Genomic DNA, 56,487 nt, shown 5'->3' on the forward strand with positions numbered 1-56,487 from the left:
AGGACGACCGCCCGCCACAGCCTCGTGACGTGGAACAGGTGGAGCGACCGGCGACGCCACAGGGCGGGTACGGCGCTCACGGCACGTCGTGCGTCGCCGGTGTCGACGTAGCGCACGTCGCACCCCTCGGCGCGCAGCGCCGCGGTGAGCTGGCGGTGGCTGGCGTGCACCCCGCCGACCTCGCCGTGCTCCTGGGCCCACTGCAGGACCCGCAGCCCGCTCCCGGTCCGGCTGGTGCCGACTGCCACGGGTCAGTCCAGCCGTGAGCTGGTGAGGACGCCGAGCAGGTGGCCGCCGGCGGTGATGACCGCGAGCGGCACCATGACGACCACGAGCACCTGGGTCCCCAACAGGTCGCCCCGGACGACGTCGGCGACCCCGGCGGCGAGGGCGAGCAGGGAGGCCTCCACCGCGACGAAGGCACGGAAGATCGGCAGGTAGCCGAGCGCGCGGCGTACCGCGGCGAGGCCGGACACCCGCGACCGGGTGGTGGCGGCGACGTCCTCGAGCATCGGCCGGCCGGTCTTGGCACGGGCCACGTGCACGAGGTCGGTGAACGCCTTGTTCATCAGGACGAGGACCGCCACGAGGAACCCCAGGACGGTCCAGCCACCCACGTCGAGCGGGTGGGCGAGCGACCACCCGTCGGCCCGCAGGCCCAGCGCGACCGGGATGGCCGCCTCGGTGGCGTAGTGGCCGATGCGGTCGAGGTAGATGCCGGCCGGGGAGAAGCGCTGACGCCAGCGGGCCACCTCGCCGTCGCTGCAGTCGAGCAGGATCTGCAGCTGCATGGCCACGACGCACAGCAGCGGGCCGGTGAGCCCGTGCAGGGGCAGGGCGAACGCGCCGAGCACCCCGACCGCGATCATCAGCCAGGTGACGCCGTTGGGGCTGATGCCCGTCGGGAGCATCGCCCTCGTCGCGTGGACGGACAGGTGGCGGATGTACAGCGCGCCGGCCCAGTGCTCGGCGTTGTAGCGGGCGATGTGCTCCGGCGGCTGGGCCACGGCGCGCAGCTCGGCCAGGGTCGGGTGGTTGTCGGCGGGGTCGTGCGTCGTCGCGCTCACCGGCGTGCTCCCGTCGCCAACGGGTCGCCCTGGGCGGCGATCCACCGCCGCCAGCCCGTGGCCGACTCGGCGAGGTAGAGGACGGCCAGCAGCACCGCGGCCACCCACAGGACCGGGACCACGGCAGAGGGGGCGAAGGTCGCGAGGAGCAGCAGGACGATGAGCCTGCCCTCGGTGCCGAGCCCGGCGGTGGCGAGCCACGCGGCCGGCGCGGTGCCGGTGTCGCGCAGCCGGTAGACGACGTCGTAGCGGTGGTAGGCGACGGCGGCGACGTAGGCGAACCCGGCAGCGGTCTGCACGCCGACCGTGTGGTGGACGAGCACGCCGACGGCGAGGGCCTCGGCGACCCACAGGGCGGCCGGGGCCTGCCAGCCGAGGCGGTCGTGCACCGGGGGCTGCCAGCCGAGGGCGACCAGCGCGCTGCCCACGACCGCCGCGGCCAGGGACGCTGCGACGGGGCCGGTCCACAGCAGGAGCGGCACGGCGACGACCAGGACCGCCGCACCGGCCAGTCCCACGACGAAGGGCGGGCGGGAGGCGGGGCCGACGAGGCGCCCCACCAGGCGGGCCAGGGGTCCGAGGTCGAGCTGCTCGTCGAGCTCACCGCGCGCGGCGGCGGGCACGACCGCGCCCCACGTCGGGTCGCGGCGCAGGAGCACCGCGACCACGCGACCACCCTGCGTCCAGGCGACGGCGACGACCACGGCCACGAGGAGGGCCCACAGGACCAGCATCGGGCGACGGGTCAGCAGGGTGAGCGAGATGAGCAGGTAGCGCTCGGCGATGGGCATGTGCACGACCTTCTTGCTCCAGTGCACCGCCTGCGCGCGCCGGCTCGGCGGGGGTCCGAACGTGGTGGGGGCGTCCTGCGGCCCCAGGTCGTGCGGGGTGTCGGCCGGCAGGAGGTCGGGGCGGCTGCGTCGGGAGGGCCGCAGCCGGGCCTCGTAGGCGTAGTCCTCGAGGTGGCGCACCGTGACCGCGGCCATCGCGGCGAGGGCGACCGGCCAGCCGGGCGCGCCCTCGCGGACGGCGACGGAGGCCACCGCGGCCAGCACGGCGTACTCCTTGACGCGGTCACCGACGGCGTCGAGGAAGGCGCCCAGCGGGCTGAACCGCCGGGTGAACCGGGCGATCTCCCCGTCGACGCAGTCGACGGCCAGGGCGACGAGCAGCACCACGGCGGCCACCACCCAGGCCCACCAGGCGCCGGTGGCGACGAGCAGGGCTGCGAGGACGCCGAGCCCCAGCGACACCATGGTCACGACGTTGGGCGACCACCCGTGTCCCAGGCCGAAGCCGGTGATCCGCCGCGAGACCGGCCGCACGGCGTACGTGGAGAAGAACCCGTCGCCACCGCGCGAGGCGCCCCGCAGCCGCTGCCGCCACGGGCCGCCGGCCGCGCCCACGGCGCGGACTCCCCCACGGCTCCAGTCGAAGGGCCCGAGAGGGCTGGCCTGCACCGGGAGGCCGGCGCGGACGAGGACGAGGGTCGCGGCGGCGACGCCGTCGTCACCCCAGGACGGGTCGGCGAGCGGGGCAGCCGTGCGCAGCGCCTGCGCGGCCGCGGCCCGGTCGCCGGGGGCGACCCGCAGCACGCCGGGCAGGGCCCGGTCAGGGCGGCTGACCGTGTGGTGCGCCGTGCCGACCGACTCGACCTGCTTGCCGTCGCGCCCGACCCTCGCCCGGCCGGCGAGCCCGGCACCCTCGACGATGGCCGTGGGGTCTGCCACCAGGGCCGCGGTGCGCACGCCGGGGCGGTCGAGCAGGTCGAGCAGGGCCACGTGGGAGATGTGCAGGTCGGGGGCGGCCACGACCACCGGGACGTCGTCACTGCGTTCGAGCGCCTCGGCCAGCCAGGTCAGCTGGTCGGCCGGCGCGCCGGCGAGGTGCGCCAGCGGGCTCGGCAGGCCGAGCTCGGCGAGGCTGGCAGCGACGTCGGGGAGGCTGGCCTCCACGGCCGTACCGGGAGTCGCGCCCGGCGCCCCGAGCAGGACCACGTCGGCGCCGCCGGAGAACCCGTGGACCGTGCGGGCGGCGTCGTCGCCCACGAGGGACCCGGCGCTCGCGGTCACGCCCCGGCGTCCAGGTCGTGGTTGTAGCGCTCGAGGACGTCGTCCATGGGCGCGTCCATCACCAGCTCGCCACGCTTGAGGTAGAGCCCGCGCGTGCTGAACCGCCGCAGGTCCTTCTCCGAGTGCGACACGAGGAACAGCGTGCGCCCGTCGGCCAGCAGCGACTCCATGCGCTGGTAGCACTTCTCGCGGAACGCGCGGTCGCCCACCGCCAGGACCTCGTCCACCAGGACGATCGGCTCGTCGAGCGTGGTCACGACGGCGAACCCGAGGCGGACCTTCATACCGGAGGAGAAGTGCCGGTACGGCGTGTCGAGCCCGGCGCGCACCTCGGGGCCGGCGAAGGCGACGATGTCGTCGAAGCGCTCCTCGATGGCGGCCTTGGGCAGGCCGTGCAGGCCGGCCGTGAGGTAGATGTTGTCGCGCGCGGACAGCTCCCCCACGAACCCACCGGTGAGCTCGATGAGCGGGGCGACGCCGCCGTTGACGGTCACCGAGCCCTCGTCGGGCAGCAGCACGCCGGCGATCATCTTCAGCAGCGTGCTCTTGCCGCCGCCGTTGCCGCCCACGAGGCCCACGGCCTCACCCGGCTGGATGTCGAAGGAGATGTTGCGCAGCGCCCAGAAGGTCTGCTTCGGCGCACCGCTGCTGCCGTGGAAGAGCAGCTCGCGCAGCTGCATGCGGCGCCGGCGGGAGCGGAAGAACTCGATGCCGAGGTCCTGGACGGAGATCACGGGGTCGGCCATCAGATCTCCTTGAGGACGGGGCGCTCGAGCCGGGCAAAGACGTAGGAGCCGACGACGAGCAGCAGCACCGAGATGACCACGGAGGTGATGATCGAGCCCCAGACCACCGCCTGCTTGCCCTGGTGGGAGAAGAAGCCGGCGCGCATCATCTCGAGCACGCCGGTCATCGGGTTGAGCCAGGTCATCTTGTCGTAGGGGTGCGGCACGACGCGTCCGGCGTAGACCACCGGGGTGGCGTAGAACAGCATGCGCAGGACGATCCGGATCACCCGCTGCATGTCGGTGACCAGCGCTGTCACGGGCGCGAGGAGCAGGCCGAGCCCGGCGAGCGCCACCGCCTGCACGACGATGGCGACGGGGAACAGCACGAGCAGCCAGTTGAGGTGGGTGTCGTTCTTGAAGAAGTAGATCGCGGTGAAGGCGAACAGCACCGGCAGCGAGAGCAGGTACTCGATGCCCTTGGACAGCACCACGCGCAGTACCCACAGCTCACGCGGCAGGTTGGTCGAGCGGACGAGCTTGGCCTCCTGGATCAGCGCCCGGGAGGTGTCGGTGAGCGACCCCGAAAACCACTGCCAGGACAGCAGGCCGATGACGAGGAAGAGGAAGTACGGCTTGTGGCCGACGTCGCCCCTCTTGAAGATGTAGACGAAGACGACGAAGTAGATGAGGGACATCAGCAGCGGGTCGAGGACCGTCCACACGTAGCCGAGCACGCTGTTGGCGTACCTGACCCGCAGGTCCCGCACGATGAGCGTCCACAGCACGCTCCGCTTGGCCGAGATGGCCCGCGTCCGGGAGAAGATGTCCATACGTCCTTGCCTGTCGAGTTGGCGGGTGGTCGAGGTGCTGCCGTCGGCCATCCTCTCGCGTCGGACCCGCCGACCGAGGGTACGCCACACGGTCGCCGGCTCCGGCCGACGGCCCGGGCCCATGGCCTTCAGCCGGCCCTCAGCCGGCTCCCGGCCTGCGTCGGGTGCGGGGGCGGCGCACGCCGCCGGGGAGCAGGATCCTGGCCGTGCTCGTGAGGAGCCGGCGCGCGAGCAGGCGGTCCGTGGACAGCCCCAGCGCGCGCTCGACCCGGAACGAGTCGAGGTTGTCGCGCAGCCTGGCGAGTCGCCCACGGTCGTCCTGCGCCCAGGCCCGCGGCCCGCGCCGGGCGCGCACGACCCGGACGAGGTCGTCCATCCTGCCGGCGTCCGCGAGCTCGACGTAGAGCCGCAGCGTGGGAGGGAGGGCCGCGCGCCGCTCGGGCGGCAGCCCGTCCACGAGGTGGCGGAAGAAGGTGAGGTAGGCCGCGCGGTACTCGTCGTCTGCCTCCGGCAGGGCGGAGGTGTACAGCGGCAGGTCGAGCCGGAGCACCTTGGTGTCGTGGTGGACCCGCAGGTCGTCGAGGTGCTGCTGCTCCAGGAAGCCGTCGACGGCGCTCACGGCGGCGAACCGGTCGGTGAGGTTGGTGAGCTCGTGGCGTCGCTGGGTGATCGAGGCGTCGCCCTCGCGCGCCCGCCAGCGGTAGACCGGCTCGTGGACGACCGACACGCGGCCGGCGAGGTGCAGCGCCGGGACGGTGAGGGGCAGGTCCTCGTAGAGGACACCCTCGGGGAACCGCAGCCCGTGCGCCTGGAGGAACGAGCGCCGGTAGACCTTGTTCCAGGCGGTGGTGTCGTAGAGCAGCGACGGGTCGTCGACCAGGACGGCCACGTCGCCGACGCCCTGCAGCGCCTGGTCGTGCAGCCCCGACGGCCGGTCCACCCGCCCGTCGGTCCGCAGCACCGCGCCGGTGGCGACGTCGGTGCCGTCCTCGGTCGCGCGCCGGACGAGCGTGGCGTAGGCGGGCAGGAGGATGTCGTCGCTGTCGACGAACCCGACGAAGTCGGTCGTGGCGAGGTCCATCCCGGTGTTGCGGGCCGCTCCGAGCCCTGCGTTGGCCTGGTGGACGACGCGCCAGGTCGGGCGGCCCGCGGCGACCGCGTCGCAGATCTCGCCGCTGCGGTCGTGGGAGCCGTCGTCGACGAGCACGACCTCGGTGCCCTCCGGCACGCAGCGGGCCACCGAGTCGAGGCACTCCTGGAGGTAGGGCTCGACGTCGTACACGGCGACGACGACGGTCAGCGGCGCAGGCACACCAGCCGCCCTTCCTTCGTGGCCACGTGGAAGCCGACCTCCTGGAGGACCTTGACGGCCTTGGCGCGCTTGGCGGAGACGCAGGCGGTGTCGACGCCGAGGACGTCGACCAGCGGCCGGATGGTCGCGGCGGTGCTGTTGCGGCCGTCGGCGAACCGCTGGAGCTCGATGCGCTGCTCTACGTGGGCGGAGGGGGTGCCGGCGTAGGCGCCCAGGTAGATGGCGCGCGCGGACACCGGGTGGACGTCGACCGACAGGGCGGCGAGCACGCGTGAGGAGTCCCAGGGGGCGAGCACGGTGTCGCCGTCGCGGGACACGCGCAGCGCGGCCTTGGCCTCGCCCTCGGCGTGCGGCGGCACCTTCCACGCCGTGGGTGACACCGGGTAGGCCAGGTTGACCGGCGACCAGATCCACCGGCCGCCGTAGAACGGGATGAGGACGACCGCGACGGCGGCGGCGAGCGCGGTGAGCGGCACGAGCACCCGGGGCAGGCGACGGTGCGCGAGCTCGGCGAACGTGCCGACGAGGCCGGCGACCAGCAGGGGTACGGGGACGACCCACCACACGCGCCACACGACCGCCCGCAGGCTGGCGGCGTCGACGAGAACGTGCGTCACGGGCGGCAGCATGGCGATGCTCGTGGCGAGCACCACCGACACGAGCACGGCCCGCGCGGCCGAGGAGCGCAGCCCCGCCCAGCCGGCGGCGACGGCCACGATGCTCACGACGAAGAAGCCGTGCTGGCCGATCACCCCCTGCAGCGGTGGCAGCACCCAGGCGGCGGCCGACTCCGGGTCGGTGGCACCGGAGCTCGGGGGCGCGACGAGCTTGACCGCCACACCGCAGAGCAGGGGGTAGGCGAGCGTCACGGCCACCCCGAGCGCGCGACGGGTGCCGGCGTGCAACCACGCACCCAGCGCCAGCCCGGCGACCATGACGGGGACGAGGAAGACGGCGGTGTTGCTGGCCCCGACGGTGCAGACCACGGCGAGGGCCAGGACGAGCTGCCGGCGGCGGCCACCTCGGGCGACGTACGCGACGGCCACGGCGACGAGCAGGGGCAGGAACAGCGACGCCAGCGCGGCCTTCCCCTGCCACATCCGCAGTGCGAAGAAGTTGCCCTGCGACGCGCTCGCCTCCCCCGAGGCCAGCATGAACAGGATCGCGGCCGACAGCGCGAGCGGTGCGAAGCGGATCCGGCTCAGAGACACCAGCCACGCCATGGCCAGCACGCACACCATGGTGAGCAGGGGCGTCGCGACGAGGTAGGTGACGACCCCCGCCGACAGCCCGGTCACGTGGCCGAGGGCGCCGAGCAGGCCCTCGAACGAGTGGATCGGTGGGCTGTGGGAGCTCAACGCCGGGAACACCTGGTCGCCGAGCATGGTGTCCTTGAGCGGGAACGTGCCGCGGTCGGCGACCCACTGGGAGAGGTTGACGAAGTAGGCGTCGTCGCCGTCGGGCCGCGCGTACCGCATGGCGACCACGGCGCACACGAGCGCCCACACCCAGGCCGTCAACCACAGGGCGCCACGTGCAGACCGGTCAGGGCCGGGTAGGGAGCGTGCGCGCGCAGCAGGGACCGCGTCGCCCTCCGGGCGGCTCGAGAGGCGCAGGCGGCGCCGTGCGGCGAGGGCCACCCAGGCGACGCCGGCCAGGACCAGCAGCACCATCATCCAGCCGCGCTGGTTGCCGGCCCCGCCCAGCACCGCGCAGACGACACCGAGCGCGAGCGCCACCAGCGCCTGCAGTGCGTTGGCCCGGCTGGGCCGTTCGCCGGTGCTCCCCACGGCTGCGGGGAGGACGAACCACGAGACGGTAGCGGCGACGACGACGGCCAGCAGGAGCGTGGGCGTCGCGGGCAGCCCGACGACCAGCGCCAGCTGGTAGGCCAGCGTCCAGGCACCGAAGCCGACGACCGTCACGACCAGCAACCCGACGGTGAAGCGCTCGAGGGCGCCGGACAGGCGGGTGCCCCGCGTCGCGGTGGGGGTCAGCGGGTCCGCTTCCCTGGTCCCCGGGCGGGTCCCGGCCGGTCGCGCGGGGGCCGGGGACGCCGCGGCCGGGCCGGCCGTGCTCACAGGAACCGCTCGACGAAACGGGCCGAGGCCTTGCCGTCCTCCAGCCCCGTGAACCGGGTGCGGAAGGCCTCGTAGCGCTCCGCGTACTCCTCCTGCACCTCGTCGAGGCGGGTCAGCGCGTCGAGCACCCCGCTGGACTCGGTGAGCAGCGGTCCCGGCGCCTCGGCCTCGAAGTCGAAGTAGAAGCCGCGCAGGTTGTCGCGGTAGTCCTCGAGGTCCCAGGTGAAGAACAGGATCGGCCGACCCGTGTTGACGTAGTCGAACATCACCGAGGAGTAGTCGGTGACCAGCACGTCGGCGAGCAGGTAGAGGTCGCGGATGTCGGGGTAGCTCGACACGTTGCGGACGAAGCCGCCGAACATCGCCGCGTCGATCCCCGAGCTGACCAGCTGGTGCCCCCGGATGAGCAGGATGCTGTCGTCGCCGAAGGCGCGGTACATCCGCTCGAGGTCCAGCTTCATCGTGAACTGGTAGCGGCCGCGCGCGTCGTAGTCGTTGTCACGCCACGTCGGTGCGTAGAGGATGACCCGCTTGCCCTCGGGCAGCCCGAGCCGGGCGCGCGCCGCGTCGGCCTGCCTGGCGGCCTCCTCGGGCTGGTGGAAGATGTCGTTGCGGGGGTAGCCGATCTCGAGCACCTCGCCCTCGTAGCCGAAGGCCCGACCGAGGATCTCGGTGGAGAAGTGGTTGGGCGACACCAAGGCGTCCCACTTGGCCACGTCGCGCGCGAACTGCGTCAGGTAGTTCTTGTTGGACATCTGGATCGTGTCGATGTCGAACCCGATCTTCTTCAGCGGCGTCCCGTGCCAGGTCTGGGCGTAGTGGCTGCCCTCGCGCTTGACGTAGTGGGTGGGCATGGAGTCGTTGCTGACGACCCAGCGGGCACGGGCGAGCTCGCGGTAGTAGTCGCGGCTGCCGACCACGACCCGGGCCACCCCGTCCGGCACCTCGACGGAGTGGTCCTGGACGGCCCAGATGCACTCGCGCGGGTCCCCGCGGCGCTGCAGCTCCTCGAACACGGCCCGGGGGTTGTCGGAGAACTGCCGGCCCTTCCAGGCCTCGAAGAAGATGCTGTCCTTGAGCGGCAGGCGACGCTGCACCCGGTAGACGTACCTGCGGTTGCGCTCGCGGTGCAGGGCGCCCCGGTCGCGGAAGTCGCCTGAGGCGTCGACGACCAGCTGCAGCTCGTGGTCGGCGGTCGAGCGCAGCAGGTAGGTCATGCCGTCGACCTCGCCCTGCTCCCCCAGCCGGGACTCGGCCGTGCTCGAGACGCGGACGCCGCGGTCGCGCTGACCCTCGTCGCCGGTGGTCACGGTGACGAGCCAGCGACCGCCCTGGAGCCAGCGCAGGACCGCCTCCCCGGGATTTCCCCGCGCCGGGAGGGTGGCCTGCCACGCGCCGCCGTCGACGGTGACCGGGATGTCGTGCGCCGCACCGCTGCTCGTCGACAGCGACAGCGACTCGACCGTCGCCCCGCCCGTGATGCCCTCGAGGCGCAGGCCCTCGGGGCGCCACGCGAAGGACGTCAGGACCGGGCCCGGCCGGGTGTCGAGGATGCGGGCACCACCGTCGACCCCCTCACGGATCTCGAGCGAGCGCTCGCGCAGCGTCAGGAAGAGGTCCTCGGTGTCAGGGGCGAGGTGCAGCGGTCGCGGCTCGGCGTCCTCCGCCGCGTCCCGGGCCAGGAGCCCGACCAGCCACTCGCGGTTGGCGAACGACTCGGCACGCACCTCGACGTCGTCGGCCCCGACGACGGCGGTGGCCGTGCGCCCGTCGACCTCCAGCGGGACCCGGAGACCGTGCAAGGCGTCGGTGCGGCGCAGGAACAGGTCGGTCGGACCCCACTCCCCGATGGTGCGGCGCAGGGTGAAGCGCACGTCGTCGCCCTCCACCTCGACGCCCTGCAGCAGTGCCTCGACCCGGTGGACGTTGACGAGGAAGCGGCGCCCCTCGTAGCCGGGGACGGCGAGCTGGTCGGGAGCGATGAGCCGGCGGCGCGGGTGGCGGCCGGAGCCCAGCTCCGGGTTGCCGACACTCGAACCCCGTCGGGCCGACGGCGCCGCGACCTGGGCGAGGAGCTCGAACGCCGCCCGGTCCTCTCCCGGCGCCAGCAGGAGCTGGGAGGTGCGGACCTGGGCGCGGAAGCCGGCCGCGTCGTACGACACCGCGGTGCCCGTGGTGCGCGCGGTGAGGTCCAGACGACGCACACGGCGGGCCCGCACCTGCTGGCGTTCCTGAGCGCCGACCCGGCGCAGCTGGAACCTCCGGACCGACGACACGGGCGTCGCATCGGCGACCCGGTGGATGAACGCGTGGCCCTCCACGACGAGCCCGCTGCCGTCCCAGCGGACGTCGCGGACCCCGGTGCGCAGCGGCTGCGACCGGGTGACCTCGTAGACCGAGGCCGGGACGCCCTTCGTCGCGTCGGTGCGGAACGGCAGGTCGGCGTAGAGGCGCAGGCCCGAGCGCACGAAGTTCCCGCGGTTGGCGGGCACGCGGTAGTACTCCTGGAGCTCGAGCAGCTCGGGCAGCATCCCCCGCGAGATCAGGTGGTACTCCAGGCGACGCACCGGCGCCAGCTTGGCGATCATCTTCGGCGACACGCGGCGCAGGTAGTCGCCGACGAGCTCGATGACCTGGCGCTGGAACAGGTCGTCGCCCTCGTGGAGCACCCCGATGAACAGCGGGATGTCGACCTTGAGGACCTTCTCGTCGTGGAGCTTCTTGCCCTCGGTGTCACCCCGACCGGTGAGGAAGTCGTCGACCGAGGTGACGGCCGCCATCCGGTCGACGAGGTTCTTGCTCTCCGCACGCCGCTGGGTGATCGACTGCACCGCGGTCTGCCGCTCGCGCCAGAGGTACACGGGGTCGGCGAGGACGTCCACCGACCTGGCGAGGAAGTGCGCGGGCACCGTCAGCGGGATGTCCTCGTAGTAGACGCCCTCGGGGAAGCGCAGCTTGTGCTCGGCGAGGAACGAGCGGCGGTAGACCTTGTTCCAGGCCGTGGTGTCGTAGATGAGCGACGGCGTCCGGCGGATGTGCGTGCGCATCTGGTTGCGCTTGATGGCTCGGCGGTGCAGCGGCGAGTTGAACGTCTTGGCACCGTCGAAGCGCAGCACGCCGCCGACCACCATGTCCGAGCCGCTCTCGCTCACGGCGTGGAGCATCAGCTCGTAGGCGTCGCGGGGCACCAGGTCGTCGGAGTCGACGAAGGCGACGAACTCGGACGTCGAGCGGTCCATGCCGATGTTGCGGGCGCGGCCGAGGCCGCCGTTCTCGACGTGCAGCACCTGCCAGTGCGGCTTGCCGGCGGCGAACTCGTCGGCCATCTCACCCGAGCCGTCGGTGCTGCCGTCGTCGACGAGCACCACCTCGAGGTCGTCGAGGGTCTGGGACCGCAGGGACTCCAGGCATGCAACGAGGTAGTCGCTCACGTTGTAGATGGGAACGACGACGCTCAGCGAGGGCATGGGGAAGGAGTCCTTTCCGTGGGGTCTCGCAATGGTATTGGGTGCGGGACCACGCAGCCGACGCGGCGGCCCACCCTCAGGAGGCCGGCTCCTCGATGCGGACCCGGCTGGTGAGGAAGCCCCAGCCCCAGCAGAGGTGCATGGTGGGCAGCACGAGCGGAAGCCACAGCCGGTCTCTCCCCCGCAGCCGGCCGTCCCGGACGGTCAGCCCTCCGACCGTGGTCGCGGCGAGGTAGGCGCCGGGGACCAGCCACAGCGGCCACCAGACGAACCCGCCCACCAGCCCGAGGACGACGCCTGCGAGCGCCGCGGGCGGCGCGAGGTACCGGGCGTTGATGGTGCCGGAGTGCGTGCGGGCGACGACGCGGCGCCACCGCCCGTAGTCGCGGTACTGGCGCGCGAGCGCCGCGAGGGTCGGGCGGGGTCGGTAGGCGACGCGCAGCCGTGGCGAGAACCACACGAGGCCCCCGGCCTCGCGGATGCGGTGGTTGAGCTCCCAGTCCTGGGCGCGGGTGAAGCGCGGGTCGTAGCCACCCGTGCGCCGCAGCCACTCGCTGCGGAAGACCCCGAGGTACACCGTGTCGGCCGGCCCGGGCTCGCCGCCGGTGTGGAAGCGGGCCGATCCAACCCCGAGCCGGGACGTCATCGCGGCGGCGACCGCGCGCTCGAACGAGGTGACCCCCTCCGCGTCCATGAGCCCGCCGACGTTGGCCGCGCCGGTCTCGGCGAGCAGCTCGACCGCCGTGGCGACGTAGTCACGGTCGAGCACCCCGTGCCCGTCCACACGGACGACGACCTCGACGTCCGGGTCGAGCGCGGCGATGGCGGCGTTCAGGGCCTCGGGCGTGCGGCCTGAGGGGTTCTGGACGGTGCGCACCCGCCCGTCGCGCACGGCGAGCTCGGCGGCGAGGGCGTCGGTGCGGTCGTGGCTCGGCCCGAGGGCGAGGACGAGGTGGAGGGGGCCGTCGTAGTCCTGGCCGAGCACCGCGTCCACCGCCTCGACGAGGTGCCGCTCCTCGTTGAGGATCGGCATGACCACACCGACCCGCGGGAGGACGCCGGGCCGGCCGGCAGCGGGCTGGTCGGCGGGGCGGGGGTGGTCGGGTGGTGTGCTCGTCATGAGGCTGCAGAGCATACGGAGGACAGGTCGTCCTCCGCCGCGTTGCCTGCAGCCTTGGCCGGGTCCTGCACGGCGGTGCCGGGCTGCGCCTTGGGCGCCGTCGTGGCCCGGCCCGTCGTCGACGCCTTGGGGGTCGCCGGCGCGGCCTTCGCCTTGACCGTGCCGGTGTGCTTCTTCGCCGTCTTCTCGGACGCGGCGATGGTGCGACTCACCGTCGAGGTGATGACCGACGGGTCGTAGTCCCACGGCTTCATCAGCGGCGGCACGAAGTTGACGCTGTGGATCTTCTGCGACCGGGCCTTCATCGCGAGGTCTGCGAACCGGCCGAGCTCGGACTGCGGCAGGTCGGTGCGGATGAGCCCCGAGCTCGCCGAGGCGATCTTCTGGAAGCGCAGCAGGACGGTCTGGGGGTCGAGCTGCCCCACCATGGCGGTGAGCACGCAGCGCTGGCGCGCCATGCGCTCGTAGTTGGTCGAGCCCTGGCGGGAGCGGGCGTACCAGAGCGCGTGGTAGCCGTCGAGGTGCTGGCGACCCGGCTCGATCCAGCCGACGATCGGCGAGGTGCCGCCGCCGATCGGCGTGCGGTAGCGGACCGTCACGTCGAGGCCGCCGACGGCGTCGACCATCTTCTTGAACCCGTTGAGGTCGACCATGACGTAGTACTGGATCTTGAGGCCGCTCAGGGCCTCGACGGCCTCACGGGTGGCGACCAGCCCGGGGTCGGCCGTGCCGGGCGGGAACATCGCGGCGTGGTCCTGGCCCCACGTGTACAGGCCGTTCAGCAGGCACTGGTCGCCGCAGTTCCAGCCCTGCGGCATGAGCCTGGCCATGGTCGAGCCGGGGCGGAAGTTGATGTTCTCGGTGTCGCGGGCGAACCCGAACGTGACCGGCGCACCGGTCCTGGCGTCGATGCTCACGACCTGGATGCTGTCCGGCCGGGTGCCGACCCGGTCCTTGCCGGTGTCGGCCCCGAGCAGCAGCACGTTGTAGCGCCCGTTGACGGCGTCCGCGGCGGCGGCGCCGGAGAAGAGCGACCCGAGTGCGTCCTTGCCGGCGCCCACGCTGCTCGCGGCGTACACGAGGCTCCCGGAGGTCACGACGAGCAGCGCCGCGGTGACGGCCGTCAGCGTGCGCCGGGCGCGGATGACCAGGCTGCCGGGGCGGCCGAGGCGCCACGCGTCGACGAACAGGACCGCCCACAGCGCGGCGAACCCGATGAGCAGGTACTCCACCACGCCGAGCACCCACCCCCGACCGACGAGGCTGATGGCCAGGGAGCGGTCGGCGAGGAACAGCAGGCCGAGGGCGACGACGAGCCCGACGACGCCGAGCCAGGCGCGCAGCCCGACCCTGCCGAGGCCGCGGTGCCCGGCCACCAGCTGGGCGCTGCCGGGGACGAGGAGGGTGAGCAGCACCAGGGTGAAGGCCCGGCGCCGGCGCATCTGCGGTGCGAGCACCTCGGAGTCGGCCAGGGTGCGTGACGGGCGACCAGACAGGTACACGCCGGCCCCGGCGTCCGCGGGGGGCGCGACGTGGGTGGTGCTCATGGTCGACCAGTATGGGGCGGGGCCAGTGGGATTGCTGTGACGTGTGGGATTGTCCGAGTGTCGTTCTCAGAGGCGGCTCAGGGCCGCCGCGCCTGCGGGTCACGGAGAAGGGTCGGCGCCCTCCCACCGCCGTGGCGTTTTGCCACGCGTCCGGTTCGCAGCGGACACTGTGCGGATGAGTGGACGCCATCCCGGGCCCGACGACGCACGCCCCATCCCCCAGCGCGGCGACGGCGTGCGCACCGCGGCGCGGACCGACGACCAGGACGACGTCTACGTCGTCGACGTCCGCGGGCGCAAGCGTGAGCGCGGCGCACCCGGGGTCGCCACGGGCGCAGCGGGCGGTGGCGCCGCCACCGGTACCGGCACCCAGTCCGAGGGCTCCCGCGCTCCCCGGCGACGTCGCCGGTTCCCCGTCGTGCGCGTCCTCGTGGTGCTGCTCGTCGCGTGGCTGGCCTTCATGGCCTACACCCCGTGGCACGCCTGGAGCACCGTCACGAAGGTGGACACGACCCCCGGCGGCACCCGCCCCGCGCAGAGCAAGGGCTACAACTACCTGCTGGTCGGCTCCGACAGCCGCGAGGGCCTCACGGCCGCCCAGAAGAAGGAGTACGCCACCGGCAACGCGGCGGGACGCCGTACCGACTCGATCATCCTCGTGCACGTGCCCCAGAGCGGTGGCAAGCCGTCCCTGGTGTCGCTCCCGCGTGACAGCTACGTGCCGATCCCGGGCAAGGGCAGCAACAAGATCAACGCGGCGTTCTCCTTCGGCGGCCCCAACCTCCTCGTCGAGACGGTCGAGCAGGTGACCGACCTGCACATCGACGGCTACGTCGAGATCGGGTTCGCCGGCTTCGCCTCCGTCGTGGACAGCGTCGGCGGCGTCGACATCTGCGTGCCGTTCCACATGAACGACAAGAAGGCCGGCATCAACCTCCAGAAGGGCTGCCAGCTCCTCGACGGCAAGAACGCCCTCGGCTTCGTCCGGGCCCGCTACTCCGACCCCCGCGGTGACATCGGCCGCGCCGAGCGCCAGCGCCAGTTCCTCTCGGCGATCATGAAGAAGGCGCTCACCCCTTCGACGGTCCTCGTGCCGACGCGGTACTGGGCGTTCAGCCACGCGTCCGCCAAGGGGCTCATCGTCGGCGAGGACACCTCGACGCGCGACGCCAGCCGGGTGCTGCTCGCGATGCGGGCGGTCTCGCAGGGCAAGGGCCTGAGCCTCGTCGTGCCGCTCCAGAGCCTCAACTACCAGACCAACGCCGGCAGCTCGGTCAAGTGGGACACCGCCCGCGCGAAGGCGCTGTTCACCGACCTGCGCGAGGACAAGCCGCTCGAGTCGCCGCCGCCCGGCACCGACGGCAAGCCCTCCGGGGGCTGACCTCGGCCGACCACCGGCCTCAACGACGAGAGGGCCTGCACCGTGCGGTGCAGGCCCTCTCGTCGTCTGTCCAGCGCTCGGCTCAGCCGAGGAGCTGGCGGGCCATCACGACCCGTTGGACCTGGTTGGTGCCCTCGTAGATCTGGGTGATCTTGGCGTCGCGCATCATCCGCTCGAGCGGGAAGTCGCGGACGTACCCGGCCCCGCCGAGCAGCTGCACCGCGTCGGTGGTGACCTGCATGGCCACGTCGGAGGCGTAGCACTTGGCCGCGGCGCCGAAGAACGGGAGGTCCTTGTCGCCGCGCTCGGACTTGGCGGCAGCGACGTACACCATCTGGCGGGCGGCCTCGATGGCCATGGCCATATCGGCGAGCATGAACTGGATGCCCTGGAACTCGGCGATGTGCTTGCCGAACTGCTTGCGCTCCTTGACGTAGGCGACCGCGTGGTCGAGCGCGCCCTGGGCGATGCCGACGGCCTGGGCGCCGATGGTCACGCGGGTGTGGTCGAGGGTGCGCAGCGCGATCTTGAGGCCCTCGCCCTCGGCGCCGACGATGCGGTCGGCCGGGATCCGCACGTTGTCGAAGTGCAGCTCGCGGGTCGGGCTGCCCTTGATGCCGAGCTTGCGCTCCTTCTCCCCGAACGTGAAGCCGGCGTCGGACTTCTCGACGACGAACGCGCTGACGTTCGCCCCGCGACGGCCCTCGGGGTCGGTGACGGCGAGCACCGTGTAGTAGTCGGAGACGCCGGCGTTGGTGATCCACGACTTCTGCCCGTTGAGGACCCAGTCGTCACCGTCGCGCCGGGCCCGGGTCTTCATGGCGGCGGTGTCCGAACCTGCCTCGCGCTCGGACAGGCCGTAGGAGAAGGTCGACTCCCCTGCCGCGACCGGCGTGAGGTAGCGCTTCTTCACGTCGTCGTTCGCAGCCAGGATCAGCGGCATGGTGCCGAGCTTGTTGACCGCGGGGATCAGGGAGGCCGACGCGTCGACGCGGGCGACCTCCTCGATGACGATGCACGTCGCGAGCGCGTCGGCGCCGACACCGCCGTACTCCTCGGCGATGTGGGGGGCGAAGAAGTCCGACGCGACGAGCGCGTCGTGGGCCTCCTGCGGGTAGCGGGCCTCCTCGTCGACCGCAGCGGCGTACGGCGCGATCTTGTCCTCCGCGACCGCCCGCACCGCCTCGCGCAGCGCCTCGTGGTCCTCGGAGATCCGGAAGAGGTCGAAGTCGGGGTTCCCTGTGCTCACCCCTACAGGTTACCCGCTGGTATCGGGCCCGGCGCAGCCCTCCGGTGTGGTCCCGGCCACGACCCGTGACGAGGGGGCGGTACCCGATGGTCGACACCGGTACCGCCACTCTCGCGTGCGGGTCAGCGGCGTCCGAGGTGCCAGAGGTGGCCGTGCTCCTCGCGGTCGACGAGCTCGGGCAGCACCTCGCTCTCGAACAGGGCGATGCCCGAGGTGTCGTAGGCCGCCTCGGCGAAGTAGGTGATGGCGTAGGTCATCCCCTGCGCCTGGAGGGCGCGGAACGTCTCGACGATCTGCTCGGGGGTGCCGACCGCGGGGCCGCTCGCCGCCGCCTTGACCTGGTCGTCGGCCTTCTCCGGGGTGAGGCCCGCGCGCAGGTACTGCTCGCGGATCCAGTCGAGCCGGTTCTGCACCTCGCGCTCGTCACGACCGATGACGACGTTGTAGTTGGCGCTTCGCACGATCTCGCCGAAGTCGCGGCCGAGGTCGCGGCAGTGTCCCTCGAGCACCTCGCTCTTGTGGGCAAAGCCCTCGGGCGACCCGTCGAAGTTGGTGTAGTCGGCGTGCTGGGCGGCGATCCGCAGGGTCTTCTTCTCCCCGCCGCCGGCGATCCACATGGGGATGCCGTTGGTCTTCGAGCCCGGCACGGTCGTGCCCTGCAGCGGCAGGGGGCGGCACAGCGCGCCGTCCACCTGGTAGTGCTCGCCGTCGAGGGTCGCCGTCCCGGTGGTCCACATCTGGCGGAAGATCTCGACGCCTTCCTCGAGGCGCTTGATGCGCTCACCCGCACGCGGGAAGCCGTAGCCGTAGGCGCGCCACTCGTGCTCGTACCAGCCGGCCCCGATACCCATCTCGACGCGGCCCTCGGAGATGGCGTCGACGGTGGCGGCCACCTTGGCGAGGTAGGTCGGCTCCCGGTAGCTCATACAGGTGCACATCTGCCCGAGCCGGACGCGGCCGGTCACCGCCGCGAAAGCCGCCATCAGGGTCCACGCCTCGTGGGTGGCCTCCTCGCTGGGCTCCGGCACGGTGTGGAAGTGGTCGTAGACCCAGATGGAGGACCAGTCCTCGTTGGCGTCGGCGCGACGGGCGAGGCCGGCCATGACACCCCAGTGCTGGGCGGGGTCGATGCCGACGAGGTCCATGCGCCAGCCCTGGGGGACGAACAGTCCGAACTTCATGGGTCACTCCTGCGACGAGCCGGGGGTATGCGGTCCCCCCAACCCTAGGGTGCGGTGCCTGCACCTGCAGGGGGCCCGGTGGCCAGTAGGGTGCCTTCTCGTGAAGATCCTCAGTGTCGTCGGTGCCCGTCCCCAGTTCGTCAAGCTCGCGCCGATCGCCGAGCAGCTCACCGCCCGGGGCGACGAGCACGTCATCGTCCACACCGGCCAGCACTACGACATCAACATGTCCGACGTCTTCTTCCGCGACCTCGGCATCCCCGACCCTGACGTGCACCTCGCCGTGGGGTCGGCGTCCCACGGTCGCCAGACCGGCGCCATGCTTGCCGGGATGGACGAGGTGCTCGAGGAGCACCGCCCCGACTGGGTCCTCGTCTACGGCGACACCAACTCCACCGTGGCCGGCGCCCTGTCCGCGGTGAAGATGGGGATCCCGCTGGCCCACCTCGAGGCCGGCCTGCGCTCGTTCAACCGGCGCATGCCCGAGGAGCACAACCGCGTACTCACCGACCACGCCGCGGACCTGTGCCTCGCGCCGACCGAGGTCGCCATGGCGCACCTCGCCCACGAAGGCCTCGCCGACAGCAGCGTCCTCGTCGGCGACGTCATGACCGACGTCCTGCTCAAGGTGCGCGACACCGTGGCCGACCGCGACCCCGAGCTGCCCCCGGCCATCGACCCGTCCGGGCGCTACTACGTCGCGACCCTCCACCGGGCCGAGAACACCGACGACCCGGCCCGCCTGGCGGGCATCGTCGAGGCCCTGGCCAAGGTCGACGCCCCCGTCCTGCTCCTCGCGCACCCGCGCCTGCGGGCCCGCGCCGCCGAGCAGGGCCTGGACCTGTCGCAGGGTGCGGTCGAGGTCGCCGACCCGCTCCCCTACCCCTCGCTGGTGCGCGCGGCGATGTCGAGCGCCGGGGTGATCACCGACTCCGGTGGCCTGCAGAAGGAGGCCTTCCTCCTGCGCGTCCCGTGCACCACCGTCCGCACCGAGACCGAGTGGACCGAGACGGTCGACCTGGGCTGGAACGTCCTCGCTGCGGACGTCTCCACCCTCGCCGCCGCCGTCACGCGGCCCGCGCCGGAGCCCACGCAGGCGGCACCGTACGGCGACGGGCACGCCGCGGCGCGCGCGGTGGAGGCCATCGCCGCGGGCTCCCGCCGCTGACGCGAGGCCCGCGGGCTCAGCGCGGGCTCAGCGCGGGCTGACGCCCGCCGCGGCCATGGTGGCCTCGGCCGCATGCCGGGCCGCCGCCGACAGCGAGGCGTGCTCCCGGGTCCAGCCGGCGAGGCGGTCGCGGTCGACGTCGCCCGCCGCGGCGGCGTCGAGCGCCTCCCGCAGGGACTGCGCCACGGCGTCGTCCGCGTAGCCGGGGGCCCAGCCGAGCTGCTCGTCGGTGACGAGGGCGCGCCCGGCTCCCTCGCCCGCGAACACCACCGGGGTGCCGCAGCCGGTCGCGGCGTAGATCTTGGTGGGCTTGGCGAAGTCGTAGCCGAGCCCCGGCTTGATCGAGACCAGGGCGCCGACCGCCCCGCGGAGGACCTTCGCCGACTCGGCCGGCGGCACCACGCCGCGGAAGTCCACGGCGCCGGGGACGAGGTCCTCGGCGAGCTTCTTCAGGGCCGGCAGCTCGCTGCCCTGGCCCAGCACGACGAACCGCGCGTTCGGGTGGGTCTCGCGGACGGACTTCAGGGCCCGGACGAAGACGTCGGCGCCCTGCCACTCGGACATGGTGCCGGTGTAGGCGAAGTAGGGGTCGCCGAGGTCCTCCCGCTCCCCCTCGGTGGTGAACACGTCGGTGTCGACGCCGTTGCCCACCACGAGGATCCGGTCCTCGGGCACCCCGAGCAGCGCGACGCGCTCGGCCACGCCCTCAGACACGGCGAGGGTGAGGACGGCACCGCGCAGGACCCACGACTCCATCCGCCGCAGCAGCGAGACGAGCACCTTGGGTGCCGCGACGCTCGCGGCACCGTCGGACCACACGTCGGCGGCGTAGTAGGCGTACGGCGTGCGGCGCAGCATGCTCGCCAGGCGCACGACCAGCCCTGTCGTGGGCGGGGGCTCGGCGACGACGAGGGCCGGGCGGCGCCGGAACATCAGGCGCAGGGCGAGCGGCAGGTCGTAGCTGAGGTACTGGACGTAGCCCCGGATGTTGCCGTTCTCGTCGCGCAGGGCCGGCCACCGCGACACGTGCAGCTCGCCGTCGTCGACCTGGCCGGACGGGGGCACCGTGGTGAGCACGTCGACGCGGGCGCCGAGGGCGTGGAAGGAGTCGGCGAGCACCCGCTGGCGGAAGGCTGCGGCGCCGACCTCCGGGGTGAACAGGCGGGTGGCGATGCAGACGGTCGGCTGGGGCACGGCCGCAACCCTACCGAGGACCGCGACGGCCCACCGCCACGCACCGCGCGGGCGGCCTGCGCGCCACCGCCCGGGTGGCCTCCGCGCTAGCGCGTGGGCTGGGCGAACGGGCCCATCGCGGCGTACATGCGGTCGGCGAGGGTACGCGCGTAGGTCGCCGTGAGGTGGTCGGTGTCGCGGTAGACCAGGACCCTGCCGATCACCGGCGCGCAGCGGGTGTCGGGGCAGATGAAGTCGCCGAGGTCGACCAGCCGGACGTCCTTCTGGCCCGCTGCCGCCTTGGAGACCGTGGACCCGGCCAGCTTGAACGCCTTGGTGCGCGGCAGCGCGCACTTGGTGAGGTGGCCCTCGTTGGAGGACACGCAGTCGGCCATGTCGAAGCCGGGGCGCGGGGTGTCGGCCACTGCCAGCACCTTGATGCCGGCGCCGGTGAGCCTGGCCCAGCTGCGCCGCAGCCCGTCGACCATGCGGGTGTCGCTGACCTGCTTGCCGAGCACCGTGGTGCCGTCCATGACGGGGTACTCGGTGGCCGAGGTGACGACGACGTCCGGCTTGGCGGCCAGGAGCTTGCTCGTGACGTCCTTGTTCCAGCCGTCGCAGCCGGTGTAGGGGCGCTCGTCCTTGCCCAGCGGCACGGTCTCGTCGGCGAGCGGGCAGCCCGACTTGGTGTAGGCGAGCACCCGCCAGCCCTTGGCCTTCGCCAGGGCCTGGAACGTCGGCACCCACTGCGCGGCGTGCGAGTCGCCCACGACGGCCACGGTGAAGGAGCCGTTGCGGTTGCCGTACGTGCAGCCCTTGGCGACCGGCGAGTCGTTGTTCTTCACGTGGCAGCCGTCGGCGTAGACGCTGGGGATGTCGTTGCGGGCCGCGGTGGCGGAGGGCAGGAAGCGGCCCGGGTCGTCGACCGGCTGGCCCGCGGCCGCGCCCCGCGGCTGGTCGGGCAGCACCTCGGCGCCGTACTTCTGGCCGGCGACCATCTTCAGCGGCCGGTTGACCACGGACGAGGCGGTGTAGACGCCCACCCCGGCCAGGACCGACACGATGGTGCAGACGAGGCCGAGGCGCAGCGGCCAGGTGTGGGGAGAAGTGGGCGACGGGCGGCGACGCCGGACCGGCTCCTCGACGACCTTGAAGGAGATCCAGGCCGGGATGATCGAGAGGCAGACGACCAGCAGCCCGCGCCACGGGTCGAGCGAGCCCGGCTTGTCGAGCAGGACCGCTGCGGCGACCACGAGGATCGGCCAGTGCCAGAGGTACAGGGAGTAGGACAGCTTCCCGAGGAACTGCATCACCGGGGCGCGCAGGACGGCCACGGGGCCGTGCCTGCCGGCCGACGGGCCGACGGCGATGACCGCTGCCGTGCCGAGGATCGGGACCGCGGCGATGGCGCCCGGGAACGGCGCGCTCGACTCGAGCACGAGGATGGTGACGGCCACGGCGGCCAGGCCGACCCAGCCGAGTGCCGCGGCGACGGCGGGTCGCAGCACCCGCAGCAGCGTGGGCGCGAGCACGGCGACGAGCCCGCCGACGGCCAGCTCCCACAGGCGGGTCGTGGTGACGAAGTAGGCCTTCTCGGGGGCGGCGGCCGTGTAGTAGACGGACCAGAGGAACGACGGGACGGCGATGAGGCACAGGCCGACCACGACGGGGCCGCGCTTGGAGGCCCGGCGCCGGGCCAGCACGCCGATCACCGCCAGCACCAGCGGCCAGATGAAGTAGAACTGCTCCTCGACCGCGAGGGACCAGAAGTGCTGGACGGGGCTCGGTGCGGCGTGCGCCCCGAGGTAGTCGACCGAGCCGTTGGCGAGGCGCCAGTTGATGCCGTAGAGGCCGCTGGCGACGATGTCCTTGCCCACGTCGGCCCACCGGATCTTCGGCAGCAGTGCGATGGTGAGGATCGCGACCCACAGGAGGGTGAACGACGCCGCCGGCAGCAACCGCTTGGCCCGTCGGGCGTAGAAGCCCCGGAAGGAGATGTGGCCGCGCTGCTCGAGCTCGCGCACGAGCAGGTTGGTCATGAGGTAGCCGGAGATGACGAAGAAGACGTCCACGCCCACGAAGCCACCGGGGATGCCGGGTACGCCGGCGTGCCAGAGCAGGACGCTGCCCACGGCGATGGCGCGCAGGCCCTCGATGTCGGGACGGAACCTGGAGCGGTCCAGCGGCGGCGGCGCGGCCGGGTCGTCCTGGCGCTCGACCGTGGGGGCGGTCAGCTGCGCCATCAGCGGGACATGACGGGGTAGAGCGCAGACATGGGTTCTGATGCTAGCAGCGGCACCCTGAACGCCCGTCCATCCATCACCGGCGCGCGGCGCCGACGAGGCGCCGTACGTCGCCCGCACTGACCCCGAGCCAGAGGGCCACGAAGCCCACGGCCGTCCCCACCTGCGCGAGCCCCGACATCTCGGTCGACTGCTGCCACCAGACGGCAGCCGCCAGCACCCCGCAGCCCACGAGGAAGCGGACGGCGAGGGCGGACCAGACGTGGCGGTCGAGCACCCAGACGGCCACGACGGGCCACAGGCCCACGACGGCCGAGCCGACGAGGAACCCGGTGGCGACCTGCGCGACCCCGGCCTCCGGAGCGCGCAGCGCCCACCAGGTCATGCCGACGACGGCACCGACGATGCTGGCGGTGACGACGATGCGGCTGTAGCGGTGCTCACGGCTGAGCAGGCTGTTGATGGCCCCGGCGGCGACGTTGGTCACGAGCACCGCCGCGAGCAGGACCGGCAGCAGCAGCTTGGCCTCGGCGTAGCCACCGCGGCGGTAGAACAGGTCGATGAGCAGCGGGCTCACCAGCATCAACGGGCCGAACGTGGCGAGGCTCAGGACGACCAGGCCGCGGGTGGCGACGTCGGTGCGCTGCCGGGCCCCGACGAGGTCGCCGCGGCCGTGGGCCGCCGACAGGCTCGGGAAGAGCACGAGCGTGAGCGAGCGTGACACGAGGGACGCGGGGGTGGCCAGCGAAAGGGCCGCAGCGAACGACCCGGCGTCGAGGCGGTCCCAGAACTGGGCCGCGACCATGGTCAGCTGCAGGAAGCCGCCGGTCGCGACGCTGTTGACCAGGGTGAGCACCACGAAGCCCCGGATCTCGCGCCGCAGCTCGGGCGCGACCGCACCGGGCCTCCCCCGCGGCCAGCTCACCGCGCAGTACGCGCCGTAGCCGAGGACCAGCGGCAGGAGGAGCCAGGCGGTCGTGTCGGCGAGCACGACGGCCGCCAGGCCGGCCAGGGCGAGCACCGAGGAGAGCACGTCCCAGACGGTGGCGCGCACGACCTGGCCTGCACCGAACAGGAACCCGCGGACGAACACGTAGCCCGAGTACGTCACCGCGAGCGCGCCGGTGAGGACGGACTCCAGGACCCCGAGGCCGAGCAGTGGCGGCGCGAGGACGGCAGCGCCGATGCCGAGCACGGCCATCGCGGCCAGGGTCAGGCGGCCCAGGTAGCCGGCGACCCGGTCACCCTCGTCGAGGTCGCCCGCCCCGCGGGCGCGCGCCACGTGCTTGCTCGCCGCCATCGCCGTGGCGCTGGGGACGAGCAGGCTCGCGAAGAGCGCGAGCGAGATCCCGGAGTTGACCGCGCCCAGGACCAGCTTCCCGAAGGTGTTGCCGACCAGGACGCTGTAGACGAACCGGACGACGCCCTGGACGACGACCCCGAGGGTCGACAGGACCGCCTGACCGCCCATGGACTGGTCGGCGGCCTCGCGCGTCGGGGGGACGCGCAGCCTCAGGTGCCCCAGCAGACCCCGCAACAGCGGGACCTCAGGCCTGGGCCAGCGAGATGGTCTGTCCGGTGGTGGCCGACTCGATGCAGGCCTCGGCGACGCGCACGGTCGTCAGGCCCTGCTCCATGGTGACGATGTCGGCGTCCTTGCCGAGCACGGCGTCACGGAAGTTCTCGTGCTCGACCCGCAGCGGCTCGGGCTTGGCGATGGCGTAGCGGACCACGTCGCCCTCGGAGACCCCGCGGAAGTTCGCGATGTCGTCCCACGTGTTGCGGACCTCGCCGTTGGCGTAGAACGTCAGGTCGGCGGTGAGGGTGTCGGCCACGAACGCGCCGCGCTCGCCGGTGATGATCGTGACCCGCTCCTTGAGCGGCGACAGCCAGTTGACGAGGTGGCTGGTGACCGCGCCGCCGCTGAGCTGCCCGACGACCGCGACGAGGTCCTCGTGCTGGCGCCCGGACTTGTACGCGGTGCGGGCGGCGACCGAGGTGTAGGACTGCTGGGTCACCCAGGCGGTCAGGTCGATGTCGTGGGTGCCGAGGTCCTTGACCACGCCCACGTCGGCGATGCGGGCCGGGAACGGGCCCTGGCGCCGGGTCGTCACCTGGTAGACGTCGCCGAGCTCGCCGGCCTCCAGGCGCGCCCGGGCCTGCTGCAGGGCCGGGTTGTAGCGCTCGATGTGGCCGACGGCGCCGACGAGGCCGGCGTCCTTGAACGCGTTGGCCAGGCGCACCGCCGAAGGGGTGTCCTGGGCCAGCGGCTTCTCGATGATCGCGTGCACCCCGGCCGCGGCCAGGGCCAGGCCCACGGGCTCGTGGTAGATGGTCGGGACCGCGACCATGCAGTAGTCGAGGTCGTGCTTGATCAGGCCCTCGATGGAGTCCTCGAGCGGGCGGCTGCCCGCGACGCCGTGGGCGTCACCACCGGGGTCGGCCACAGCCACCAGGTCGACCCCCGGCAGCGAGCCGAGGACGCGGGCGTGGTGGCGGCCCATCATGCCGAGGCCGATGAGGCCGGCGCGCAGGTTGGCCATCAGGCACCGGCCTTCGCCAGGGCGTTGACCGCGGTGACGATGCGCTCGAGGTCGTCCTGGCTCAGCGAGGGGTGCACGGGCAGCGACAGGCACTCGGCCGCGGCCTTCTCCGTCTCGGGCAGGTCGACGCTCCCGTCGCCCACGAACGGCGCCAGGCGGTGGTTGGGCACGGGGTAGAACATGCCGGAGCCGATGTTGTACTCCTCGCGCAGCGCGGCGGCGAGGCCGTCGCGGTCCTGCGGCACGCGGACGGTGTACTGGTGGTAGACGTGCACGGCGCCCTCGGCGACCGGCGGCGTCGTGACACCCTCGAGGTTGGCCGACAGGAAGGCGGCGTTCTCCTGGCGCTGCTTGGTCCAGGCGCCCACCTTGGTGAGCTGGACGCGGCCGATCGCGGCGTGGATGTCGGTCATGCGGGTGTTAAAGCCGACGACCTCGTTGTGGTACTGCTTCTCCATGCCCTGGTTGCGGTAGAGCCGCATGAGGCGCTCGACCTCGGCGTTCGCCACCGAGACCATGCCGCCCTCGCCCGACGTCATGTTCTTGGTCGGGTAGAGCGAGAACATCGCGAAGGTGCCGAACGCGCCGACCGGGGTGCCGTTGAGGGAGGCGCCGTGCGCCTGCGCCGCGTCCTCGTAGACCTGCAGGCCGTGCTTGTCGGCGATGGCCATGAGCTGGTCCATCTTGGCCGGGTGGCCGTAGAGGTGGACGGGCATGATCCCGACGGTCTTGTCGGTGATGGCGGCCTCGACGGAGGCCGGGTCGAGGCAGAAGTCGTCGGCCGAGATGTCGGCGAACACCGGCGTGGCACCCGTCAGCGCGACCGAGTTGGCCGTCGCGGCGAAGGTGAACGACGGGACGATGACCTCGTCACCGGCCTTGACGCCCGAGGAGAGCAGGCCGAGGTGCTGGCCGGAAGTGCCGGAGTTGACGGCGACGCAGGCGCGGCCGAGGCCGAAGTGCGCGGAGAACTCCTCCTCGAAGGCCTTGACCTCCGGGCCCTGGGCGAGCATGCCGCTGCGCAGGACGCGGTCGACCGCCTCGCGCTCCTCGTCGCCGATGAGCGGCTTGGCAGGGGGGATGAACTCGGTCATGGTGCGACGGCCTCCGTCAGGGTGTTGTCGTGCTCGGTGTACTGGTCTCCGGTCTGCGGGCAGACCCACGTGCCGGACTCGTCCTGCTCGAGGGGGACGCCCGCCTTGCCGACCCACCGGATCCGCCGTGAGGGCACGCCGGCCACGAGGGCGAAGTCGGGGACGTCCTTGGTGACCACCGACCCCGCGGCCACGAGGGCCCAGCGTCCGATGGTCACCGGGGCCACGCAGACGCTGCGGGCCCCGATCGACGCGCCGGTGCGGCAGGTGACCCCGACCGCCTCCCAGTCGTCGCCGGTCTTCAGCGTGCCGTCGGGGCTGACGGCGCGCGGGAAGTGGTCGTTGGTGAACACCACGGCCGGCCCCACGAAGACGCCGTCCTCGAGGACGGCGGGCTCGTAGACGAGGGCGTAGTTCTGCAGCTTGCAGTTGTCGCCCATCTGCACGCCGGTGCCGACGTAGGCACCGCGGCCGACGACGCAGTTCTCGCCCAGCACGGCACCCTCGCGCACCTGTGCGAGGTGCCAGATGGACGAGCCGTCACCGATGCTCGCGCCGTCGGCGACGTCCGCCGAGTCGACGATGCGGACCGCCACGCCTCAGCCGACCTTCTCGGCCTGGCCGACGACCAGGAAGCGCACGCCGTCGAAGCGCTCCGCGTCCAGGACGCGGCGGCCGTCCACGACGACCTGCACGTCCGGGAAGTCCTTGGCCGACAGGTCGCGGTACTCCGCGTGGTCGGCCTGGACGACGACGACGTCCACCGGGTCGCCGAGCGAGTAGGCGTCCCAGCCGAACTTGGCGAGCTCCTCCGCGGAGTACATCGGGTCGTGGACCACGACCTGCGCACCCGCCTCGCGCAGCGCGTCGACCGTGGCGAAGACGCCCGAGAACGCGGTCTCCTTGACGCCGCCACGGTAGGAGGCGCCGAGGACGGCGACCTTCTTGCCCCGGAGGCTGCCGCCGGCCGCGCCGACGGTCAGGCCCACGGTGTAGGCGGGCATCGCGGCGTTGGCCTCGCGAGCGGCGCGCACGACGGTGGCGTCCGGGTCGTTCCACAGGTAGAGGCGCGGGTAGACGGGGATGCAGTGGCCGCCGACGGCGATGCCGGGACGGTGGATGTGGCTGTAGGGCTGGGAGTTGCTGGCCTCAATGACCTGGAAGACGTCGATGCCGTTCTTCGCGGCGAACGCGCCGAACTGGTTGGCGAGGCCGATGTTGACGTCGCGGTAGGTCGTCTCGGCCAGCTTGGCCATCTCGGCGGCCTCCGCGCTGCCGAGGTCCCAGACGCCGTTGCCGCGCTCGAGGTCGGGGCGCTCGTCGAACTGCAGCACCTGCTCGTAGAACTCGACGGCCTTGGCCGCACCGGCCTCCGAGAGCCCGCCGAGGAGCTTGGGGTACTTGCGCAGGTCGGCGAAGACACGACCCGTCAGCACCCGCTCGGGCGAGAAGACGAGGTGGAAGTCCGTGCCCTCCACGAGCCCGCTGCCCTGCTCCAGCTTCGGCTTCCACCGGGTGCGGGTGGTGCCGACCGGGAGGGTGGTCTCGTAGATGACCAGCGTGCCCGGCTTGAGCCCGCGGGCGATGTCGTCCGTGGCCGAGTCCATCCAGCCGAAGTCGGGGCGGGCCTCCTCGTCGACGAACAGCGGGACCACGACCACGACGGCGTCGCTCTCGGCGACCGCGGCGGCGGTGTCGGTGGTGGCCTTGAGGTTGCCGGCGGGCACGACCTCGGCGAGGTACTCCGCGAGGTGCGCCTCACCGGGGAACGGCTCGGTGCCGGCGTTGACCTGGTCGACCACGGGCTGGCTCACGTCGGCTCCGAGGACGTCGTGTCCAGACTTGGCGAACTGCACGGCGAGGGGCAGCCCGATCTTGCCGAGGCCGACGACGGTGATCTTCACAGGTGTTCCTTCACGGTTGGGGTCCGCGGACGATCTTAGGGCCTCCCGGAGGGGCCTTCGCCCGGGCCGTCCCGCCACCGCGCTTGCGCCTTCAGGTGGACGTGTGATGCTGCGGGTATGACGTTGAAGCACCAGAACGACCCCGAGCTGGTCCGCGAGCTGCTGGCCGACCCCGGCACCTGGGTGGTGGTGGGGCTGTCGTCCAACCAGGAGCGCCCGGCCTTCGACGTGTCACGCTGGCTGAAGGTCGAGCTGGGCAAGGGGATCATCCCCGTGCACCCCTCCGCGGAGACCGTGCACGGCGAGCAGGGCTACGCCTCCATCGCCGACATCCCCGACGGCACCGACATCAAGGTGGTCGACTGCTTCGTCAGCTCCGAGCACGTCGGCGCGGTCGTCGACGACGCCATCGCGCACAAGGACCGCCTCACCATCGACGCCGTGTGGATGCAGCTCGGCGTGGTCGACGAGGCCGCTGCCGCCCGGGCCAGGGCGGCGGGGCTCGGGGTCGTCATGGACACCTGCCCCAAGATCGAGTGGCGCGAGGCCCGGTCCTCCGGAATGGCCCGCTGACACCCGTTCCCCTGCCACACTGGGCCGCGCCGGCGGCGCGGGCGTTCGAGGGGAACGCCCGGGGGAACCGCCGCGCCGTACCGTGAGGGGAACCCATGACCACCAGGTCCGTCCGTGCCCGCGTGGCGTCCGCAGTCGCCGTGACCGCACTCGCCGCGTCCGCGCTCGCCACCGCCGGCTCCGCGGCGTCCGCGCCCGCGCGCACGCCAGCAGGAGCGCCTGCGGCCGCACCCGGGGCCGTCGTCCCCAGCGTCCCGGGGTGCCGCCTCGAGGCCAGCACCATCGAGCCGGACGCCGACCTGACGCAGCAGGTCTTCGACAGCAGCGACTACGGCAAGGCGCCGTACCAGGAGCGCCTCTACACGGCCCCGGCACAGGTGAGCGCGATGGCAGGGGTGAGCGCGCAGTGGGACGCCGTCTACTACCCGTCCCGCTACCTCTACTACCGGCAGTTCGCCGTCCGCACGGACCGGCTGGTCTTCGGGACCACGCACTACAACACGGTCAAGCAGACCAAGGCCTACACCGAGAAGAAGTTCGGGACCGGCTGGGGATCCGTCACCAAGATGGTCGACGCCTCCGACCGCAACCCCGAGCTGACCAAGAGCGGCTACCTCTACGCCGTGAGCGGCCGGACCGGAAACCTCGCCCGGTACAAGGTCTCGGAGAAGACGTGGGGGTCACCGAGCGTGGCCGCCGCTGGTGCCAAGGCCGGCTTCGGCGGGGTCACGGCCATGACGCTCGCCTACCAGTACCGTGCGTGGGACGACGCGACCGCCGTCGACGCGCTGCTCATGACGACGAAGAAGGGCGCGCTCTACCTGGTCACGATGAAGCGCAGCGGTGCGTTCGCCCCCAGGCTCACCCTGCTGCGCGGCTCGACCTGGAGCTTCGACGGGCTCGCGCTCAACAACTGCGGACCGCGCAGCTGGATCCTGCTCGCCACGAACAGCAGCAGCGATGTCGCACGCGTCTACGAGGTCTTCCCCTACCGCGGCACCTCGACGACGATCAACCAGCTCGGCAAGGTGCCCGGCGCCTGGGACGCTCGCTTCACGGCGTCGTACTGGGAGTCGGACATCCCCGTTCTGCAGCCCTGATCGCCCCCACCAGGCGCGACAGGCCGGCCCGGTCGTCCGCTAGCGCCCGCGGCGCTCGCGCAGGGCTGCGCCCTTCGCGTGCGCCTGGTCGCGCAGGTCGCCCTGGAAGCGCACCATCGCCTCGCGCAGTCCCACGGCGTACGGGCCCTCCCCCGCGGCCAGCACCCGAACCGCCAGCAGCCCGGCGTTGCGGGCGCCACCCACCGAGACCGTGGCGACCGGCACCCCGGCGGGCATCTGGACGATGGACAGCAACGAGTCCATGCCGTCGAGGTGCTTGAGCGGGACCGGCACACCGATGACGGGCAGCGGGGTCACGGCGGCGAGCATGCCCGGCAGGTGGGCCGCGCCCCCCGCGCCGGCGATGACGACGCGCAGGCCGCGACCGGCGGCCTGCTGTCCGTAGGCGATCATCTCCTCCGGCATGCGGTGCGCCGAGACGACGTCCGCCTCGTAGGGCACGCCGAACTCCTCGAGCGCCGAGGCGGCCAGCTCCATGACGGGCCAGTCGCTGTCGCTGCCCATCACGAGCCCGACGAGGGGCGCCTGCTGCTGGTCGCTCATTCGGTGATCACTCCTGCGAGGTAGTCGGCCGCGTGACGCGCCCGCTCGCGCAGGTCGTCGAGGTCGGTGCCGCTGACGGTCACGTGCCCGATCTTGCGGCCGGGTCGGACCGCCTTGCCGTAGAGGTGCACCTTGAGCGCGGGGTCCCTGGCCATGATGTGGCGGTACGCGGGGTACAGGTCCGGGTAGTCGCCGCCGAGGACGTTCGCCATGACGGTCCAGGGGGCTCGCGGTGTGGGGGCGCCCAGCGGGAGGTCGAGGACCGCGCGCAGGTGCTGCTCGAACTGCCCGGTGACCGCGCCGTCCATCGACCAGTGGCCGCTGTTGTGGGGACGCATCGCGAGCTCGTTGACGACGTACGCGGCCGCGCCGGAGCCGGGGTCGCGCACCTCGAACATCTCCACGGCGAACACCCCGGTGACGCCGAGCTCCTCGGCGATGCGCAGGCCCGCCTCGGTGGCCACGGCCGCGAGGTCGGGGTCGAGGCCGGGAGCGGGGGCGAGTACCTCGGTGCAGATGCCGTCGGTCTGGACCGTCTCGACGACGGGCCACGCCGCGGCCTGGTTGGACGGGCTGCGGGCGATGAGCACGGCGAGCTCGCGGACGAAGTCGACCTTCTCCTCCAGGAGCACGCCGTCGTGCAGGGCACCGGGCGCGCCCACCTGGTCGAGCCAGTCCGCGACCTCCGCGGCGGAGCCGATGACGCGCACGCCCTTGCCGTCGTAGCCCCCGCGCGGCGTCTTGGCCACCACGGGCCAGCCGACCTGCTCGGCGAAGTCCTCGACCTCTGCCGCGGTGCGGGCCCGTGCCCACCGCGGGCAGGCGACCCCGATGGTGGTGAGGCGCTCGCGCATCGCCAGCTTGTCCTGGGCGAAGCGAAGGGCCTCCGGCGTCGGGTGCAGGGCCACCCCCGAGGACACCAGGGCCTCGAGGACGGCCGGGGGCACGTGCTCGTGGTCGAACGTCACGACGTCGCAGTGACGGGCGAAGTCGAGCACGTCGTCGACGTCGGTGTGGTCACCGACCGGCGAGTGCGGGACCACCTGGGCCGCAGCCGCGTCGGGCGCCTCGGACAGGACGCTGAGGGTGATGGAGAGCTCGGCGGCCGGGCCGGCGCACATCCGCGCCAGCTGCCCCCCGCCGATGACGCCGACGACCGGGAACCCTCCGGGAGCACGCTGCGGTGAGGTCACGCGGCGAGGATATCGGCCCAGACGCGGGAGCCTTCGCCCCGCCTCACGGGTCGGGCGCGCGCGAGCCGCCACGCGGCATACAGGTCGCGCCGATAGTCTCCACTGGTGTCAGCGAGCCCCTCCCTCGTCACGCGCCTGCGCGGGACGGTCGACGTCCTCTACCGCGAGATCATCAAGTTCGGGGTGGTGGGGGCGGTGGCCTTCGTCATCGACCTCGGCGGGTTCAACCTCCTGCGGGCGACCGTGCTTCAGGGCGAGGGCACCTGGATCCTGTCCAGGGCGGTCATCGCGACCATCATCTCCGCCGCCGTCGCCACCGCGGTCGCGTGGGTCGGCAACCGGATGTGGACGTTCCGGCACCGGCGCAACCGGCCGGTCCACCACGAGGCCATGCTGTTCGCGCTCACCAACGGCGTGGCCCTGCTGATCCAGGCCGCGTGCGTCGGGCTCACCAACCAGCTGGTGTCGGGGCCGACGAGCCTCGCCGCGGAGAACGCCGCCAAGGTCGTCGGCATCGGGCTCGGCACGCTGTTCCGGTTCTGGGCCTACCGGCGCTTCGTCTTCAGCCAGGAGCTCGAGGACACCTCACCCGTGTCCCGCTGAGGTCGACCGGCCCGCGGTCGCCGGCGTGCCGCTGCGCCGTCGCCGCGCCCGCACTTCCGGACGAGTGGCCGAAGTTTGGCCCCCCGTACGCCGCCGCGCCCACACTTCCGGGCGAGTGGCCGAAAGTTGGGCCCCCGTACGCCGCCGCGCCCACACTTCCGGGCGAGTGGCCGAAAGCTGGGCCCCCGTACGCCGCCGCCCCCACACTTCCGGGCGAGTGGCCGAAGGTCCGGGGGCAGCGAGGAGCCGCATCCCCACGAGGGTGTGTGGGCAGGGCACAACAGGGGGCTGAGAGTTGGCCGGGCCGCTCAGCCGGCGTCGGACTCGCTGAGGAACAGGGCGAAGATCGCCGGCTGGGCCTGGATGAGCTCGAGGCGCCCGCCGTTGGACTCGGCGAGGTCACGGGCCAGCGCGAGACCGAGGCCGGTGCCGCTGGTCGTCACAGAGCGCTCGAAGATGTGCGGCGCGATGGTGGCCGGCACGCCCTCGCCCTGGTCGCTCACCTCGACGACGACCGACGGGCCCGACCGTCGGGCGTGCACGTCGACGGTGCCCCGGCCGTGCGCGAGGGAGTTCTCCAGCAGGGTGGAGAGCACCTGGGACAGCGCGACCGGCGTGGCCTGGACGACGAGTCCCCGCTCGCCGTGCACGCGGACGCTGCGCCGGGCCTGCTCGAACGCGGGCTGCCACTCGCGCTGCAGCGCGGCGATGACCGAGTCCAGTGACACGGTCGCCTTGGGCTCGTCACCGCCTCGGCGGGTGCGCGACATGAGGTCGTCGACGACGCGGGTGAGGCGCTCCACCTGCGCGATGGCGATGTTGGCCTCCTCCTGCACGACCTCGAGGTCGTCGGTGGCCGCGATCTCCTCGAGCCGCATGAGCAGCGCGGTGAGCGGCGTACGCAGCTGGTGCGAGGCGTCGGCGGCGAAGTCGCGCTCCGAGGCGAGCGACTTGGTGAGCGTCTGGGCGCTGCGTGAGAGCACCTGGCTCACCTGGTCGAGCTCGGCGATGCCCGTGTGCAGCGGCTGGATGCGCGACTCCCCCGCCCCGAGCCGCTCGGCCCGGTCGGCCAGCAGGGTCATCGGGCGCGAGAGCCGCTGCGCCTGCTGGATGGCGACGAACACCCCGACACCGAGGGCCAGCACCGCGAGCGCGATGACCACCCCGCCGAGGCGCATGGAGGTGGACGCGGGGGTGCCGGCGTCGAGCCACTGCCACACCACGCCCTGTCCGCGGACCGTCGCCCGCCAGATCGCGAAGCCGACCGGGGCCATGGTGATGAGGATGGCCAGGCTGACGGCGAGGACGGTCGAGCGGATCAGCTGTTGGCGCATGTCAGCGGGTCAGACCTCTTCGCCGCGCTCGAAGCGGAAGCCGACACCACGGACGGTGGCGATGTAGCGGGGCTGGGCGGCGTCGTCGCCGAGCTTCCGCCGCAGGACCGAGATGTGCATGTCGAGGGTCTTGGTCGACCCGAACCAGGCGGTCTCCCAGATCTCGCGCATGAGCTGCTCGCGGGAGACGACCTTGCCCTGCTCGCGCACGAGGACGCGCAGCAGGTCGAACTCCTTCGCGGTGAGCTGGAGCTCCTCCTCGCGGAACCAGGCGCGCCGGCCCTCGGGGTCGATGCGCACCAGCTCGTTGGTGGAGGGGGCGTCGGTGGGGTTGCGGCGCAGCAGCGCCCGCACCCGGGCCAGCAGCTCGGCCAGCCGGAACGGCTTCGTGACGTAGTCGTCGGCGCCGGCGTCGAGCCCGACGACGGTGTCGACCTCGTCGGCGCGCGCCGTGAGGATCAGGACCGGGACCGTGCGGCCCTCGGCGCGGATGCGGCGGCACACCTCGAGGCCGTCGACGTACGGGAGGCCGAGGTCGAGCACCACGAGGTCGGGGTTCTCCGCGGACGCCTCGAGGGCGGCTCGTCCGTCGGCACGGACGTCCACGTCGTACCCCTCACGGCGCAACGCGCGAGCCAGGGGTTCGGAGATGGCGGGGTCGTCCTCGGCCAGCAGCACTCGGGTCATGGGGGTGATCGTAGGCAACCGGGGGCCCGATCAGCGACCGGGCCACACCGGAGGACGCTTTTCGTTGAAAGCAGCAACACCCTCGGCCCGGTCGGCGGAGAAGGCGGTCGCGGCCCAGCGCTCGTCCTCGATCTGCAGCCCGGCGTCGAGGTCGGTGTCGAACCCGAGCCGCATGGCGGCCTTGGCGTTGCGCACGCCGACGGGCGAGTGCCGCGCGATGGTGGTGGCGAGCTCGAGCGCCCGGTCACGGGCGGTGCCGGCAGGCACCACCTCGTCGACGGCCCCCAGGGCGTGGGCGTCGGCCGCGGAGAACCGCTCGGCCGTGAACACCATGCGCGCCGCCCGTGACCAGCCGACGCGCCGCGTCAGCAGCTGGGTACCGCCCCCTCCGGGGATGACGCCGACGGACACCTCGGGGAGCCCGACCACGGCGGAGTCGCCGCAGACGACCAGGTCGCACGACAGCGCGATCTCGAAGCCACCGCCGAGGGCGTACCCGTCGACCGCCGCGACCACCGGGACGGGCAGGTCGAGCACCCCCCGGTACGCCGCGCGGGCCAGCGGCCGCTGCGCGCGCAGCTCCTCGTCGGTGAAGTAGTTTCGCTCCTTGAGGTCCGCGCCGACGCAGAAGGCCTTCGGGTGGGTGGAGCTGACGACGACGGCCCGGACGGTCGGGTCCTCGGACAGCTCCTTGGTCGCACGGCCCAGCGCGTGGGCCATCTGCGTGGAGACGGCGTTCATCGCCTCGGGGCGGTCGAGCACGATCTCGGCGACGTGGCCGCCCTCGCCGTGCCGCTCGGTACGGACCAGTGCCGTGCTCATGGGGTGTCCTTCCGGGGGTCGGTCAGGGTGGAGGCTGCGGAGGTGGCCGCGACGGTCCCGGGGGCGCGTCCGCCGAGGCGGCCACCGGCCGCCCGGCGCAGCTCGCTCGGTGTCACCTCGCCGATGCCGCGCAGGGTCCGCCGCCGCAGCGCGGTGGTCTCGAACCCCGACACCGAGGCGAGCGCGGAGGCGAGCGCGTCGTCGACGAGCACCCCTCCACCCGGCGCCACGCTGGTGAGGCGGCTGGCCCGGTTGACGGTCGTGCCGAAGACGTCACCGAGCCGCGACAGGACCGGGCCGACGGCCATGCCGACGCGGACGTCGGGAAGCAGGTCGTCCTCGGCCATGGTCTCGACGAGGTCGAGCGCGACCGCGGCGGCGGGCGCGGCGTCGATGGTGACGAAGAGGATCTCGTCGCCCACGGTCTTGATGACGCGGCCACCGTGGGCCGTGACGATGTCGGTGGCGAGCGCCTCGAACCGCTGCACCATCACCGCCAGCTGCCGCTCGGTCATGCGGCGCACCAGGGAGGTGAAGCTGACGAGGTCGGCGAACCCGACGACCCTGCGCACCCCCTGCGAGGACTGCTGCGGGTCGGCGTCGGCGAGCATGCGCGAGATGGCGGCGGTGAGGTGCCGCCGCCAGGCGTAGATCAGGAGCGGCTCGAGGCTGTCGGCCATGTCCGCGAGCTTGCGGGCGGCAGCCCTGGCGGCGGCCTGGTCCGGCACCGCGCGTGCATCCGCCTCGTCGAGCGCCGCCTCCAGGCCCGGGGCGGCCAGGGCCTCGGCCATGAGCTGGGTCTGCCAGACGGCCAGGCGGTCGGTGGTGCGGGCGAACGCGCGGGTCAGCGCGAGGGCGGTCTGCTCGTCGAGCTCCTCCTCGCGCACCAGCCGGGCGACGGCCATGAGGGCCATCTGGTCGGCCTCGGTGAACATCGCGTCGTCGTCCTCGACGATCGGGAACCCGAGGGCGTGCCAGAACTTGCGCGCCGACAGCAGCGACACCTCGGCCCCGCGGCTGACGTCGCGGCGGGCCATGGTCGCCGGCTTGCCCAGCAGGCGTGCCTCGAGGTTGTCCGGTCCCAGGGCGGCGAAGTCCTCGGGGCGCACGATGCGGTGTCGGCCGACCTCGGACACGACTGACACCTCCTCGGGCTCCTCGGGCAGGGTTCACGGATGGGCTGCTCGGGGCGCACCGTCGCGCTCCCCTCACCCCGCATCATGCCGTGCGCACCCCGGGCCTGCCGTCCGGGACCGGCCGTGTCGGGCTCCCTGTCCGGTCCGGGTGCGGCTGCCCGGCGAGCCGGTGCGGCGCGGGTCAGCCCACGGGGCGCACGTGCACGACGTCGCCGGCGGCGACCGGGTACTCGGTGCCGCCCCCGGCGACCACGAGCCGTCCCTCCTCGTCGACACCCGTCGCGCGCACGCGGCGCACGTCCGCGGCGCCGACGTGGAGCTCGACGTCACGGCCGATGGTCAGGCAGGCGGCGCGGTACGCCGCGTGGACGCCGGCGCGGGCCTGCGACCCGTCGCAGAGGTCGGCGTGCCAGCGCGCGAGGTGGGTGAGGATCGCGACGACGAGGTCCTCGCGGCGGACGTCCGGTGCTCCGGCGAGGCGCAGCGAGGTCGCCGTGTCGACGGGCAGCTCGTCGCGCTCCTGGTCGACGTTGACGCCGATCCCGACGACGATGCCCCCGGGCTGGAGCTCGCAGAGGATGCCGCCGACCTTGCGCTCGCCGTCGGCCGGGAGCAGGACGTCGTTGGGCCACTTCAGGGCGGCCTCGACGCCCGCCACGTCGCGTACGGCGTCGCGGACCGCGAGGCCCGCGGCGAGCGGCATCCACTCGCGCCCGGTGTCCGGCGCCGGCAGGAGCACCGACAACGTCACCGAGGTGCCGCGCGGCGTCTCCCACGTGCGCCCGAGGCGTCCGCGGCCTGCCTGCTGGTGGTCGGTCACCACGACGTGGAACGGCCGCGCGATGCGCGCGGCCTCTGCGTTGGTGGAGCCGAGCTCGTGGTGCACGTCGACATCGGTCCACCGGGATCCCGACGTGACCAACGCCTCGTGCAATGCCTCACGCTGGAGAGGTTCGCGCATGGGGTCAAGGCTAGGCTCCCGGCCATGGCGCAGACCACCGATCCCGTCAACGAGGACGCCCCCGCCCCGGTCTCGACCGGTGGCACCGACGTCCCCGACGACATCGACATCCACTCCACGGCCGGCAAGCTCGCCGACCTCAAGCGCCGCGTGGCCGAGGTCGCGCACGCCGGGTCCGAGCGGGCGGTGGAGAAGCAGCACGCGCGGGGCAAGAAGACCGCCCGCGAGCGGCTCGAGATGCTCCTCGACGAGGGCTCGTTCGTGGAGATGGACAAGTACGCGCGCCACCGCAGCACCGCCTTCGGCCAGGAGCAGAACCGGCCGTACGGCGACGGGGTCGTCACCGGGTACGGCACGGTCGACGGGCGCACCGTCGCGGTCTTCGCGCAGGACTTCACCGTGTTCGGCGGCTCCCTCGGCGAGGTGTTCGGCGAGAAGATCTGCAAGGTCATGGACTTCGCCATGAAGGTCGGCTGCCCCGTCGTGGGGCTCAACGACTCCGGCGGCGCGCGCATCCAGGAGGGCGTGGTCTCCCTCGGCCTGTACGGCGAGATCTTCCGCCGCAACGTGCACGCCAGTGGCGTCATCCCGCAGATCTCGCTCGTCATGGGCCCCTGCGCCGGCGGGGCCGTCTACTCCCCCGCGGTCACCGACTTCACGGTGATGGTCGACCAGACCTCCCACATGTTCATCACCGGCCCCGACGTCATCAAGACCGTCACCGGCGAGGTCGTCTCCTTCGAGGACCTCGGCGGCGCGCGCGCCCACAACACCCGGTCCGGTGTGGCCCACTACATGGGCGACGACGAGGCCGATGCCATCGAGTACGTCAAGGCCCTGCTGTCCTACCTGCCGAGCAACAACCTCGAGGAGCCGCCGTCCTTCGCCGACGACGGCGACCTGCCCTCGCTCGAGGTGACCGACGACGACCGCGTCCTCGACACGCTCATCCCCGACAGCCCCAACCAGCCCTACGACATGCACACCGTGATCGGCACCGTCGTCGACGACGGCGAGTTCCTCGAGGTGCACCCGCTCTTCGCGCCGAACATCATCTGCGGGTTCGGGCGTGTCGAGGGTCGTTCGGTGGGTGTCGTGGCCAACCAGCCCATGCAGTTCGCCGGCACGCTCGACATCGACGCCTCCGAGAAGGCGGCCCGCTTCGTGCGCACCTGCGACGCGTTCAACGTGCCGGTGCTGACCTTCGTCGACGTCCCCGGGTTCCTGCCGGGCACCGACCAGGAGTGGGACGGCATCATCCGCCGCGGCGCCAAGCTCATCTACGCCTACGCCGAGGCCACCGTCCCCCTCGTCACCGTCATCACGCGCAAGGCCTACGGCGGCGCCTACGACGTCATGGGCTCCAAGCACCTCGGCGCCGACATCAACCTCGCGTGGCCCACCGCCCAGATCGCCGTGATGGGAGCCCAGGGCGCGGTCAACATCCTCTACCGCCGCCAGCTCGCCGCAGCCGAGGCGGCCGGCGAGAACGTCGACGAGGCGCGGGCACGGTTCATCACCGAGTACGAGGACACCCTCGCCAACCCGTACATCGCGGCCGAGCGCGGCTACGTCGACACGGTGATCACGCCGTCCAACACCCGCATGAACGTCACCAAGGCCCTGCGGGCGCTGCGCACCAAGCGCGAGACGCTTCCCCCCAAGAAGCACGGGAACATCCCGCTCTGATGGCAGCCGACGACGTTCCCGAGCGCACCCCGCTGCGGCTGGTCCGGGGTGACGCCAGCCCCGAGGAGATCGCGGCGCTGCTCGCCGTCCTGTCCGCCGCGTCCGGTGGCGAGGAGGCGACGGCTCCGCGGCGCACCTCGGTGTGGGCCTCGCGCGAACGGCTGGTCCGCCGGCCGCTCAGACCGGGACCCGGCGCCTGGCAGGCCTCCGCCTGGCGCTGACGGCAGGGGCCCCACCCTGCAGCGACCCGTCAGCGGCTGCGGCGCTCGACCGTCTCGCGCAGCTCGGCCGCGTCCTCGGCCCCCAGCGCACCGGCATCCAGCACACGACGGGCGGCGTCGAGGTCACCGGTGAACGCCCGGAAGGCGACCACGACGTCGACGTCGTGGTCCGGGCGGGAGACCACCTCGACCGCGTCGCCGCTGCGTACGGTGCCGCCGGTCACCACCGACAGGTAGGCGCCGGACCGGCCCACCTCGGTGAAGCGGCGGACCCAGCCCTTCTCGCCCATGCGCGCCTGGAAGGTGGCGCACGGGATCCGGGGACCGCACACCTCGAGCACGACCTCCTCGCCCACGGCCCACCGCTCACCGAGCAGCGCGGCGTCGACGTCGAGTCCGGTGGTGGTCAGGTTCTCGCCGAACAGCCCGTTCGCGAGGGGTCGTCCCAGGCGCTCCTCCCACCGGTCGAGCTCCTCCCGGGCGAAGGCGTACACCGCCTGCTGGTCGCCGCCGTGGTGCTGCACGTCGCCGATGAAGTCGCCCTCGAGGCCGCTGCCGAGGCCGCCGTGCTTGGGGCCCGGGGCCCGCAGGACCGCGGAGCCGACCGGGGTCTTGCCGATGCCCGTGACCCCGACCTGCTTGGCGGGGTTGGGCTCGGCGCGGCCGACGTTGAGGGACAGGACTCGAGCGCTCATGGCCCCCACCCTAGGGACGCAGGCAACCAGGATTTCCGGTGACGCCGTCAGGGCGCTGGGGTACCTTCGCCCGGGTGAGCCACGACACCTCCACAGCCCGCCCAGCCACCCCCATCGACCAGATCGCCGACGACTTCCTCGCCGAGCTCGTCGCCCTCAGCCCGATCACCGCGACCGGCCTCGGGATCGCCGGCCACGAGGAGGACCTCGACGACTTCTCCCCCGCGGGCCTCGAGGCCGCCTCGCGGCTGCGCCGGGAGACCCTCGCCAGGCTGGAGGCTGCCGAGGCCGTCGACGACATCGACCGGGTCACCCTGGCCGCCATGCGCGAGCGGCTGGGCCTCGCCGAGGAGGTGCACGCCTCAGGGCTGGAGGAGATGTCGCTCAACGTCATCGCCTCGCCGCTGCAGGAGATCCGCGGCTGCTTCGACCTCATGGCGACGGCCACGGAGGAGGACTGGGGTGTCATCGCCCGGCGCATGACCAAGGTGCCGACGGCGCTCGACCAGTGGAAGCAGAGCCTCACCACCGCCGCCGGGCGCGGCGACGTCGCGCCCCGGCGACAGGTCCGGGCCTGCGTCCAGCAGTGCCGTGACCTCACCGCCGACGACGGCTACTTCGCGAGCCTGCTGTCCGGCGCGAAGGCCGACGACACCGAGCTCACCGACGGCACGCGTGCCGAGCTCGCGTCCGCGGTCGCCACCGCGAGCGAGGCGTACGCCGACCTCGGACGCTGGCTCGAGGCCGAGCTCCTCGACCGGGCCCCGGAGGCCGACGCCTGCGGACGCGAGCGCTACGCCCTGTGGTCGCGACTGTTCCTCGGCGCCGAGGTCGACCTCGAGGAGACCTACCGCTGGGGCCAGGACGAGGTCGCCCGGATCAGCGCCGAGATGGCAGCCGTGGCCGACCAGATCAAGCCCGGGGCCACCGTCAAGGAGGCCATCGCCGCCCTGGAGGACGACCCCCGCTACCAGCTGCACGGGACCGACGAGCTGCGGACGTGGATGCAGACCAAGGCCGACGAGGCCATCGCCGTCCTCGCCGACACCCACTTCGACATCCCCGACCCCGTGCGCCGCATCGAGTGCATGATCGCCCCCACCCAGACGGGCGGCATCTACTACACCGGCCCGAGCGAGGACTTCACCCGGCCGGGCCGGATGTGGTGGTCGGTGCCGAAGGGCGTCACGGAGTTCGGCACCTGGAAGGAGCTCACGACCGTCTACCACGAGGGCGTCCCGGGCCACCACCTCCAGGTCGCCCAGACGGTGTTCCGCTCCGAGCTGCTCAACCGCTGGCGCCGGATCCTGGCCTGGACCTCGGGCCACGGTGAGGGCTGGGCCCTCTACGCCGAGCTGCTCATGGCCGAGCTGGGCTACATGGACGACCCCGGCAACCGCATGGGCCTGCTCGACAGCCAGTCCCTGCGGGCCGCCCGCGTCGTCATCGACATCGGTGTGCACTGCGGGTTCGAGGCGCCCGAGGAGGTCGGCGGCGGGGAGTGGACCTACGACAAGGCCTGGGCCTACCTCACGGCGCACGCCAACCAGGGCGAGGCGTGGCTGCGCTTCGAGCTCGACCGCTACCTGGGCTGGCCCGGCCAGGCGCCGTCCTACAAGATCGGCGAGCGGCTGTGGCTGCAGCTGCGCGAGCAGGTCCGCCTGCGTGAGGGTGACGCGTTCAGCCTCAAGGACTTCCACCGCAAGGCCCTCGACATCGGCGGCGTCGGGCTCGACACCCTGCGCCAGGCCGTCCTGGGGGAGCTCGCCTGACCAGCGCCCTCGCGCACCACCCGCCGGCCACCCCGCCGTCCACCCCGCCGTCCACCCCGCCGTCCACCCCGCCGTCCACCCCGCCGTCCACCCGGCCGTCCGTCCCGAGACGCCATCGGCGGGGTGGACGGCCAGGTGCGAGGATGCCGACGTGGAACTCGCCCTGACCCTGGTGGTCCTCGTCGCCGCGGTCATCGCCGTCGCCGGACTCGCGAGCAAGCTGGCCGTGCCGGCGCCGCTGGCCCTCATCGTCACCGGCATCGTCGCCTCGTTCGTGCCGTTCATCACCGAACCGGTGCTCACCCCGCAGGTCGTGCTCTACGGGTTGCTCCCCCCGCTGCTCTACGCCGCGGCGGTCCGGACGTCCCTGGTGGACTTCCGGGCCAACACGACGTCGATCGTCGCGCTCTCGGTCGGCCTCGTGCTCTTCACGGCGGCCGGGGTCGGTCTCGTGACCTGGTGGCTGCTCCCCGTGCCGTTCGCCGTGGCGTTCGCCCTGGGTGCGGTCGTCGCGCCGCCGGACGCCGTCGCCGCCTCGGCCGTGGCCCGCCGGATAGGCCTCCCCCGCCGGGTCGTGACGATCCTCGAGGGTGAGTCGCTCGTCAACGACGCCACCGCGCTCGTCTCCCTGCGGACGGCCATCGCCGCCTTCACCGCGGCGGGCACCGCCCAGGCCGTGACGATGGGCTCGGTGGCGGGCGACTTCGCCTGGGCCGTCATCGGCGGTGTCGGGTTCGGTGTCGTGGTGGCCTTCGTGGTCGGGTTCGTGCGCAGGTCCTTCACCGACCCGGCGATCGACACGTCCCTGTCCTTCATCGTGCCCTTCCTCGCCTTCCTCCCGGCCGAGCACTTCCACTCCTCGGGCGTCCTGAGCGTGGTGGTCGCGGGGCTGCTGCTCGGGCACAAGTCCCCCGTCGTGCAGAACGCCGCGTCGCGCCTGAGCGAACGGATCAACTGGGCGTCGGTGCAGTTCCTGCTGGAGAACGCCGTGTTCCTCATGATCGGCCTGCAGATGCGCCGCATCGTCAGCGACGTGGCGAGCTCGGGGCTCGGCTGGGGCCGGGTGCTCGTGGTCTCGGCAGCCGTCCTGGCGACGGTGGTGCTCCTGCGCCCGGTCTACGTCTTCCCGACGCGGTGGTTCTTCGGCCGGTTCGACAAGGGGGTCAGCCCCACCTCTCGGCCCTACGCGCAGAGCGCGATCATCTCGTGGGCCGGTATGCGGGGCGTCGTCACCCTGGCCGCCGCGTTCACGCTCCCGCCCAGCACGCAGTACCGCGGCCTGCTCGTCTGGATCGCCATGGTGGTGACCGTCGGGACCCTGCTCCTCCAGGGCACCACGCTGCCGCTGCTCGCGCGCGCCCTGCGGGTGCGCGGGCCCGACCCGCGCGAGGACGCCCTGCAGGAGGCCACCATCCTCCAGGCCTCCGTGGCCGCCGGCCTGAAGGCCCTGGAGGAGTGCGACGAGTCCGACCCCGACGTCATCGAGACCCTGCGCACCCGCGCCGAGAACCGCACCAACATCGTCTGGGAGCGCCTCGGACAGGGCCGCGAGGGTGCGGAGACCCCGAGCGAGACCTACCGTCGCATGAGGATGACGATGCTGCTCGCCGAGCGCCGGGAGCTGCTGCGCATCCGCGACGAGGGACTGGCCGACCAGGAGGTGCTCTCCCATGTCATGGACCAGCTCGACATCGAGGAGTCGATGCTCGACCGGATCGAGAGCCGTACCTCCGACCTGCGGGACGAGCCCATGCTCCCGGTAGAGCGCGCGGAGGACGAGTGCCAGCACCTGGCCGCGGCGCACGACCGGTTCGTGGCCCCGACGAGCCCGCACGGCTGCGAGGAGTGCCTGCGCGACGGCACGACGTGGGTGCACCTGCGGCTCTGCCTGCAGTGCGGCCACGTCGGCTGCTGCGACTCCTCGCCGGAGAAGCACGCCGACGCCCACTTCCACCAGACCCGCCACCCCGTGATGCGCAGCTTCGAACCGGGTGAGTCGTGGCGCTGGTGCTTCGTGGACAACCAGCTCGGCTGAGCACCGCCCCGGCACGGCTACAGTCCCGGTCATGACCAACCCGACCGCTTCCATCGTCCTGGCCTCCGCCTCGCCCGCCCGCAAGAAGCTGCTGCTGGCAGCAGGGGTCGAGCCGAGCATCGTCGTCAGCGGCGTCGACGAGGACGCGGTCACGGCCGCCGCCCGGGAGACCTACGGCGAGCTGGCCCCCGAGGACGTCGCCCTCGTCCTGGCCCGCGCCAAGGCGGAGGACGTGGCCGGGCAGATCGAGCACGCCGTCGTGGTGGGCTGCGACTCGGTGCTCGAGCTCGACGGGGAGGTCCACGGCAAGCCCGCCGACGCCGCCGAGGCGGTCGAGCGGTGGTCGCGCATGAGCGGTCGCTCCGGCGTCCTGCACACCGGTCACTGGGTGGTGGACATGCGCGAGCCGGGAGCCGGCGGCACCGGGGCCACGCTCGGGGCCACGGCGTCGACCACCGTGCACTTCGCCCGGGTCGACATGGCGGAGGTCGAGGCGTACGTCGCGACCGGCGAGCCGCTGCGCGTCGCCGGCGCGTTCACCCTCGACGGCCTCGGCTCTCCCTACGTGGCCGGTATCGAGGGCGACCCGAGCAACGTCGTCGGCCTCAGCCTCCCGCTGCTGCGCGAGCTGCTCGAGGAGGTCGGCATCCCCTGGCGCTCCCTGCGCAGCGCCAGCTCCGCCCGCGGCAACTGACACGTCCCGGTGACCTGCTCGTTCACTTGACGAAGTGGAAAGTACTTTCTATCGTCGGGAACGAGTCGCCGACGGGGCGGCCACGACCGAGGGGGGCACGATGCGGGGCAGCGACCACGACGACACGACGGACCGGACCGCCATCGGCAGGGACGGCGTGGGAACGATGACGACCAATCCCAGCCCGGAGGAGGCGCGCCGGCAGCTCCAGGCTGCGTCGAACGCCTCCGTCGGCTCGCGCCGTGATGCCACCGTGCACGGGCTGGCCACCGCGGGGCTGGGGGTGCTCGTCGGCGCCTACGTCGCGGTGTCCGAGGTCATCGACGGCCGCGGCCCGTGGGACCACCTCGCCCTCGCCGGGTACGCCGTGCTCCTCGTCGCCCTGTGCCTCGTGCCGCGTGGCACGCGTTCCCGCCCCCGCCACACCAGGACGGCGGTGCGCCGAGCCTCGGTGCCGACCGTCCTGCTCGCCTTCGCCGCGATCTTCGTCATGAACGCCTGGGGGCACACGGTCCCCGTCGCTCCCGGCTACCTCGTCCTCGCGGCCGCCGTCGTGGCCGCCCCGCTGGTGGTCGCCGGCGCCACCATCGTCAGGGGCAGCCGCCGGTGAGCGCGACCGACGCCGCAGCGGCGGGCTCGGCCCCTCACCTGGCGGCCGCCGTGCACGCGCGGCACCGCCTGGACGAGGTGATCCACGCCCCGGTCCGGTTCAGCATCACCGCGGCGCTGGCCAGCGTCGACGAGGCAGAGTTCGCGACGGTCCGCGACGCCGTGGAGGTGTCCGACTCGGTGCTGTCCAAGCAGGTCTCGACCCTCGAGTCCGCCGGCTACGTCAAGGTGCGCAAGGGGTACGTGGGCAAGCGCCCCCGTACCTGGCTGTCGCTGACCCGGTCGGGGCGGACGGCGTACGAGCACCACCTCGCGGCGCTGCGCGAGATCGCGGGGGCCTGACCCGGGGCGAGGTCCCCGGCCGGACGGTCAGACCGGGGGAACGTCGCGGCGCTTGGTCGCGAAGTGGCGTTCGCGCCCGGCGGCGTACCGCAGGCGCAGCAGCAGCTCGGCACGCAACGCGTCGGCCTCGATGACCTGGTCGAGCACGAGGTCGGCGGCGAGCCGCTCGAGGTCGACGTCCTCCTCGTACTCGCGCCGCTTCTCCTGCACGAACGCCTCGCGCTCCGCCTCGTCCTCGATCGCCGCGATCTTGTTGGCGTACACCGCGTTCACCGCCGCCTCGGGCCCCATCACGGCGATGCGCGCGGTCGGCAGCGCGATGGTCGCGTCGGGGGCGAACCCGGGCCCGCCCATGGCGTAGAGGCCGGCGCCGTACGCCTTGCGGACCACGATGCAGAACTGCGGCACGGTCGCCGACGAGACGGCGTGCACCATCTTGGCGCCGTGGCGGATGATGCCGCCACGCTCGACCTCGGAGCCGATCATGAAGCCCGGGACGTCCGCGAGGTAGAGCAGCGGGATCGAGAACGCGTCGCACAGCCAGATGAAGCGCGCGGCCTTGTCGGCGCTGTCGGTGAACAGCACGCCACCCTTGACCATGGAGTTGTTGGCGACGATGCCGACGGTCTCGCCGGCCATGCGCCCGAACCCGATGACGAGCTCCGGGGCGAACAACGGCTTGACCTCGAAGAACGACTCGTCGTCGACGAGCCCGTCGATCACCTCGTGGATGTCGAACGGCTGGCTCTCGCGCTCGGGGACCGTGTGGCGCGTGAGCGGCCTCGACGGCTCCTCGGGGGCGTAGGTAGGCAGGTCGGCGCGCCAGCTCGTGGGCATGTAGGAGAAGTACAGCTTCGCGAGCTCGATGGCCTCGGTGTCGTCGGACACCAGCAGGTCGCCGACGCCGGAGACGGTGCAGTGCATCCGCGCGCCGCCCATGTCCTCCAACGAGACCTTCTCGCCGACGACCATCTCGGCCATGCGCGGGCTGCCGAGGTACATCGACGCGTTGCCCTCGACCATGATGATGAGGTCGGTGAACGACGGGATGTAGGCACCGCCGGCTGCACTCGGGCCGAACAGGCAGCAGATCTGCGGGACCTTGCCGGACAGCGCGACCTGGTTGTGGAAGATCTTCCCCGCGCCGCGACGCCCCGGGAACATCTCGACCTGGTCGGTGATGCGCGCACCCGCCGAGTCGACGAACCAAAAAACCGGCAGCTCCTCGCGCAGGGCCGCCTCCGTGGCGCGCACGATCTTCTCGACCGTCCGCGAGCCCCACGAGCCGGCCTTGACCGTCGGGTCGTTGGCGATGACGACCGCCGGCCGGCCGTCGACCGTGCCGCGCCCCGTGACAACGCCGTCGGCGGGCAGCCCCGGCGCCATGGCGTTGGCGAACCGCCCGTCCTCGACGAAGCTCCCCTCGTCGAAGAGCAGCGCGATCCGGTCGCGCACGTAGAGCTTCCCCTGCGCGTCGAGCTTCGCCTTCGCCTTCTCGGGCGCGGAGGCCGAGGCCTCGTACGCCGCCGCGAGCCGGCGACGCACGTCGCCCACCTTGGGGTCGGCGCCGGAGTCGCCGGCCACGGCGAAGGCTGGACTGCTGTCGTCGGCGGTGCTCACCGCCATACCCTCTCGCACCGAGGCGCTCATGCCGTCGGGAGGCCGAGGTGGCGGGCGATGACCATGCGCTGGACCTCGGAGGTGCCCTCGCCGATCTCGAGGATCTTGGCATCGCGGTAGAAGCGGGCCACGGGGTACTCCTCCATGAAGCCGTTGCCCCCGAACACCTGGGTGGCGATACGGGTCGCGGTGACGGCGGCCTCGGTCGAGTACAGCTTGCAGATCGCGGCGGCCTGCTTGACCTCCTTGACGGAGCGGCGGCCGCGCTCGAGCTCGTCCTTGAGCCAGGCGGCCTTGTAGGTCAGCTGGCGCGAGGCCTCGACCATCACGGCGAGGTCGGCGATCTGGAACGAGATGCCCTGGTTGACGCCGATCGGCTTGCCGAACGCCTTGCGGGTCTTCGCGTAGGCGGTCGTCTCCTCGAGCATCCGCTGGCTCATGCCGACGGCGAGCGCCGAGATGGCGATGCGGCCGTCGTCGAGCGTCTTGAGGAACTGCTTGAAGCCCTCGCCCTCGTTGCCGAGCAGGTTGCCGACCGGGACGCGGCAGTCCTCGAAGGTCAGGCCGTGGGTGTCGGAGGCGTGCCAGCCGAGCTTGTCGTAGGCGGGCTCGACGGTGAAACCCGGTGTGCCCGAAGGGATCATGATCGCGCTGAGGACGGCCGACCCGTCGTCGTTGGTGCCGGTGCGGGCGGTGACGGTGACGACCGAGGTGATGTCGGTGCCGGAGTTGGTGATGAACGCCTTGGAGCCGTTGACTACCCACTCGTCGCCGTCACGGACGGCCTTGGTGCGGGTGGCACCGGCGTCGGAACCGGCGTCCGGCTCGGTCAGCCCGAACCCGGCGAGCGCACGACCGGCGACGAGGTCGGGGAGGAAGCGCTCCTTCTGCTCCTGGGTCCCGTAGGTGAGGATCGGGTTGATGCCCAGGCCCACACCGGCCGACAGGGTGATCCCGATCGACTGGTCGACCCGGCCAAGCTCCTCGATGGCCACGCACAGCGACGTGAAGTCGCCGTCGTCGCCCATGCCGCCGAACTCCTCCGGCACGACGAGCCCGAACAGGCCCAGCTCGCCCATCTTCGGGACGAGGTCGCTCGGGAAGTGGTGGTCCTTGTCCCACTGCGCGATGTGCGGCTCGACCTCGGCCTCGGCGAACTCGCGGACGACCTTGCGGAAGTCCTCGTGCTCCTTGGACAGCTCGAACATGCGCGCTCCTCGTGGGATCGGGGGTGGTGCGGGGTGCCAGGTGTGGCCGCCAGTTCTTGACGTTGACGTCAACGTAAAGCAATACTCACCGGTATGCCAGCCCCCGACCTCGACCCGTCCCCCGCCAGGGCGGTGTCGGACCGGACACCGGGGCAGTCACGGACCTGGACCATCCGGGAGATCGCGGACGAGTTCGGCGTCACCCACCGCACCGTGCGCCACTACGAGGACCTCGGGCTCATCTCCCCCGAGCGACGCGGCACCACGCGGGTCTACCACCGCCGCGACCGCACCCGGTTGGCGCTGATCCTGCGCGGCAAGCGCCTCGGGTTCCCGCTCGTGGAGATCCGCACGATCATCGACCTCTACGACCGGCCGCGCGGCAAGGCCAGCCAGCTCGAGTACGTCCTCGCCCAGATCGACGAGCGCCGCACCGACCTCGAGCAGCGGCGGCGCGACCTCGAGGACGCCTTGGCCGAGCTCGGCGAGTTCGAGCGCCGCTGCCAGGCCGACCTCGCGCGCCTCGCCTGACGCCGCCGGACGACCAGCTCGCACCGGGCGAGCCCCTGCTGAGCACGCCGCGCCCGACTCCGGAGCCGAACGTGTCGTCCGCTGGTCACCGACCTCACCGACGGGGCGCCGACGGGAGCCATGGGATCGACGTCAGGCGACGGGCGCGGCGCGCGAGGGCTCGACCTAGGGTGGGGTGATGACCTCCCCGAGCCCCTCCCGCAGCGTCCTGTTCATCGGCGGCACGGGGGTCATCAGCACCGCCTGCGCCCGCGCCGCCGTCGCCGACGGGTTCGCCGTCACCCTGCTCAACCGGGGCACCAGCAGCACCCACGAGCCGGCCGAGGGCGCCGAGGTCGTCACCGCCGACGTCCGCGACCGTGACGCGGTGGCCACGGCGCTCGCAGGTCGCGAGTTCGACGTCGTCGTCGACTTCCTGACCTTCACCCCCGACCAGCTGGCCACCAACCTCGACCTGCTCGAGGGCCGCTTCGGGCAGTACGTCTTCATCAGCTCCGCCTCGGCCTACCAGACACCGCCCACGCACGGCCCGGTCACCGAGTCGACGCCCCTGCGCAACCCGTTCTGGCAGTACTCCCGCGACAAGATCGCCTGCGAGGACCTGCTCGTGGCCCGGTACCGCGACGAGGGCCTGCCGATGACGATCGTGCGTCCCTCGCACACCTACGACCACACCCTGCTGCCCTTCACCGGCGGCTGGACCGTCGTGCAGCGCATGCTCGAGGGCCGCGAGGTCGTCGTACCCGGTGACGGGACCTCGTGGTGGACCCTCACCCACCACACCGACTTCGCCCGTGCGTTCGTCCGCCTGCTCGACCGTCCGCAGGCCATCGGCGAGGCGTTCCACATCACCTCCGACGAGGCCCTGACCTGGGACCAGATCCACCAGGAGGTCGCCGCGGCGGCCGGCGTGGAGGCCCGCATCGTCCACGTCGCCTCGGACGCGATCGCAGCGCAGCACGCGGAGATCGGCGCGTCACTCGTCGGCGACAAGTCCAACTCGATGGTGTTCGACAACACCAAGGTCCGCGCGCTCGCCCCCGGGTGGCGCGCGCAGGTGCCGTTCCGCCAGGGTGCGGCCGAGCTCGTCGCCTGGCACCTCGCCGACCCCAGCAGGCAACGCGTCGACCGCGAGCTCGACGCGATGTACGACCGGCTCCTCGACGCCTACCGGCCCCGCCCCCTCTGACCGGGCCCCCTGACCGCTACCGGCCCGGCCCGCCCCGGCCCTCGCCGAACCGTGCCAGGAACTCGTCGATCTCGCGGGCGGTGGGGGCGGCGGCCGGGCCGCGGCGGGTCACCTTGATGGCCCCGGCCGCGTTGGCCCGCCTCGCCGCGGTGGGCCAGTCGGCGCCGCGGGCCCGCTCGGCGAGCAGCACCCCGGTGTGGGTGTCGCCCGCGCCGTTGGTGTCCACCGCCTCCTGAGGGTGGCCGGGCAAATACTGCGTGCGGCCGCCCTCGTGGACGTGGCACCCCTTCGGGCCGTCGCGGACCACCGCCACCGCGCCGACCGGGAGCCGGGCGGCGACGGCGGCTGCCGAGTCGTCCTCGACCCGGACGCCGGTGAGGGTCAGCGCCTCGTCGGCGTTGCTCGTCCACACCGTCGTCCGGCGCAATACGAGGTCCTGCAGGGAGGGGTCGAGGGCGCCGAACGCGTCACCCGGATCGAGCACCACGACGACCCCCTCGGCGAGGCCGGACACCCACTCCACCAACGGGTCCCGCGTGCGCCCCACGAGCGAGAACCCGCTCACGCAGACCAGGTCGCCCGCTCGCGGGGCCGAGGTCTGGAGGCTCTCCACGGTGACGTGCCGCTCGGCGCCCTGGGTGGTCACGAAGGTGCGCTCGGCCGACGGCTCGACCATGACGACGCAGATGCCCGTGTCGACGCCCTCGACCGCCGGGCTGCTGATGGTGACCCCGTCGGCGGCGAGCGCGGCGCGCACCAGGTCGCCGTTCGAGCCGGTCCCCACCGCCCCGGCGTGGACGCACTCGGCGCCCGACCGGGCCGCGGCGACGAGGATGTTCACCGCTCCCCCGGCATACCGGCTGTACGACGTCGCCACGGCGTTGCCGCCGCGCTCCGGCAGGGCGGCGACCTCGACGACCTCGTCGACGAGCGCCTGGGCGCTGTGGATGAGCCGCGGACCGCGCCGCTGCCCGTCATGGGTGGCCATGCCGAGGGAGTATGCCGCGTGGCATGGTGACGGGCATGGCCACTGCACCCGAGACGACGCTGCTCATCCTCGGCGCGGGCGGTGACCTGACCCACCGGCTGCTGCTGCCGGGGTTGGCCAGCCTGCTCGCGGTGGAGCGCGACCGCCGGGTCCGCGTCGTGGGTGCCGACCGGGTCGACCTGTCCGACGACCAGTGGCGGGACCGCGTCGCGGACTCCTTCTCGACGGTGGAGGCGCCGGCCGCGGTGACGCGCCGGGTCACCGCGCACACGGAGTACCTCTCGACGGACCTGCTCGACCAGGAGGCGCTCCAGTCGCTCATCACGCACTGCGGCGACGGCCCGCTGGTCGTCTTCTTCGCGCTGCCGCCGGAGGTGACGGTCAAGGTGTGCACGCTGCTGCAGCACGTCGACCTGCCGCAGACCACTCGCCTGGCCCTGGAGAAGCCGTTCGGCACCGACCGCGCCAGCGCCGCCGACCTCAACGCCCTGCTCCACCGCATCGTCGGCGAGGAGGACATCTTCCGCATCGACCACTTCCTCGGCGTCGGGACGGTGTTCAACCTCGTGGGGTTGCGGTTCGCCAACCGCGTGCTGGCGCCGATCTGGAACGCCGAGCACATCGAACGGGTCGAGATCGTCTACGACGAGGACCTCGCGCTCGAGGGCCGGGCGGGCTACTACGACCGCGCGGGCGCCCTGAAGGACATGCTGCAGAGCCACCTCCTGCAGATCATGTCGCTGTTCGCGATGGAGTCGATCGCCACCCTCGACGCCCGGGAGCTGCGTGACCAGAAGGTGCAGGTGCTGCGCGCCACCCGGGTGTGGGGCGGCTCGCCCACGCGCTCGTCCCGGCGGGCCCGGTACACGGCGGGGAAGATCGGGCGCCGCACCGTGCCCGACTACGTCGCGGAGAAGGGGGTCGACCCCGACCGTGGCACCGAGACGCTGGCCCAGGTCACCCTGGAGGTGCGCAACAACCGGTGGGCCGGTGTCCCCTTCGTCCTGCGCAGCGGCAAGGCGCTCGGGGCCCCGCGCAAGCACGTCGTCGCCCACCTGCGGGACGTGCCCCACCTGCCCACCGGCTTCGCCGGCAGCTCGGGCGGCGACCGGCTCACCATCGACCTCAAGCCGGGCGCCGTGTCACTGACACTGACGATGAACGCCGAGGGCGACCCGCTGGACCTCGAGCAGAAGACGCTGACGGCCACGCTCACGGCGCCGCGGATGCAGGCCTACGGGGAGGTGCTCGCGCAGGTCCTCGACGGCAACCAGCTGCTCACCGTGCGCGGAGACGCGGCCGAGGAGGGCTGGCGGGTGATGGCGCCGGTCATCGAGGCCTGGTCCAAGGGCCGGGTCCCGCTCGAGGAGTACCCCGCCGGCTCCACCGGCCCGGACGGCTGGCTCCCCGACCAGGGCTGAGCCTCAGACCCGGGTGCGGACGGCGTACAGCTCGGGGAAGAAGGTCAGGTCGAGCGCCCGGCGCAGGAAGTCCACGCCCGAGCTGCCCCCCGTACCCCGCTTGTGGCCGATCGTGCGCGTGACGACCTGGAGGTGGCGGAATCGCCACTGCTGGAAGTTGTCCTCGAGGTCGACGAGCTCCTCGCAGGTCTCGTAGACGCCCCAGTGCTCGGACGGTGAGGCGTAGACGGCGGCGAACGTGTCGACGAGCCGCTCGTCGAGCCGGTAGGGCTGGCTGAAGTCGCGGTCGAGAAGCTCCGCGGGCACGGCGTACCCGTGTCGCGCGAGGTAGCGCAGGAACTCGTCGTAGAGGCTGGGCTCGTCGAGCAGCTCGGCCAGCATCGCGCGGGCCGTCTCCTCGTGGTCGAACACCCTGACCATGTCGGCGTTCTTGTTGCCGAGCAGGAACTCCACCGCGCGGTACTGCCAGGACTGGAAGCCCGAGCTGGTGGCGAGGAAGGGGCGGATCTCGGCGTACTCGCTCGGCGTCAGCGTGGCCAGCACCGACCACTGCCCCGTAAGCGTGTGCTGGATGTGCTTGACGCGGGCGAGCCGCTTCAGGGCAGGGGCGAGCTCGTCGGTGGCGAGCAGGGCGCGGGCCGATCGCAGCTCGTGGAGCATGAGCTTGAGCCACAGCTCGGAGGTCTGGTGCTGGATGATGAACAGCAGCTCGTCGTGCTGGGGCGGCTCGCTGCGCGGGTGCTGTGACGCGAGCAGCTGGTCGAGGCCGAGGTAGGACCCGTAGGACATCGACTGGGAGAAGTCGCGCTGGACGCCGTCCTCGATCGCCCTGATCGACCGGGCGTCGTCCGTGGTCCCGCTGTCGTGCTCGTCCGTGCTCATGCCGCTCACCCTAGGGCCACGCTCCCGCGCTCCAGGCAGGTGTCGCCCAGGCCACACCAGGCAGGTGGGGGTGCCGTGGGGGAAACGGGCTAGGCTCCGCCGCATGGTGCCCACTCCCGACTCGACGACGAAGCCGAGCTCCCGCCCCATCACGAAGGTCCTCATCGCCAACCGCGGCGAGATCGCCGTGCGCATCGCGCGGGCCTGCTCCGACAGTGGCCTCGGTTCGGTTGCCGTGTATGCCGATCCAGACCGCGACGCGCTGCACGTGAGGGTGGCCGACGAGGCCTGGGCCCTCGGGGGCACCACGCCCGGCGACTCCTACCTCGTGCAGGAGAAGCTCATCGAGGTGGCCCGCAAGTCCGGCGCGGACGCGGTGCACCCCGGGTACGGGTTCCTCGCCGAGAACGCCTCCTTCGCCCAGGCGGTCATCGACGCCGGGCTGACCTGGATCGGCCCCTCCCCCGAGGCCATCGACAGCCTCGGCGACAAGGTCAAGGCCCGCCACATCGCCTCGAAGGCCAACGCCCCCCTGGTCGCGGGCACCCCGGACCCCGTGGAGGGCGCCGACGAGGTCGTCGCGTTCGCGAAGGAGCACGGCCTCCCCGTCGCCATCAAGGCGGCGTACGGCGGCGGCGGACGCGGTCTCAAGGTCGCGCGCACCATCGAGGAGATCCCCGAGCTGTTCGAGTCGGCGACCCGCGAGGCGGTCGCGGCCTTCGGCCGTGGCGAGTGCTTCGTCGAGCAGTACCTCGACCGTCCGCGCCACGTCGAGACCCAGTGCCTCGCCGACCAGCACGGCAACGTCGTCGTGGTCTCCACCCGCGACTGCTCCCTGCAGCGCCGGCACCAGAAGCTCGTCGAGGAGGCGCCCGCGCCGTTCCTGACCGACGAGCAGAACGCCGAGCTGGTCCGGGCCTCCAAGGCGATCCTGTCCGAGGCCCACTACACCGGCGCCGGGACCTGCGAGTTCCTCGTCGCCCAGGACGGCCGGATCTCCTTCCTCGAGGTCAACACCCGCCTGCAGGTCGAGCACTGCGTCTCCGAGGAGGTCACCGGGATCGACCTCGTGCGCGAGCAGTTCCGCATCGCGAACGGCGAGGCCCTCGGCTACGACGACCCTGCCCCCGTCGGCCACTCGATCGAGTTCCGCATCAACGGCGAGGACGCCGGCCGCAACTTCCTGCCCGCCCCCGGCGTCGTCGCGTCGTTCCAGCCCCCGTCCGGCCCCGGCGTCCGGCTCGACTCCGGCGTCGTCGAGGGCGACGTCGTCGGCGGCGCGTTCGACTCGATGCTGGCCAAGCTCGTGGTCACCGGCCGCGACCGCCACCAGGCCCTGGAGCGCTCGCGCCGGGCACTCGCCGAGTTCGTCGTCGAGGGCATGCCGACGGTCCTGCCGTTCCACCGCGCCGTGGTCTCCGACCCCGCCTTCGCCCCCGAGGGCGACAAGCCGTTCACCGTGCACACCCGGTGGATCGAGACCGAGTTCGACAACCAGATCCCCGCGTGGTCGGGCACGGCTCCCGAGCTGCCCCCGGAGCCCGAGGAGCGGCAGAGCGTCGTCGTCGAGGTCGGCGGCAAGCGGCTCGAGGTCGTCCTGCCCGGCGGGCTCTCCCTCGGCGGGGGCGGCTCCACGGCCAAGAAGAAGGCCCCCCGCCGCTCCGGCGGCGCCAAGGCCGGTGCGGCCGCGTCCGGTGACTCCCTGACCGCCCCCATGCAGGGCACCATCGTCAAGATCGCCGTCGAGGAGGGCCAGCAGGTCGCCGAGGGCGAGCTCGTCGTGGTGCTCGAGGCGATGAAGATGGAGCAGCCCATCAACGCCCACAAGGCCGGCACGGTCACCGGGCTCACGGCCGAGGTCGGCCAGACGGTCACCAACGGCGCCGTCATCGCCGAGATCAAGGACTGAGCCACACGACCATGCCGAAAGGCCCTGTCCCGGTGCGGGACAGGGCCTTTCGCCTTCATCGGTGTGCCGCCCGCGCGCTCGCGGACGAGTCGTCAGCCCCTTCCGGGACCGCCGTCGTCGGGCTGCTTGCCACCGGGTACGGCGTCGCCGGACTGGGGCTCCCCCTGCTGGGTGGTGCCTCCCTGGGGCAGTCCGTCCCGGTGCTGGGACGGCCGGGTGGGTCCCACGCCCTCGGGGTCCATCGGGCCACCGGGCTGGCCGACCCGCTCCGCGTCGCCCGGCACGAGCGAGCCGTCAGCGAGCGACCCGGTCTGCTGCGGGTCGTTGGTGCCGGGCTCGGGCAGGGGCACGGACCCCTCGACCGGCTGGGTGCTCCCCGAGTCGCGGTCCCCGCTGGAGGTGGGGCCGCCCGGTGACGGCGACGGCTCGGGACCGGGCTCGGGGATGGGCGACGGGCTCGGCTCCGGGAGCGGGGAGGGAGCGGGTTCGGGGACCGGCGAGGGTCCCGGCTCGGGCACCGGCGACGGTCCGGGCTCGGGCGTGGTGTCCGGCGTGGTCTCGGGCGTGGGCGGAGCGGGCATGACCTGTTCCTCGGAGACCTGCCCGGTCGGGGTCGAGGTGGGCTCGTGCTCGACCGGGGACCCGGCCGGGGCGTCCACCGACGGCGCCTGACCCGACTGCTCGACCGGCCCGGGGCCGGGCGGCGTACCGGTCGGGGCATCGTGCTGCACGTCCTGCGGCGGGAGGCCCAGCTTGTCGCGGAGCACGTCGCCGCCCTGGTCGACCTTGTCGGCGTACTTGCCCCCCGTGCGCTGGTCGATGAGGTCCTCGACCTTCTCGATCGCAGACCCCGCCTGCTCGGGGTTGCCCTTGACGTAGTCCTTGATCTTGTCCATCCATCCGCCGGCCATGGCAGTGCCTCTCGGGTCGGGGTCGTGGCACGTGGGACACGTGCCTCCCACGACGCTACCGAGCCTCCCGGGACCCGGCATTTCGGGCAGCGGACGTCAGTCCGTGGGGTGGAGCTGGCGTGCCGCCTCGGCCACCGAGCCGCTGAGCGACGGGTACACCGTGAAGGTGCCGGCGAGCTGGTCCACGGTCAGGCCGTGCTGCACGGCGAGCGTGACCGGGTAGATCAGCTCGGAGGCCCGCGGCGCGACCACGACGCCCCCGACGACCGTGCCGACACCCCTGCGGGCGAACAGCTTGACGAAGCCGTCGGTGATGCCCTGCATCTTGGCCCGCGGGTTGGTCGCGAGCGGCAGCATGACGGAGGTGGCGTCGATCGTGCCCTCGTCGACGTCCTTCTGGGAGAACCCGACGGTGGCGATCTCGGGATCGGTGAAGATGTTGGCCGAGACCGCCCGGAGGTTGAGCGGCGCGACGGCGTCCCCGAGCGCGTGGGCCATCGCGATGCGTCCCTGCATCGCGGCCACGGACGCCAGGGGCAGCACCCCGGTGCAGTCGCCCGCGGCGTACACCCCGCGCACCGAGGTGCGCGACACCCGGTCGACCGTGACGTGGCCGGACTCGCGCAGCGCGACGCCGA

General features: G+C 72.6%; 49 protein-coding genes (2 of these 49 cut by a window edge). 16 read left to right on the forward strand and 33 right to left on the reverse strand.

Annotated features, from left to right (window positions below; translation table 11 throughout):
• The 10 genes from ABEA42_RS12065 to ABEA42_RS12110 all read right to left on the reverse strand — a co-directional run.
• Positions 1-248, reverse strand: partial view of a glycosyltransferase family protein gene (locus ABEA42_RS12065; protein WP_345503610.1) — the start only. Its footprint begins 745 nt before the window's first position; 248 of the gene's 993 nt are visible here — the first part of the coding sequence; it begins with the start codon at positions 246-248; the stop codon falls past the left edge of the window.
• Between the two features lie 3 nt (positions 249-251).
• On the reverse strand, positions 252-1,067 hold the full coding sequence (locus tag ABEA42_RS12070) for a CDP-alcohol phosphatidyltransferase family protein (protein WP_345503611.1): 816 nt from the start codon (positions 1,065-1,067) through the stop codon (positions 252-254).
• Positions 1,064-3,139 (reverse strand): DUF5941 domain-containing protein, encoded by a 2,076-nt coding sequence (locus ABEA42_RS12075; protein WP_345503612.1) that lies wholly within the window; start codon positions 3,137-3,139, stop codon positions 1,064-1,066. Before ABEA42_RS12075 ends, ABEA42_RS12070 begins: the two co-directional genes overlap by 4 nt.
• Entirely contained in the window at positions 3,136-3,885 is a 750-nt protein-coding gene (locus ABEA42_RS12080) for an ABC transporter ATP-binding protein (RefSeq protein WP_345503613.1), read from the reverse strand. The genes ABEA42_RS12075 and ABEA42_RS12080 overlap by 4 nt, the downstream gene beginning before the upstream one ends.
• The gene (locus ABEA42_RS12085) at positions 3,885-4,697 is read right to left on the reverse strand and encodes an ABC transporter permease (protein WP_345503614.1); all 813 of its coding nucleotides are present in this window, start codon (positions 4,695-4,697) and stop codon (positions 3,885-3,887) included. The genes ABEA42_RS12080 and ABEA42_RS12085 overlap by 1 nt, the downstream gene beginning before the upstream one ends.
• A gap of 139 nt (positions 4,698-4,836) precedes the next feature.
• Positions 4,837-6,009 carry a glycosyltransferase gene (locus tag ABEA42_RS12090; RefSeq protein WP_345503616.1) on the reverse strand — a complete coding sequence of 391 codons (1,173 nt, stop codon included), beginning with the start codon at positions 6,007-6,009 and terminating at the stop codon, positions 4,837-4,839.
• The gene (locus ABEA42_RS12095; RefSeq protein ID WP_345503617.1) at positions 5,994-8,090 is read right to left on the reverse strand and encodes a DUF6077 domain-containing protein; all 2,097 of its coding nucleotides are present in this window, start codon (positions 8,088-8,090) and stop codon (positions 5,994-5,996) included. The genes ABEA42_RS12090 and ABEA42_RS12095 overlap by 16 nt, the downstream gene beginning before the upstream one ends.
• Positions 8,087-11,557, reverse strand: a complete 3,471-nt coding sequence (locus ABEA42_RS12100; protein ID WP_345503618.1) for a bifunctional glycosyltransferase/CDP-glycerol:glycerophosphate glycerophosphotransferase — start codon at positions 11,555-11,557, stop codon at positions 8,087-8,089. Before ABEA42_RS12100 ends, ABEA42_RS12095 begins: the two co-directional genes overlap by 4 nt.
• A gap of 76 nt (positions 11,558-11,633) precedes the next feature.
• Positions 11,634-12,677 (reverse strand): glycosyltransferase family 2 protein, encoded by a 1,044-nt coding sequence (locus ABEA42_RS12105; protein WP_345503620.1) that lies wholly within the window; start codon positions 12,675-12,677, stop codon positions 11,634-11,636.
• Positions 12,674-14,224, reverse strand: coding sequence for an LCP family protein (locus tag ABEA42_RS12110; RefSeq protein WP_345503622.1), 1,551 nt, complete (start codon positions 14,222-14,224; stop codon positions 12,674-12,676). Before ABEA42_RS12110 ends, ABEA42_RS12105 begins: the two co-directional genes overlap by 4 nt.
• 175 nt (positions 14,225-14,399) lie before the next feature.
• Here ABEA42_RS12110 and ABEA42_RS12115 point away from each other — a divergent pair, with 175 nt between their 5' ends.
• A complete protein-coding gene (locus ABEA42_RS12115; protein ID WP_345503624.1) occupies positions 14,400-15,605 on the forward strand; it encodes an LCP family protein in 1,206 nt (401 codons plus the stop codon).
• 82 nt (positions 15,606-15,687) lie between these two features.
• Here ABEA42_RS12115 and ABEA42_RS12120 read toward each other — a convergent pair whose 3' ends face one another.
• Entirely contained in the window at positions 15,688-16,854 is a 1,167-nt protein-coding gene (locus tag ABEA42_RS12120; protein WP_345503625.1) for an acyl-CoA dehydrogenase family protein, read from the reverse strand.
• A 122-nt stretch (positions 16,855-16,976) separates the two neighbouring features.
• Complete coding sequence (locus tag ABEA42_RS12125) at positions 16,977-18,035, reverse strand: LLM class F420-dependent oxidoreductase (RefSeq protein ID WP_345503627.1); 1,059 nt, start codon at positions 18,033-18,035, stop codon at positions 16,977-16,979.
• A 100-nt stretch (positions 18,036-18,135) separates the two neighbouring features.
• Here ABEA42_RS12125 and wecB point away from each other — a divergent pair, with 100 nt between their 5' ends.
• Positions 18,136-19,203, forward strand: coding sequence for a non-hydrolyzing UDP-N-acetylglucosamine 2-epimerase (gene wecB / locus ABEA42_RS12130; RefSeq protein ID WP_345503629.1), 1,068 nt, complete (start codon positions 18,136-18,138; stop codon positions 19,201-19,203).
• A gap of 27 nt (positions 19,204-19,230) precedes the next feature.
• Here the strand turns inward: wecB and ABEA42_RS12135 are convergent, their stop codons facing one another.
• The 7 genes from ABEA42_RS12135 to ABEA42_RS12165 form a co-directional block, all read right to left on the reverse strand.
• Positions 19,231-20,397 (reverse strand): glycosyltransferase family 4 protein, encoded by a 1,167-nt coding sequence (locus tag ABEA42_RS12135; protein ID WP_345503630.1) that lies wholly within the window; start codon positions 20,395-20,397, stop codon positions 19,231-19,233.
• Positions 20,398-20,483: 86 nt separating this feature from the next.
• Positions 20,484-22,619 (reverse strand): acyltransferase family protein, encoded by a 2,136-nt coding sequence (locus ABEA42_RS12140; protein ID WP_345503631.1) that lies wholly within the window; start codon positions 22,617-22,619, stop codon positions 20,484-20,486.
• Positions 22,620-22,695: 76 nt separating this feature from the next.
• Positions 22,696-24,156, reverse strand: coding sequence for a lipopolysaccharide biosynthesis protein (locus tag ABEA42_RS12145; protein ID WP_345503632.1), 1,461 nt, complete (start codon positions 24,154-24,156; stop codon positions 22,696-22,698).
• Positions 24,157-24,166: 10 nt separating this feature from the next.
• Positions 24,167-25,162, reverse strand: coding sequence for a Gfo/Idh/MocA family protein (locus ABEA42_RS12150; protein WP_345503634.1), 996 nt, complete (start codon positions 25,160-25,162; stop codon positions 24,167-24,169).
• The gene (locus tag ABEA42_RS12155) at positions 25,162-26,256 is read right to left on the reverse strand and encodes a DegT/DnrJ/EryC1/StrS family aminotransferase (protein WP_345503635.1); all 1,095 of its coding nucleotides are present in this window, start codon (positions 26,254-26,256) and stop codon (positions 25,162-25,164) included. The genes ABEA42_RS12150 and ABEA42_RS12155 overlap by 1 nt, the downstream gene beginning before the upstream one ends.
• Positions 26,253-26,852, reverse strand: a complete 600-nt coding sequence (locus ABEA42_RS12160) for an acyltransferase (protein ID WP_345503637.1) — start codon at positions 26,850-26,852, stop codon at positions 26,253-26,255. The genes ABEA42_RS12155 and ABEA42_RS12160 overlap by 4 nt, the downstream gene beginning before the upstream one ends.
• A gap of 3 nt (positions 26,853-26,855) precedes the next feature.
• Positions 26,856-28,160, reverse strand: a complete 1,305-nt coding sequence (locus tag ABEA42_RS12165; RefSeq protein ID WP_345503639.1) for a nucleotide sugar dehydrogenase — start codon at positions 28,158-28,160, stop codon at positions 26,856-26,858.
• Positions 28,161-28,277: 117 nt separating this feature from the next.
• Here ABEA42_RS12165 and ABEA42_RS12170 point away from each other — a divergent pair, with 117 nt between their 5' ends.
• Positions 28,278-28,733 carry a CoA-binding protein gene (locus ABEA42_RS12170; RefSeq protein WP_345503640.1) on the forward strand — a complete coding sequence of 152 codons (456 nt, stop codon included), beginning with the start codon at positions 28,278-28,280 and terminating at the stop codon, positions 28,731-28,733.
• Positions 28,734-28,828: 95 nt separating this feature from the next.
• A complete protein-coding gene (locus tag ABEA42_RS12175) occupies positions 28,829-29,833 on the forward strand; it encodes a hypothetical protein (RefSeq protein ID WP_345503641.1) in 1,005 nt (334 codons plus the stop codon).
• Between the two features lie 39 nt (positions 29,834-29,872).
• Here the strand turns inward: ABEA42_RS12175 and purE are convergent, their stop codons facing one another.
• Both purE and ABEA42_RS12185 read right to left on the reverse strand, forming a co-directional pair.
• The gene (gene purE, locus ABEA42_RS12180) at positions 29,873-30,397 is read right to left on the reverse strand and encodes a 5-(carboxyamino)imidazole ribonucleotide mutase (protein WP_345503644.1); all 525 of its coding nucleotides are present in this window, start codon (positions 30,395-30,397) and stop codon (positions 29,873-29,875) included.
• A complete protein-coding gene (locus tag ABEA42_RS12185) occupies positions 30,394-31,590 on the reverse strand; it encodes a 5-(carboxyamino)imidazole ribonucleotide synthase (protein WP_345503646.1) in 1,197 nt (398 codons plus the stop codon). Before ABEA42_RS12185 ends, purE begins: the two co-directional genes overlap by 4 nt.
• 105 nt (positions 31,591-31,695) lie before the next feature.
• On the opposite strand from ABEA42_RS12185, the gene ABEA42_RS12190 reads away from it, so the two are divergent.
• Positions 31,696-32,193, forward strand: a complete 498-nt coding sequence (locus tag ABEA42_RS12190; protein ID WP_345503647.1) for a GtrA family protein — start codon at positions 31,696-31,698, stop codon at positions 32,191-32,193.
• A 308-nt stretch (positions 32,194-32,501) separates the two neighbouring features.
• Here ABEA42_RS12190 and ABEA42_RS12195 read toward each other — a convergent pair whose 3' ends face one another.
• The 5 genes from ABEA42_RS12195 to ABEA42_RS12215 form a co-directional block, all read right to left on the reverse strand.
• A complete protein-coding gene (locus ABEA42_RS12195) occupies positions 32,502-33,527 on the reverse strand; it encodes a sensor histidine kinase (protein ID WP_345503648.1) in 1,026 nt (341 codons plus the stop codon).
• Positions 33,528-33,536: 9 nt separating this feature from the next.
• Positions 33,537-34,214, reverse strand: coding sequence for a response regulator transcription factor (locus ABEA42_RS12200; RefSeq protein WP_056882506.1), 678 nt, complete (start codon positions 34,212-34,214; stop codon positions 33,537-33,539).
• Between the two features lie 30 nt (positions 34,215-34,244).
• Positions 34,245-35,036: an enoyl-CoA hydratase/isomerase family protein gene (locus tag ABEA42_RS12205; protein WP_345503650.1), complete on the reverse strand. Its 792-nt coding sequence runs from the start codon at positions 35,034-35,036 to the stop codon at positions 34,245-34,247.
• Positions 35,033-36,172: an adenylate/guanylate cyclase domain-containing protein gene (locus ABEA42_RS12210; protein ID WP_345503652.1), complete on the reverse strand. Its 1,140-nt coding sequence runs from the start codon at positions 36,170-36,172 to the stop codon at positions 35,033-35,035. Before ABEA42_RS12210 ends, ABEA42_RS12205 begins: the two co-directional genes overlap by 4 nt.
• Positions 36,173-36,353: 181 nt before the next feature.
• On the reverse strand, positions 36,354-37,133 hold the full coding sequence (locus ABEA42_RS12215; RefSeq protein WP_345503654.1) for a biotin--[acetyl-CoA-carboxylase] ligase: 780 nt from the start codon (positions 37,131-37,133) through the stop codon (positions 36,354-36,356).
• 24 nt (positions 37,134-37,157) lie between these two features.
• On the opposite strand from ABEA42_RS12215, the gene ABEA42_RS12220 reads away from it, so the two are divergent.
• Together ABEA42_RS12220 and ABEA42_RS12225 are read left to right on the forward strand one after the other, a co-directional pair.
• Complete coding sequence (locus ABEA42_RS12220; RefSeq protein WP_345503656.1) at positions 37,158-38,822, forward strand: acyl-CoA carboxylase subunit beta; 1,665 nt, start codon at positions 37,158-37,160, stop codon at positions 38,820-38,822.
• Complete coding sequence (locus ABEA42_RS12225) at positions 38,822-39,043, forward strand: acyl-CoA carboxylase subunit epsilon (protein ID WP_345503658.1); 222 nt, start codon at positions 38,822-38,824, stop codon at positions 39,041-39,043. The genes ABEA42_RS12220 and ABEA42_RS12225 overlap by 1 nt, the downstream gene beginning before the upstream one ends.
• A 29-nt stretch (positions 39,044-39,072) precedes the next feature.
• Here the strand turns inward: ABEA42_RS12225 and ABEA42_RS12230 are convergent, their stop codons facing one another.
• Complete coding sequence (locus tag ABEA42_RS12230; protein WP_345503660.1) at positions 39,073-39,738, reverse strand: MOSC domain-containing protein; 666 nt, start codon at positions 39,736-39,738, stop codon at positions 39,073-39,075.
• A 74-nt stretch (positions 39,739-39,812) separates the two neighbouring features.
• Between ABEA42_RS12230 and ABEA42_RS12235 the strand changes: the two genes are divergently transcribed.
• The 5 genes from ABEA42_RS12235 to ABEA42_RS12255 all read left to right on the forward strand — a co-directional run bounded on the left by ABEA42_RS12235 (position 39,813) and on the right by ABEA42_RS12255 (position 45,190).
• Positions 39,813-41,510, forward strand: a complete 1,698-nt coding sequence (locus ABEA42_RS12235) for a DUF885 domain-containing protein (RefSeq protein WP_345503661.1) — start codon at positions 39,813-39,815, stop codon at positions 41,508-41,510.
• Positions 41,511-41,661: 151 nt separating this feature from the next.
• A complete protein-coding gene (locus ABEA42_RS12240; RefSeq protein WP_345503663.1) occupies positions 41,662-43,545 on the forward strand; it encodes a Na+/H+ antiporter in 1,884 nt (627 codons plus the stop codon).
• A gap of 31 nt (positions 43,546-43,576) precedes the next feature.
• Positions 43,577-44,239, forward strand: coding sequence for a Maf family protein (locus tag ABEA42_RS12245; RefSeq protein ID WP_345503664.1), 663 nt, complete (start codon positions 43,577-43,579; stop codon positions 44,237-44,239).
• A gap of 100 nt (positions 44,240-44,339) precedes the next feature.
• On the forward strand, positions 44,340-44,849 hold the full coding sequence (locus ABEA42_RS12250) for a hypothetical protein (protein WP_345503666.1): 510 nt from the start codon (positions 44,340-44,342) through the stop codon (positions 44,847-44,849).
• The gene (locus ABEA42_RS12255) at positions 44,846-45,190 is read left to right on the forward strand and encodes a winged helix-turn-helix domain-containing protein (RefSeq protein ID WP_345503667.1); all 345 of its coding nucleotides are present in this window, start codon (positions 44,846-44,848) and stop codon (positions 45,188-45,190) included. Before ABEA42_RS12250 ends, ABEA42_RS12255 begins: the two co-directional genes overlap by 4 nt.
• A gap of 27 nt (positions 45,191-45,217) precedes the next feature.
• Here the strand turns inward: ABEA42_RS12255 and ABEA42_RS12260 are convergent, their stop codons facing one another.
• Positions 45,218-46,816 carry an acyl-CoA carboxylase subunit beta gene (locus tag ABEA42_RS12260; RefSeq protein WP_345503669.1) on the reverse strand — a complete coding sequence of 533 codons (1,599 nt, stop codon included), beginning with the start codon at positions 46,814-46,816 and terminating at the stop codon, positions 45,218-45,220.
• 20 nt (positions 46,817-46,836) lie between these two features.
• Positions 46,837-48,018 carry an acyl-CoA dehydrogenase family protein gene (locus ABEA42_RS12265; protein ID WP_345503670.1) on the reverse strand — a complete coding sequence of 394 codons (1,182 nt, stop codon included), beginning with the start codon at positions 48,016-48,018 and terminating at the stop codon, positions 46,837-46,839.
• Positions 48,019-48,111: 93 nt separating this feature from the next.
• Here ABEA42_RS12265 and ABEA42_RS12270 point away from each other — a divergent pair, with 93 nt between their 5' ends.
• Both ABEA42_RS12270 and ABEA42_RS12275 read left to right on the forward strand, forming a co-directional pair.
• Positions 48,112-48,549, forward strand: coding sequence for a MerR family transcriptional regulator (locus tag ABEA42_RS12270; RefSeq protein ID WP_345503672.1), 438 nt, complete (start codon positions 48,112-48,114; stop codon positions 48,547-48,549).
• A gap of 178 nt (positions 48,550-48,727) precedes the next feature.
• Positions 48,728-49,738, forward strand: a complete 1,011-nt coding sequence (locus tag ABEA42_RS12275) for an NAD-dependent epimerase/dehydratase family protein (RefSeq protein ID WP_345503673.1) — start codon at positions 48,728-48,730, stop codon at positions 49,736-49,738.
• A 16-nt stretch (positions 49,739-49,754) separates the two neighbouring features.
• On the opposite strand, the gene ABEA42_RS12280 is transcribed toward ABEA42_RS12275, so the two are convergent.
• On the reverse strand, positions 49,755-50,726 hold the full coding sequence (locus ABEA42_RS12280; protein ID WP_345503675.1) for a PfkB family carbohydrate kinase: 972 nt from the start codon (positions 50,724-50,726) through the stop codon (positions 49,755-49,757).
• Positions 50,727-50,761: 35 nt separating this feature from the next.
• Between ABEA42_RS12280 and ABEA42_RS12285 the strand changes: the two genes are divergently transcribed.
• The gene (locus ABEA42_RS12285) at positions 50,762-52,147 is read left to right on the forward strand and encodes a glucose-6-phosphate dehydrogenase (RefSeq protein WP_345503676.1); all 1,386 of its coding nucleotides are present in this window, start codon (positions 50,762-50,764) and stop codon (positions 52,145-52,147) included.
• A 3-nt stretch (positions 52,148-52,150) separates the two neighbouring features.
• On the opposite strand, the gene ABEA42_RS12290 is transcribed toward ABEA42_RS12285, so the two are convergent.
• Positions 52,151-53,029 (reverse strand): tryptophan 2,3-dioxygenase, encoded by an 879-nt coding sequence (locus tag ABEA42_RS12290; RefSeq protein WP_345503677.1) that lies wholly within the window; start codon positions 53,027-53,029, stop codon positions 52,151-52,153.
• 103 nt (positions 53,030-53,132) lie between these two features.
• Between ABEA42_RS12290 and ABEA42_RS12295 the strand changes: the two genes are divergently transcribed.
• A complete protein-coding gene (locus ABEA42_RS12295) occupies positions 53,133-54,938 on the forward strand; it encodes an acetyl/propionyl/methylcrotonyl-CoA carboxylase subunit alpha (RefSeq protein ID WP_345503679.1) in 1,806 nt (601 codons plus the stop codon).
• Positions 54,939-55,030: 92 nt separating this feature from the next.
• On the opposite strand, the gene ABEA42_RS12300 is transcribed toward ABEA42_RS12295, so the two are convergent.
• Together ABEA42_RS12300 and ABEA42_RS12305 are read right to left on the reverse strand one after the other, a co-directional pair.
• The gene (locus tag ABEA42_RS12300) at positions 55,031-55,849 is read right to left on the reverse strand and encodes an antitoxin (RefSeq protein WP_345503681.1); all 819 of its coding nucleotides are present in this window, start codon (positions 55,847-55,849) and stop codon (positions 55,031-55,033) included.
• Between the two features lie 96 nt (positions 55,850-55,945).
• A protein-coding gene (locus ABEA42_RS12305) for an NAD(P)H-quinone dehydrogenase (RefSeq protein ID WP_345503682.1) crosses the window boundary here: on the reverse strand, positions 55,946-56,487 show its final stretch. 874 nt of this gene lie beyond the right edge of the window; 542 of the gene's 1,416 nt are visible here — the last part of the coding sequence; the start codon falls outside the window, past its right edge; the stop codon is at positions 55,946-55,948.

Origin of the sequence: Pedococcus ginsenosidimutans (genome assembly GCF_039544395.1) — a bacterium.
In the GTDB taxonomy this organism is placed as follows: Bacteria; Actinomycetota; Actinomycetes; order Actinomycetales; family Dermatophilaceae; genus Pedococcus; species Pedococcus ginsenosidimutans.

What these genes read in the sequence shown, in the direction of transcription:
- ABEA42_RS12100 (WP_345503618.1), bottom strand. Translation starts at nt 11,557, where the DNA reads ATGCCCTCGCTGAGCGTCGTCGTTCCCATCTACAACGTGAGCGACTAC.
- ABEA42_RS12275 (WP_345503673.1), top strand. Translation starts at nt 48,728, where the DNA reads ATGACCTCCCCGAGCCCCTCCCGCAGCGTCCTGTTCATCGGCGGCACG.
- ABEA42_RS12110 (WP_345503622.1), bottom strand. Translation starts at nt 14,224, where the DNA reads ATGAGCACCACCCACGTCGCGCCCCCCGCGGACGCCGGGGCCGGCGTG.
- ABEA42_RS12265 (WP_345503670.1), bottom strand. Translation starts at nt 48,018, where the DNA reads ATGTTCGAGCTGTCCAAGGAGCACGAGGACTTCCGCAAGGTCGTCCGC.
- ABEA42_RS12140 (WP_345503631.1), bottom strand. Translation starts at nt 22,619, where the DNA reads ATGGCGCAGCTGACCGCCCCCACGGTCGAGCGCCAGGACGACCCGGCC.
- ABEA42_RS12280 (WP_345503675.1), bottom strand. Translation starts at nt 50,726, where the DNA reads ATGGCCACCCATGACGGGCAGCGGCGCGGTCCGCGGCTCATCCACAGC.
- ABEA42_RS12195 (WP_345503648.1), bottom strand. Translation starts at nt 33,527, where the DNA reads ATGCGCCAACAGCTGATCCGCTCGACCGTCCTCGCCGTCAGCCTGGCC.
- ABEA42_RS12270 (WP_345503672.1), top strand. Translation starts at nt 48,112, where the DNA reads ATGCCAGCCCCCGACCTCGACCCGTCCCCCGCCAGGGCGGTGTCGGAC.
- ABEA42_RS12080 (WP_345503613.1), bottom strand. Translation starts at nt 3,885, where the DNA reads ATGGCCGACCCCGTGATCTCCGTCCAGGACCTCGGCATCGAGTTCTTC.
- ABEA42_RS12155 (WP_345503635.1), bottom strand. Translation starts at nt 26,256, where the DNA reads ATGACCGAGTTCATCCCCCCTGCCAAGCCGCTCATCGGCGACGAGGAG.
- ABEA42_RS12205 (WP_345503650.1), bottom strand. Translation starts at nt 35,036, where the DNA reads ATGAGCACGGCACTGGTCCGTACCGAGCGGCACGGCGAGGGCGGCCAC.
- ABEA42_RS12125 (WP_345503627.1), bottom strand. Translation starts at nt 18,035, where the DNA reads ATGAAGTTCGGACTGTTCGTCCCCCAGGGCTGGCGCATGGACCTCGTC.
- ABEA42_RS12220 (WP_345503656.1), top strand. Translation starts at nt 37,158, where the DNA reads ATGGCGCAGACCACCGATCCCGTCAACGAGGACGCCCCCGCCCCGGTC.
- ABEA42_RS12115 (WP_345503624.1), top strand. Translation starts at nt 14,400, where the DNA reads ATGAGTGGACGCCATCCCGGGCCCGACGACGCACGCCCCATCCCCCAG.
- ABEA42_RS12295 (WP_345503679.1), top strand. Translation starts at nt 53,133, where the DNA reads ATGGTGCCCACTCCCGACTCGACGACGAAGCCGAGCTCCCGCCCCATC.
- ABEA42_RS12290 (WP_345503677.1), bottom strand. Translation starts at nt 53,029, where the DNA reads ATGAGCACGGACGAGCACGACAGCGGGACCACGGACGACGCCCGGTCG.
- ABEA42_RS12225 (WP_345503658.1), top strand. Translation starts at nt 38,822, where the DNA reads ATGGCAGCCGACGACGTTCCCGAGCGCACCCCGCTGCGGCTGGTCCGG.
- ABEA42_RS12200 (WP_056882506.1), bottom strand. Translation starts at nt 34,214, where the DNA reads ATGACCCGAGTGCTGCTGGCCGAGGACGACCCCGCCATCTCCGAACCC.
- ABEA42_RS12085 (WP_345503614.1), bottom strand. Translation starts at nt 4,697, where the DNA reads ATGGACATCTTCTCCCGGACGCGGGCCATCTCGGCCAAGCGGAGCGTG.
- ABEA42_RS12215 (WP_345503654.1), bottom strand. Translation starts at nt 37,133, where the DNA reads ATGCGCGAACCTCTCCAGCGTGAGGCATTGCACGAGGCGTTGGTCACG.
- ABEA42_RS12170 (WP_345503640.1), top strand. Translation starts at nt 28,278, where the DNA reads ATGACGTTGAAGCACCAGAACGACCCCGAGCTGGTCCGCGAGCTGCTG.
- ABEA42_RS12250 (WP_345503666.1), top strand. Translation starts at nt 44,340, where the DNA reads ATGCGGGGCAGCGACCACGACGACACGACGGACCGGACCGCCATCGGC.
- ABEA42_RS12150 (WP_345503634.1), bottom strand. Translation starts at nt 25,162, where the DNA reads ATGGCCAACCTGCGCGCCGGCCTCATCGGCCTCGGCATGATGGGCCGC.
- ABEA42_RS12105 (WP_345503620.1), bottom strand. Translation starts at nt 12,677, where the DNA reads ATGACGAGCACACCACCCGACCACCCCCGCCCCGCCGACCAGCCCGCT.
- ABEA42_RS12300 (WP_345503681.1), bottom strand. Translation starts at nt 55,849, where the DNA reads ATGGCCGGCGGATGGATGGACAAGATCAAGGACTACGTCAAGGGCAAC.
- ABEA42_RS12245 (WP_345503664.1), top strand. Translation starts at nt 43,577, where the DNA reads ATGACCAACCCGACCGCTTCCATCGTCCTGGCCTCCGCCTCGCCCGCC.
- ABEA42_RS12175 (WP_345503641.1), top strand. Translation starts at nt 28,829, where the DNA reads ATGACCACCAGGTCCGTCCGTGCCCGCGTGGCGTCCGCAGTCGCCGTG.
- ABEA42_RS12260 (WP_345503669.1), bottom strand. Translation starts at nt 46,816, where the DNA reads ATGGCGGTGAGCACCGCCGACGACAGCAGTCCAGCCTTCGCCGTGGCC.
- ABEA42_RS12230 (WP_345503660.1), bottom strand. Translation starts at nt 39,738, where the DNA reads ATGAGCGCTCGAGTCCTGTCCCTCAACGTCGGCCGCGCCGAGCCCAAC.
- purE (WP_345503644.1), bottom strand. Translation starts at nt 30,397, where the DNA reads ATGAGCGACCAGCAGCAGGCGCCCCTCGTCGGGCTCGTGATGGGCAGC.
- ABEA42_RS12285 (WP_345503676.1), top strand. Translation starts at nt 50,762, where the DNA reads ATGGCCACTGCACCCGAGACGACGCTGCTCATCCTCGGCGCGGGCGGT.